Origin of the sequence: Falsiroseomonas frigidaquae (assembly GCF_012163145.1) — a bacterium.
GTDB classification, from domain to species: domain Bacteria; phylum Pseudomonadota; class Alphaproteobacteria; order Acetobacterales; family Acetobacteraceae; genus Falsiroseomonas; species Falsiroseomonas frigidaquae.
Map to the genome: position 1 here is coordinate 610,310 of NZ_JAAVTX010000005.1, position 55,162 is coordinate 665,471.

Annotated in this window: 53 protein-coding genes (2 of these 53 cut by a window edge); 26 read left to right on the forward strand and 27 right to left on the reverse strand. The window is 70.9% G+C overall.

Annotation, left to right across the window (positions count from 1 at the left end; genetic code table 11):
- The 6 genes in view from tssL to HB662_RS19250 are tightly spaced (at most 16 nt apart) and all read right to left on the reverse strand, a layout consistent with a single transcriptional unit that may run on beyond the window.
- A protein-coding gene (gene tssL / locus HB662_RS19225) for a type VI secretion system protein TssL, long form (RefSeq protein ID WP_168051648.1) crosses the window boundary here: on the reverse strand, positions 1-523 show its 5' portion. The gene continues 866 nt to the left of window position 1, outside the view; 523 of the gene's 1,389 nt are visible here — the first part of the coding sequence; its start codon is at positions 521-523; the stop codon falls past the left edge of the window.
- Complete coding sequence (tssK, locus tag HB662_RS19230; protein WP_168051650.1) at positions 520-1,860, reverse strand: type VI secretion system baseplate subunit TssK; 1,341 nt, start codon at positions 1,858-1,860, stop codon at positions 520-522. Before tssK ends, tssL begins: the two co-directional genes overlap by 4 nt.
- Positions 1,861-1,876: 16 nt before the next feature.
- A complete protein-coding gene (tagH, locus tag HB662_RS29775; protein WP_168051652.1) occupies positions 1,877-3,595 on the reverse strand; it encodes a type VI secretion system-associated FHA domain protein TagH in 1,719 nt (572 codons plus the stop codon).
- 7 nt (positions 3,596-3,602) lie between these two features.
- The gene (locus tag HB662_RS19240; protein WP_168051654.1) at positions 3,603-3,905 is read right to left on the reverse strand and encodes a PAAR domain-containing protein; all 303 of its coding nucleotides are present in this window, start codon (positions 3,903-3,905) and stop codon (positions 3,603-3,605) included.
- Entirely contained in the window at positions 3,905-4,531 is a 627-nt protein-coding gene (locus tag HB662_RS19245) for a DUF6931 family protein (protein ID WP_168051656.1), read from the reverse strand. Before HB662_RS19245 ends, HB662_RS19240 begins: the two co-directional genes overlap by 1 nt.
- Before the next feature lies 1 nt (position 4,532).
- Positions 4,533-6,518, reverse strand: a complete 1,986-nt coding sequence (locus HB662_RS19250) for a type VI secretion system Vgr family protein (protein WP_168051658.1) — start codon at positions 6,516-6,518, stop codon at positions 4,533-4,535.
- A 224-nt stretch (positions 6,519-6,742) separates the two neighbouring features.
- Here HB662_RS19250 and HB662_RS28825 point away from each other — a divergent pair, with 224 nt between their 5' ends.
- The 3 genes from HB662_RS28825 to HB662_RS19265 are packed head-to-tail and all read left to right on the forward strand — an operon-like array spanning position 6,743 to position 11,071.
- A complete protein-coding gene (locus HB662_RS28825; protein WP_171970258.1) occupies positions 6,743-7,858 on the forward strand; it encodes an SH3 domain-containing protein in 1,116 nt (371 codons plus the stop codon).
- Between the two features lies 1 nt (position 7,859).
- Entirely contained in the window at positions 7,860-8,111 is a 252-nt protein-coding gene (locus HB662_RS19260) for a hypothetical protein (protein WP_168051660.1), read from the forward strand.
- Positions 8,111-11,071 carry a caspase family protein gene (locus tag HB662_RS19265; RefSeq protein WP_168051662.1) on the forward strand — a complete coding sequence of 987 codons (2,961 nt, stop codon included), beginning with the start codon at positions 8,111-8,113 and terminating at the stop codon, positions 11,069-11,071. Before HB662_RS19260 ends, HB662_RS19265 begins: the two co-directional genes overlap by 1 nt.
- A gap of 73 nt (positions 11,072-11,144) precedes the next feature.
- Here the strand turns inward: HB662_RS19265 and HB662_RS19270 are convergent, their stop codons facing one another.
- The gene (locus HB662_RS19270; protein ID WP_168051664.1) at positions 11,145-11,624 is read right to left on the reverse strand and encodes an Hcp family type VI secretion system effector; all 480 of its coding nucleotides are present in this window, start codon (positions 11,622-11,624) and stop codon (positions 11,145-11,147) included.
- 67 nt (positions 11,625-11,691) lie between these two features.
- Positions 11,692-14,526, reverse strand: a complete 2,835-nt coding sequence (tssH, locus tag HB662_RS19275; protein WP_408871644.1) for a type VI secretion system ATPase TssH — start codon at positions 14,524-14,526, stop codon at positions 11,692-11,694.
- Positions 14,527-14,638: 112 nt separating this feature from the next.
- On the opposite strand from tssH, the gene tssA reads away from it, so the two are divergent.
- From tssA to HB662_RS19335, 12 genes are all read left to right on the forward strand, one after another.
- Positions 14,639-15,760, forward strand: a complete 1,122-nt coding sequence (gene tssA, locus HB662_RS19280; protein WP_342449543.1) for a type VI secretion system protein TssA — start codon at positions 14,639-14,641, stop codon at positions 15,758-15,760.
- A gap of 169 nt (positions 15,761-15,929) precedes the next feature.
- Positions 15,930-16,436 (forward strand): type VI secretion system contractile sheath small subunit, encoded by a 507-nt coding sequence (tssB, locus tag HB662_RS19285; RefSeq protein WP_168051668.1) that lies wholly within the window; start codon positions 15,930-15,932, stop codon positions 16,434-16,436.
- A gap of 3 nt (positions 16,437-16,439) precedes the next feature.
- On the forward strand, positions 16,440-17,933 hold the full coding sequence (tssC, locus tag HB662_RS19290) for a type VI secretion system contractile sheath large subunit (RefSeq protein WP_168051670.1): 1,494 nt from the start codon (positions 16,440-16,442) through the stop codon (positions 17,931-17,933).
- 8 nt (positions 17,934-17,941) lie between these two features.
- Positions 17,942-19,456, forward strand: coding sequence for a type VI secretion system contractile sheath large subunit (gene tssC / locus HB662_RS19295; RefSeq protein ID WP_168051672.1), 1,515 nt, complete (start codon positions 17,942-17,944; stop codon positions 19,454-19,456).
- 94 nt (positions 19,457-19,550) lie between these two features.
- Positions 19,551-20,339 carry a type VI secretion system accessory protein TagJ gene (locus tag HB662_RS19300; RefSeq protein ID WP_245185731.1) on the forward strand — a complete coding sequence of 263 codons (789 nt, stop codon included), beginning with the start codon at positions 19,551-19,553 and terminating at the stop codon, positions 20,337-20,339.
- 31 nt (positions 20,340-20,370) lie between these two features.
- A complete protein-coding gene (gene tssE / locus HB662_RS19305) occupies positions 20,371-20,868 on the forward strand; it encodes a type VI secretion system baseplate subunit TssE (RefSeq protein WP_168051676.1) in 498 nt (165 codons plus the stop codon).
- Positions 20,868-22,703 (forward strand): type VI secretion system baseplate subunit TssF, encoded by a 1,836-nt coding sequence (gene tssF / locus HB662_RS19310; RefSeq protein ID WP_168051678.1) that lies wholly within the window; start codon positions 20,868-20,870, stop codon positions 22,701-22,703. The genes tssE and tssF overlap by 1 nt, the downstream gene beginning before the upstream one ends.
- Before the next feature lie 112 nt (positions 22,704-22,815).
- On the forward strand, positions 22,816-23,790 hold the full coding sequence (gene tssG, locus HB662_RS19315; protein WP_168051680.1) for a type VI secretion system baseplate subunit TssG: 975 nt from the start codon (positions 22,816-22,818) through the stop codon (positions 23,788-23,790).
- Positions 23,787-25,295 (forward strand): class I SAM-dependent methyltransferase, encoded by a 1,509-nt coding sequence (locus tag HB662_RS19320; RefSeq protein ID WP_168051682.1) that lies wholly within the window; start codon positions 23,787-23,789, stop codon positions 25,293-25,295. The genes tssG and HB662_RS19320 overlap by 4 nt, the downstream gene beginning before the upstream one ends.
- 14 nt (positions 25,296-25,309) lie before the next feature.
- A complete protein-coding gene (locus HB662_RS29780; RefSeq protein ID WP_168051684.1) occupies positions 25,310-25,930 on the forward strand; it encodes an OmpA family protein in 621 nt (206 codons plus the stop codon).
- Positions 25,931-25,967: 37 nt separating this feature from the next.
- Positions 25,968-26,615: an OmpA family protein gene (locus HB662_RS19330; protein ID WP_168051686.1), complete on the forward strand. Its 648-nt coding sequence runs from the start codon at positions 25,968-25,970 to the stop codon at positions 26,613-26,615.
- A 55-nt stretch (positions 26,616-26,670) separates the two neighbouring features.
- Entirely contained in the window at positions 26,671-27,759 is a 1,089-nt protein-coding gene (locus HB662_RS19335; protein WP_168051688.1) for a hypothetical protein, read from the forward strand.
- Positions 27,760-27,809: 50 nt separating this feature from the next.
- Here HB662_RS19335 and HB662_RS19340 read toward each other — a convergent pair whose 3' ends face one another.
- Positions 27,810-29,939: a serine/threonine-protein kinase gene (locus HB662_RS19340; protein ID WP_168051690.1), complete on the reverse strand. Its 2,130-nt coding sequence runs from the start codon at positions 29,937-29,939 to the stop codon at positions 27,810-27,812.
- Positions 29,940-30,060: 121 nt separating this feature from the next.
- Positions 30,061-30,888, reverse strand: coding sequence for an FkbM family methyltransferase (locus HB662_RS19345; RefSeq protein ID WP_168051692.1), 828 nt, complete (start codon positions 30,886-30,888; stop codon positions 30,061-30,063).
- Between the two features lie 46 nt (positions 30,889-30,934).
- On the opposite strand from HB662_RS19345, the gene HB662_RS19350 reads away from it, so the two are divergent.
- The 5 genes from HB662_RS19350 (at position 30,935) to HB662_RS19370 (ending at position 35,458) form a co-directional block, all read left to right on the forward strand.
- Entirely contained in the window at positions 30,935-32,215 is a 1,281-nt protein-coding gene (locus tag HB662_RS19350) for a class I SAM-dependent RNA methyltransferase (RefSeq protein ID WP_168051694.1), read from the forward strand.
- Positions 32,216-32,331: 116 nt separating this feature from the next.
- The gene (locus tag HB662_RS19355; RefSeq protein WP_168051696.1) at positions 32,332-32,901 is read left to right on the forward strand and encodes a calcium-binding protein; all 570 of its coding nucleotides are present in this window, start codon (positions 32,332-32,334) and stop codon (positions 32,899-32,901) included.
- A gap of 122 nt (positions 32,902-33,023) precedes the next feature.
- The gene (locus HB662_RS19360) at positions 33,024-34,013 is read left to right on the forward strand and encodes an MBL fold metallo-hydrolase (RefSeq protein ID WP_168051698.1); all 990 of its coding nucleotides are present in this window, start codon (positions 33,024-33,026) and stop codon (positions 34,011-34,013) included.
- A gap of 11 nt (positions 34,014-34,024) precedes the next feature.
- Positions 34,025-34,948: an MBL fold metallo-hydrolase gene (locus HB662_RS19365; protein ID WP_168051700.1), complete on the forward strand. Its 924-nt coding sequence runs from the start codon at positions 34,025-34,027 to the stop codon at positions 34,946-34,948.
- A gap of 102 nt (positions 34,949-35,050) precedes the next feature.
- Positions 35,051-35,458 carry an acyl-CoA thioesterase gene (locus HB662_RS19370; protein ID WP_168051702.1) on the forward strand — a complete coding sequence of 136 codons (408 nt, stop codon included), beginning with the start codon at positions 35,051-35,053 and terminating at the stop codon, positions 35,456-35,458.
- On the opposite strand, the gene HB662_RS19375 is transcribed toward HB662_RS19370, so the two are convergent.
- Positions 35,427-36,410 (reverse strand): NAD(P)-dependent oxidoreductase, encoded by a 984-nt coding sequence (locus HB662_RS19375; protein ID WP_168051704.1) that lies wholly within the window; start codon positions 36,408-36,410, stop codon positions 35,427-35,429. The two genes, HB662_RS19370 and HB662_RS19375, sit on opposite strands and share 32 nt — an antisense overlap.
- Positions 36,411-36,538: 128 nt before the next feature.
- On the opposite strand from HB662_RS19375, the gene HB662_RS19380 reads away from it, so the two are divergent.
- Positions 36,539-36,718 carry a KGG domain-containing protein gene (locus HB662_RS19380; protein ID WP_168051706.1) on the forward strand — a complete coding sequence of 60 codons (180 nt, stop codon included), beginning with the start codon at positions 36,539-36,541 and terminating at the stop codon, positions 36,716-36,718.
- A 4-nt stretch (positions 36,719-36,722) separates the two neighbouring features.
- On the opposite strand, the gene HB662_RS19385 is transcribed toward HB662_RS19380, so the two are convergent.
- The 3 genes from HB662_RS19385 to HB662_RS19395 all read right to left on the reverse strand — a co-directional run bounded on the left by HB662_RS19385 (position 36,723) and on the right by HB662_RS19395 (position 39,178).
- A complete protein-coding gene (locus HB662_RS19385; protein ID WP_168051708.1) occupies positions 36,723-37,655 on the reverse strand; it encodes a PDR/VanB family oxidoreductase in 933 nt (310 codons plus the stop codon).
- A gap of 7 nt (positions 37,656-37,662) precedes the next feature.
- Entirely contained in the window at positions 37,663-37,950 is a 288-nt protein-coding gene (locus HB662_RS30085; RefSeq protein ID WP_245185772.1) for an MOSC domain-containing protein, read from the reverse strand.
- Between the two features lie 211 nt (positions 37,951-38,161).
- Positions 38,162-39,178 carry a Bug family tripartite tricarboxylate transporter substrate binding protein gene (locus HB662_RS19395; RefSeq protein WP_168051710.1) on the reverse strand — a complete coding sequence of 339 codons (1,017 nt, stop codon included), beginning with the start codon at positions 39,176-39,178 and terminating at the stop codon, positions 38,162-38,164.
- A gap of 97 nt (positions 39,179-39,275) precedes the next feature.
- Here HB662_RS19395 and HB662_RS19400 point away from each other — a divergent pair, with 97 nt between their 5' ends.
- Positions 39,276-39,872 carry a helix-turn-helix domain-containing protein gene (locus HB662_RS19400; RefSeq protein WP_168051712.1) on the forward strand — a complete coding sequence of 199 codons (597 nt, stop codon included), beginning with the start codon at positions 39,276-39,278 and terminating at the stop codon, positions 39,870-39,872.
- On the opposite strand, the gene HB662_RS19405 is transcribed toward HB662_RS19400, so the two are convergent.
- From HB662_RS19405 to HB662_RS19445, 9 genes are all read right to left on the reverse strand, one after another.
- On the reverse strand, positions 39,873-40,595 hold the full coding sequence (locus HB662_RS19405; RefSeq protein WP_168051714.1) for a 2OG-Fe dioxygenase family protein: 723 nt from the start codon (positions 40,593-40,595) through the stop codon (positions 39,873-39,875).
- A gap of 74 nt (positions 40,596-40,669) precedes the next feature.
- Positions 40,670-41,047 (reverse strand): HesB/IscA family protein, encoded by a 378-nt coding sequence (locus HB662_RS19410; protein WP_168051716.1) that lies wholly within the window; start codon positions 41,045-41,047, stop codon positions 40,670-40,672.
- Between the two features lie 13 nt (positions 41,048-41,060).
- Complete coding sequence (locus tag HB662_RS19415) at positions 41,061-41,456, reverse strand: SUF system Fe-S cluster assembly protein (RefSeq protein ID WP_168051718.1); 396 nt, start codon at positions 41,454-41,456, stop codon at positions 41,061-41,063.
- Positions 41,425-41,904: a Fe-S cluster assembly sulfur transfer protein SufU gene (sufU, locus tag HB662_RS19420; protein WP_456305481.1), complete on the reverse strand. Its 480-nt coding sequence runs from the start codon at positions 41,902-41,904 to the stop codon at positions 41,425-41,427. The genes HB662_RS19415 and sufU overlap by 32 nt, the downstream gene beginning before the upstream one ends.
- Positions 41,901-43,142 (reverse strand): aminotransferase class V-fold PLP-dependent enzyme, encoded by a 1,242-nt coding sequence (locus tag HB662_RS19425; RefSeq protein ID WP_168051720.1) that lies wholly within the window; start codon positions 43,140-43,142, stop codon positions 41,901-41,903. The genes sufU and HB662_RS19425 overlap by 4 nt, the downstream gene beginning before the upstream one ends.
- A complete protein-coding gene (gene sufD / locus HB662_RS19430) occupies positions 43,142-44,452 on the reverse strand; it encodes a Fe-S cluster assembly protein SufD (RefSeq protein ID WP_168051722.1) in 1,311 nt (436 codons plus the stop codon). Before sufD ends, HB662_RS19425 begins: the two co-directional genes overlap by 1 nt.
- Complete coding sequence (gene sufC / locus HB662_RS19435) at positions 44,449-45,198, reverse strand: Fe-S cluster assembly ATPase SufC (protein WP_168051724.1); 750 nt, start codon at positions 45,196-45,198, stop codon at positions 44,449-44,451. The genes sufD and sufC overlap by 4 nt, the downstream gene beginning before the upstream one ends.
- Before the next feature lie 11 nt (positions 45,199-45,209).
- Positions 45,210-46,703, reverse strand: coding sequence for a Fe-S cluster assembly protein SufB (sufB, locus tag HB662_RS19440; RefSeq protein ID WP_168051726.1), 1,494 nt, complete (start codon positions 46,701-46,703; stop codon positions 45,210-45,212).
- Between the two features lie 11 nt (positions 46,704-46,714).
- A complete protein-coding gene (locus HB662_RS19445; RefSeq protein ID WP_168051728.1) occupies positions 46,715-47,170 on the reverse strand; it encodes an Rrf2 family transcriptional regulator in 456 nt (151 codons plus the stop codon).
- 151 nt (positions 47,171-47,321) lie between these two features.
- Here HB662_RS19445 and HB662_RS19450 point away from each other — a divergent pair, with 151 nt between their 5' ends.
- Positions 47,322-48,209: an alpha/beta fold hydrolase gene (locus HB662_RS19450; protein ID WP_168051730.1), complete on the forward strand. Its 888-nt coding sequence runs from the start codon at positions 47,322-47,324 to the stop codon at positions 48,207-48,209.
- On the opposite strand, the gene HB662_RS19455 is transcribed toward HB662_RS19450, so the two are convergent.
- Genes HB662_RS19455 through HB662_RS19470 form a run of 4 tightly spaced genes read right to left on the reverse strand, consistent with a single transcriptional unit; the run spans position 48,187 to position 51,046 of the window.
- Positions 48,187-48,534, reverse strand: coding sequence for a hypothetical protein (locus HB662_RS19455; RefSeq protein WP_168051732.1), 348 nt, complete (start codon positions 48,532-48,534; stop codon positions 48,187-48,189). The genes HB662_RS19450 and HB662_RS19455 overlap by 23 nt on opposite strands.
- 13 nt (positions 48,535-48,547) lie before the next feature.
- Entirely contained in the window at positions 48,548-49,501 is a 954-nt protein-coding gene (locus HB662_RS19460) for an ABC transporter substrate-binding protein (protein ID WP_168051734.1), read from the reverse strand.
- 20 nt (positions 49,502-49,521) lie between these two features.
- The gene (locus HB662_RS19465) at positions 49,522-50,283 is read right to left on the reverse strand and encodes an ABC transporter permease (protein WP_168051736.1); all 762 of its coding nucleotides are present in this window, start codon (positions 50,281-50,283) and stop codon (positions 49,522-49,524) included.
- A complete protein-coding gene (locus HB662_RS19470; RefSeq protein ID WP_209443363.1) occupies positions 50,276-51,046 on the reverse strand; it encodes an ABC transporter ATP-binding protein in 771 nt (256 codons plus the stop codon). Before HB662_RS19470 ends, HB662_RS19465 begins: the two co-directional genes overlap by 8 nt.
- 113 nt (positions 51,047-51,159) lie before the next feature.
- Between HB662_RS19470 and HB662_RS19475 the strand changes: the two genes are divergently transcribed.
- The 3 genes in view from HB662_RS19475 to HB662_RS19485 are tightly spaced (each overlapping or abutting the next) and all read left to right on the forward strand, a layout consistent with a single transcriptional unit that may run on beyond the window.
- The gene (locus HB662_RS19475) at positions 51,160-52,071 is read left to right on the forward strand and encodes an SDR family NAD(P)-dependent oxidoreductase (protein WP_168051738.1); all 912 of its coding nucleotides are present in this window, start codon (positions 51,160-51,162) and stop codon (positions 52,069-52,071) included.
- Complete coding sequence (locus tag HB662_RS19480; RefSeq protein WP_168051740.1) at positions 52,071-53,225, forward strand: acyl-CoA dehydrogenase family protein; 1,155 nt, start codon at positions 52,071-52,073, stop codon at positions 53,223-53,225. The genes HB662_RS19475 and HB662_RS19480 overlap by 1 nt, the downstream gene beginning before the upstream one ends.
- A protein-coding gene (locus HB662_RS19485; protein WP_168051742.1) for an acetate--CoA ligase family protein crosses the window boundary here: on the forward strand, positions 53,222-55,162 show its 5' portion. The gene runs 99 nt beyond the window's last position; the window shows 1,941 of its 2,040 coding nt (coding positions 1-1,941); the start codon lies at positions 53,222-53,224; its stop codon lies beyond the right edge, outside the window. The genes HB662_RS19480 and HB662_RS19485 overlap by 4 nt, the downstream gene beginning before the upstream one ends.

The following is a 55,162-nucleotide window of genomic DNA, read 5'->3' on the forward strand; positions in this document are numbered from 1 at the left end:
CCTTCTGCATGCCGGTCAGCAGGTCGAAGAATCGCTCGCCGCTGCGGACTTCCTGGTGGAAGGAGGAGACGAGGGAGCGCGTGGCCCAGCCGCTCGCCTGGCCCCAGGGGGTGGCGAGCGCCACATCATCCAGCGCGGCGCAGAGCGCGTAATGCGCGGCACGAAGCTGGTCGGGCGTGACCTCCAGCGCGCGGGCCTCGGCCTCGAAGGCGCGCAGCGCGCGCATGGCGCGTTCGCGCAGTTCCTCGGGGTTCGCCACCTGCGCGGCCTGCGGGCCGGCGCCGAGGCGGGCCAGCAGGTCCAGCAGCGGCGCGGCGGCGGCGGCCAGTGGCGAGAGGCCGACCTTCGGTAATGCCTCCGCCTCGCCGGCCATGCGCGGCGCGGCTTGCATCGGCGCGGCAGGCTGGGCGGGGGCGGCGGTGCGGGGCGGCGGTGGCGGCACCGCACCACCCATACCCCCACCGGGGCCGCGCACCACCGTGCGGTCATTGTCGTCGGGTTCGGAGAAGGGATTGTCGCTCATGCGCGGATCGCCCAGAGCTCCATGCGCAGCCCAGGGAATTCGCCGGAGACATGGATGGCGAAGCCGCCCGAGGTCTGCATCTGCTGCCAGTGCGGACTGCCCCTATCGAGCTCGAAATAGGTGGCGCCGGCGTTGAAGGGAATCTGCCGCGGGGCGACGGGCAGCGGCCGCACGGCAATGCCGGGCAGCGCCACATTCACCAGCTCGCGGATATGCTCGACGGCGCCGATCTTCACCTGGTTCGGGAAGATCCTGCGGATCTGCTCGCCGGGGACATCGGCAGCGACGGTCAGCACGAACTGGCTGGCGCGCAGCAGGTTGCGATCGGTGATGGCGCCGACGCGGACGCCGAAATTGCGGTCCTGCAGCGGGATCGAGACAGCATTCGTCTCCAGCACCGCCGAGAGCGAGCGGCGCAGATCGGCCACCACGGGCGCGAAGCTGCGTTGCAGATCGTCGTGCCGGTAGGAGGGATAGGCGGTGGCGCGCTTGTCCGGCGCCGTGAAGGTGGCCAACTCGCCCGCCACCTGCACCAGCGCAGCGAACAGCGTCTCGGGGTGCAGGTTCCCGGCATCGGCCCAATGCGCGATCAGCGGCTGCCAGCGGTTGATGGTCTGCAACAGAAGAAAGTCCGCCACATCGGCGACGCCGCGCGCGCCGGGCTGGCCGAGTCGGGCGGCCAGCGCCTCCCCCCTCTGGCCCAGCATGCCGACCAGCTCCGCCACCAGGTTGTTCAGCACCGCGGCGGCGGAGACGCGCAGGCAGGGCGGGATGAAGCGTTCATCCAGCACCACGCGGCGATCCGCCTGCACCTCCACCACCCGGGCGAGACCCAGGCAGGCATAGCCGGCGCGCTCCTCGCTCTCCAGCATGTAGCGCATCCGCAGGCGCCCGATGCCGAGTTCGGCGGCCATGGTGCTGTCGCTATGGGTGTCGAAGGCCTCGAAGGCGCGCAGCGTGTGGCGGGCGCGGGCGGCCTCGGGGCCGGCATCGGGGTTGGCGACCTCCGGGCTGCCGGGCTGGCGCAGCGGCAATGCGAGATACACCACGGCGTTGCGGGTGCCCTCCGGCAGGTCCAGCGGCAGCGGCGCATCGGCGGTGCCGGGGATGGCGAAGGGCGTGCCATCCTCCATCACGCCCATGGCGCCGGACAGCGCGAAGCGGCCGGCGGCCAGCAGATCCCGGTCCAGCGATAATTCAGTGACGCCCCAGGGATGCGGTCGCAGCGGCGCGGTCCGCGCCTGGAGCAGATGCTCGAAGTGCCGGTCCTGCTGCTGGAAGTGCTGCGCGCGAAGGAACATGCCTTCCTGCCAGACCACCTTGTCGTGCCAGACCATCTTGCTTCGTTATCCCTCAGCGCTCTCGCCGTGTGGTGGCCTGTTCATAGGCCCTTGCGAAGGCCTTGCCGAAGGCGCTGTCGAAATCATCCTCGAACTGCTCCACCAGCAGCCCATGGCGGCGCCGGTAGGAATCCCACAGCCGCTTCTCCTTCGCGCCCGGCAGCAGGCCGCCGCCGGGATCGTCGGCCTCGATCGAGGCGGGGGCCAGGCGTTCCAGCAAGGCGCGGGCAGCGGCCTGGGTGGCGGCGAGCGTTGCCACCTGATGCGCCGTCAGATCCTCCACGGTCTCCTGCACCGCGGCCAGCGCCGGGCTGCGCGGGTCGAGCAGCGCGGCGAGGGCCTGGTCCTCGGTGGCGGCGAATTTCAGCGGGTTGTTGTTGGCCGCGCGGAGCATGGTCTGCTCGATGCGGAATTCGCGCTTCACATCGGCCCGCGCGATCAGCAGGGCGCGGATGCCGGTGATCGCGGCGCGCAGCACGGCACCGGCGGCACGCAGCGCGGCATCCGGATTCTGCGCGGCGAGTTGCGCTGCCATCTGCGGCGGCAGGCCGGCGCCGTCCAGCAGCGCGGCCAGGGATGCGGCGCTGTCCGGCGCGGGCATGGCGGGCGCGGGCATGGCGGGCGGAGGCATCGCAGGCGCGGGCGACTGGGCCGGCGGGACGTGCGGCACGGCGGCGGGCGGCGCACGGAAAGCGTCGTCGGTTTCGAGGAATGGGTCGCGCGGCGGTGGCGCCGGGGGTGCAGGCGGTTGGGGCGCGGCCGGCATCGGCGCAGACGGCATCGGCGCAGACGGCATCGGCGCGGACGGTATTGGGGTGGGCGGCACGGGCGCGAAGGGGTTCGCGGCCGGTGCGCCAAAGGGGTCGGCGGCGAAGGGGTCCACCGCTGGCGGCGGGGTGGGGCGCGGTGTCGGCGCGGCGGGTGGCGGCGCGGCCGGACGCGCGGGCGTGAGGTCCAGGTCCCAATCATCGGGGATCAGCGCCTTGCCGGCCGGCAGGCTCGGCGGGACCATGAAGGCCTCAGCGGTGGAGGGCGCGTGATCCGGCATCGGGCCCTGCTGCTCAGCGGGGCCGAAGGGGTCGAAATCATCCGGCAACAGCCCGCCGCCGCCCTGCCCCGGAGGGGCACCAAAGCCCTGCCCCGGAGGGGTACCAAAGCCCTGCCCCGGAGGGGTACCAAAGCCCTGCCCCGGAGGGGTACCAAAGCCCTGCCCCGGAGGGGCGCCGAAATCCTGCCCCGGCGGGGCGCCAAATCCCTGCCCCGGGGGGGTGCCGAAATCCTGTCCCGGCGGGGTGCTGAAGCCCGAACCTGAGGGAGCGCCGAAACCGGGCAGCGATGCGCCTCCGAAACCCTGGCTCGGCGGCGCGTTCGCGAAGGGGTCGGGTGCGGCGCCCCAGCCGGGCTGGTCCGCCGCCTCCGCGATCCGCACCTCGATCTCATAGGCGCCGAGTCGCAGCCGGTCGCCATCCCGCAGCGGCCGAATCTGGTCGCGACCGACCGGCGCCTCGGCATGGTTCACGAAGGTGCCGTTGGTGGACAGGTCGCGCACCTGCCAGCCACCGCCGAAGAACTCCAGCACGCAGTGCCGCTTGGACAGCACGCGGTCCGGGTCGGCCAGCGGCCAGTCGCATTCCGCGGCGCGGCCCAGGCTGATCTCGCCGCCGGTGGCGCGGCGCTGGCCTGGCACCACGGCATCGGGGCAACGCAGCACGGACAGGGTGATTTCCGACATGCGCGCCTCAGCCGCCGATCAGCACGGTGGGGAAGCCCATCACCAGCGCGCCGCCATGCGCGCAGGTATCGCCGATGCGCGCCGCCGGCAGCTTGTTCACCAGCACCGTCATGCTGCCCTTCACGATGATATCCGGTGGCCCGACGCACATGCAGGTATCGGTGAGGCGCGCCTGCGGCAGCTTGCCGGTCAGCACGGTCGGGGAGCCCATCAGCACCGGCCCGCCGACATGGGGTATCGGCACCGGGGCGGGCGTGACCATCGGGCAGACATGCATGTCCGTGATCCGGGAAGCCGGCGGTCCTGGCATCACCCCACCTCCGCGGTCTTGGCGCCCACCGGCTGGGAGTCTTCCTCCGGCGCGATGCGCCCGGCGCCACCGGCGGCGATGTCACGTGCCGAGGCGAGGAAGCGCGCCAGCCGGTCCTGCGCGCGTTCGGGACGGATTCTGACGGCCGCCAGCACCACGCCGCCGCTGATGGCGACGCCGGTCAGGTGGTCCGGCGGCGGCACCTCCGGCTGGCCGGCGGGCGCCATGCTGCCGCCGGACCAGAAGGCGCCGACGGCGGCCCAGGCTTCCGGCGTTCGGAAGCCGGTGCGCTGCGCCGCTTCCATCGCGGCGCGGCGCAGCCCGTCATCGCCCGGCTTGCGAACCCAGGCCTCCGCCGCCTGCAGCGCCGCGGCATCGGCCGGCGTCAGCGCCGGGTCGGGCACCGCGCGGGCGCACATGCAGCCCCACCACACGGCCTCACGCTTCGGCAGCGCATGGGCGGCCAGCCGCGCCGCCTCGTTGCGCAGCCCGGCGGCCTCCAGCTTCGCGATGCCTTCCGCGGCGGTCGCGGCGCCGGCGATGGCGGCGACGGCGGGTGGGTCGAGCTCGAGCCGCGGCAGCAGGGGAAGCAGCGGCGCGGCAAGCTTGGGAAGGGGCTCGGTCATGTCAGTTGATCATCACCAGGGCGCCCTCGACCTGGATCAGCGCGTCCCCCTTCTCCTGCACCATCAGGCCCTTCACCTTGTGCACGAGCTGCGCCTCGCTGGTGATCAGCATGCCCTTCAGCGTGATGCCGGTCTGGTCCACCACCAGCGAGGATTGCCCGACCTTCAGCGTGATGGACTGCATCGCCTCCAGCGTGATGGCGCCGAGGTCGCATTTGATGGAGAGGTTGCCGAGCTTCAGGTTCGTGCTGTCATTGCCCATCTTCAGCACGGTGTCGCGGTTGCCCATCTCGATAGCAAGCGAATCATTGCCCATCTTGATGGTCTCGGTCCGATTGCCCTTCTCCAGCGTCAGCGTGTCGTCCGCATCCTTCACCGTGACGGTGCGCGCATTCTGCACCACTTCGGTCTGGTTGTGGCCGATGGTGCGCTTCTCGTCGTTCTCGACCTCGACCGTGAGGTCCTTCTGCGCGTGCAGCGTGATGTCCTCGCTGCCCTTCTTGTCCTCGAAGCGCAGCATGTTGGCATCCGCCGCGCTGTCCGACTTGTAGCTGCGCGTCAGGATGCCGCTCTGCGCCTTGTTGGTGCCGGGCTTGAAAGGTGGCGGCGCATCCTTGCCATAGACCGATCCGACGACGATCGGCCGGTCCGGGTCGCCATCGAGGAAGGCGACCAGCACCTCATCCCCCACGCGCGGTGGAAACCAGGTGCCGCCCCAGGCGCCGGCTGCCGTCTGCATGACGCGCACCCAGATCGAGGAGGTGTCGTCATCTTCCGCCCAGCGGTCCCAGCGGAAGCGCAGCTTCACGCGGCCGAATTCGTCGAGGTGGATCTTCTCCCCCTTCGGGCCGGTCACCTTGGCGGAATGCATGCCCGGCATGATCGGCCGCGTGTGGCGCGGCTGCGGCATCCAGACGCGGCCGGCGAAAACCAGGCGAAGCTGCGCGGCGTAATGCTCCGTCTGCCCCGCACCAGCGACGAGGCCGGAGGTGTCGGAGGCCTGGTGGCGGGCGCCAGTGACCAGGAACTGCCGGTTGTTGAGGCTGCCATCCTCCCGCTTCACGCCGACGAAAAGCCGCACGCCGGGGGCGAAGCGCGGGTCGCGCGCATCCGCGCCGTATTCCTCGGACGCGGCTTCCTGCGCGCCCATCAGCACCTCGCCGCTCTCCAGGTCGGGGCGGGTGGACATGCCGCCGGGCCAGTGGAACACCTCGCCCCCCGCCCACATCTGCGCTTCCTCGACATAGGTGCGGGTCTGCCTTGTGGCGTGCAGTACCTCGGAGGGCCGCGACCTTTCGCTGTCCATGTCGTCCAGCTTGGTCATGGCGCTGCGCGCGCGGTTGATGCGCCGCCAGCCGCCGAGATGGTCGAGCTGCGGCGCGCCATGTTCCGCCGTCATGCTCTCCACCACGTATTGCGGGAAGCCCTGCGCGCTGTAGGCCACGTTCATCTCGTGGCCGGAGGCACTATGGGTGAAGCTGTAGGTCAGCCCGTGTTCTTCCAGCAGGCGGGAGACGAAGTGCAGGTCGGTCTCGTTGAACTGGGTGCAGTAGGGCATCGGCTGGAAGCCGGGCAGCATGCTCCATTTCGGCTCCGCCAGGCCGTGGTCGGACAGCACGGCCTTCACCACCTCCTGCACCGTCTTGTCCTGGAAGATGCGGCAGTTGCGGCGCAGCCCGAGCCGCCACAGATTCGGCACCGCCACCAGGCGATAGGCCATGCGGCCGGCCGGGCCCGGGCCGAGGCGCTGGAATTCCGCCACCACGCCATGGAAGTGCCGCACCAGCGGCGAGGGTCCATGCTGCGTGACGGTGATGCAGAGATCCTTGGTCAGCAGGCTCTCGGGCAGCAGGTCCGGATCCTCGCCCAGCACCTCGGCCTCGATCGCGTAAGGCGTGCCCAGCTCCTCGGTCACGTTCAGCCGCACGACCATGAGGGCCCGGTCGGGCAGATGCGTCTTGATGCCGAGTAGTCGCGGAGGCTGCATGCCCGTCAGGTCCTCCCCTGGGGAATCCGAAATGGAAAGCGGAATCCCTGCCCTGCCGGCAGGATAGACACGCTTCGCCGCCGACGGAAGCAACCGCTGCGCCGGATGCAACAGGGCGCAACAGTGTTGCGCGGTCGGCGCAACCTTGACGCGAATTGCAGGGTGGCGGCGGATCGTCGCCGCTGTTACCGTTCGTTGCCATATCCTGCGCCGGAACGCCGCACATGCCGCGCCCTCATCCCATTGCCGACACCCAGGCAGGCCCGGTTCGGGCCAACCCGGTCGGGGCCAATCCGGTCGAGGCCAATCCGGTCGGGGCCAACCCGGTCGGGGCCAATCCAGTTCGGGGCAAGCTGCACCGCGGCCTCGCCATGCTCACCGCCGCCACCATGCTGACGGCCTGCGTCTCGACGCGGGAGGCACGGATCGGTGGCGAGGACGGCGACGCCTGCCGCACGCAGCTCGTCGCGCTCGACAGCACCGGCAATTTCTTCGCCGAGGACATCCTGCGCGGCGCCGCCATGGGCGCGGTCGGCGGCGCGCTGATCGGCGGGCTGCTGGCCGCGGCCACCGGGCAGCGCGGCAGCGGCATCGCGGCGGGCGCCGCGATCGGCGCGGTGGGTGGCGGCGTGGTGGGCGGCACCGCCGGCTACCTCTCCGCCCGCCAGCAGCAGGCCACCGACCAGGCCTCGCTGAACCTGGCAGTGGCGGGCGACCTGGCGGCGGAGAACGCGCAGCTCGACCGCACCCAGATCGCCTTCGACCAGCTGATGGATTGCCGCTTCCGCAGCGCGGAACAGATCCGCGCCGATCTTCGCAGCGGGCGCCTCGCGCGGCCGCAGGCGGCGGCGGCGATGGAGAACATCCGCGCCCGCACGCAGCGCGACATCCAGCTGGCGCAGACCATCAACGGGCAGATCGCCAGCCGCGGCGCCCAGTTCGACACGGCGATCGACACCGTGGCCCCCGGCGTGAAGCAGGCCGCCGCCATGCCGGTGCGCGCCGTGCCGGCGCAGCCACGCGGCGACGTGAAGCTGTATCTCCGCCCCGATGCCGCCTCCCCGGCCGTCGCGCAATTGCCGCCGCGGGAACGGGTGACGCTGCGCCCGGCGCGCAACGGCTTCACCCAGGTGGAGACCAGCTCCGGCCTGCGCGGCTATGCGGCGACGCAATCCTTCCCCGAGGCGCGCAGCCTGGAGGCCCGCCCGGCCGTGGCGGAGGGCGGCGACGTGCGTTCGCTGGCCGCCAGCAACATCGCCCGGCGCGACAACTTCGCCGAGAGCGTCGGCACGGCGGAGCGTGTGATGGCGCAGGGCCAGGGCTTCGAACTGGCGACCTGAGATGCGCCGGCGCCCCGCCGGCCGCCGGCTGGTGGTGGATCGGGCGCAGCGCGCCTTTCGCCGCGCCTTCGCGGCAGGCGCGCTTGCGGGGCGGGCCTGTCGGGCCTCACCGGATGACGAGGATCTGGTCGCGGAAGAACGCGCGATGACCGGCGACCGTTGGTGGTATGCCGGAGCCCTCGGATACCTGCCGGAGACGATATGGCCCGACGATCTGGCTGGCCTGCTGGCCACCGCGCTGCCAGCGCATTGATGCTTCGCACCGTCTGCCTGCTGCTGCTGCTGATCGGCTGCGTGGGGAATGTGGCGGCGCAGGTGCCCGAGCCGCCGCAGCAACCCTTCCTGCGGGTGGAGGCGGCCGCGCACACCGCCCCCGTGGCGCGACTGGCCACCGATGCGGCCGGGCGCATGCTGGCGAGCGTTTCCGACGACAAGACGCTGCGGCTGTGGGACCTGCCGGAAGGCACGCTGCGCGCCGTGCTGCGCCCACCCATCGCGCCGGAGGCGGAGGGCGAGCTTTACGCCGTGGCGCTGACGCCGGATGGCAGGCGCGCCTTCGTCGCCGGCTGGACCGGCGCGGCCTGGGACCGCAGCTATGCGATCTACCTGTTCGATACCGGCAGCGGCCGCATGCTGGCCCGCCTGCCCGGCCTGCCCGCGCCGGTGCAGCATCTGGCGCTGTCCGCCGATGGCGCGCGGCTGGCCGCGGCCTTCGGCGGACGCGCCGGCATCCGCGTCTGGAACGCGACCAACGGCGCGCCCTTGTGGGAGGATACGGGCTTCGCCGGCCCCGCCCGCATGGTGGCGTTCGAGCCGCGCGGCCCAAGGCTGGCCGCCAGCGGCGCCGACGGCAGGCTGCGCGTGTACGACGCCAGCGGCCGCAAGCTGGTGGAGCGTGTGCCGCTCGCCAATGCGCGCCCCTTCGGCCTCGCCTGGTCGCCGGATGGCGGGCTGATCGCGCTCGGCTTCGAGGACCGCCTGCAGGTGGAGGTGCTGGCCAGCAGTGATCTGCGCGCCGTCTTCACCCCCGATCTGGCGGGGCTGGAAGGTGAGGGCCTGCCCGCGGTGACCTGGGCGCAGGATGGCAGCGGTGGGGTGCAGCTGCATGCCGCCGGCTATGCGCGGCGCGCCGTGGTGGCGCGCGGCATCGCCACGCAACGGGACACGGCGCCGGCGGAATTCATCATCCGCCGCTGGGGCGATTACGGCCTCGGCGGCTTCACCGACGTGGCGGCGGCGCGGGATGCCATCGCGCATCTGCTGCCGCTGCCCGGCGGCGGCCTGGCCTTCGCCGCCGCCGATCCGGGCTGGGGGATGCTGGCGCCGGATGGCAGGCTCGCCATCGCACCGCGGCCGCCGGGGGCGGATTTCCGCAATACCGGCGCGGCGCTGGCGGTTTCCGCCGATGGCACGCGGCTGCGCGTTTCGCTGCGGCGGAACGGGGCGCCGCTGGTCTTCGATGCGTTGGCCGGCACACTTGGGACCGGCAGCCCTGGCGGCGCCGCAAGCGGTGCCTTCGCACAGGCGCGGACCGAAAGCACGAAGCTGGTGGTGACCAATTGGCAGGACACCAACAGCCCAAGGCTTGGCCGCACGCGGCTCGCGCTCGGCGCCGGTGAATTCGCCCGCAGCCTGGCGCTGCTGGACGGTGATGCCGGGCTGCTGCTCGGCACCGACAACCATCTGCGGCTGTTCAACGCGGCCGGCCGCCCGCTGGCCAGCCTGCCGGTGCCGGGCGCGGTCTGGGGGCTGGCGCTGGCAGGCGATGTCGCGGTCGGCGCGCTGGGCGATGGCACGCTGCGCTGGTGGCGGATTGCCGGCGGCACCATCACCGAACAGGCGGCGCTGTTCATCCATGCCGAAACGCAGCGCTGGGTGCTGTGGACGCCGGAGGGGCTGTTCGACCACGCGCCGAATGGCGGCCAGGAACTGGTCGGGCTGCATCTGAATGGTGGCCGCGCGCAGACGCCGGAATGGGCCAGCTTCCAGCAGGCCTATCGCGCGCTGTACGCACCGGCCGCGGTGCGCGCGCGCATCGCCGGGGATGGCGCGCCGGCTCGCGCCCGGCTGGCGCAGCTTGGCGAATTGCGCGCCCGCGTCGGCCGTCTGCCGCTGCTCGCACCGGAATCGGCCTGCGCCGTTACGCCCGCGGGCTGCACGGAACTGGCCTGGGACAGCCGCAGCCTGCCGGAAGGCGCGACCGCGCTGCGGCTGCGCTTCGCCACCACCGATCGGGGCCTCGGGCTGGGTCCGCTGGATGTGCTGGTGAATGACCGCATCGCCGCGCGCGCCGAACCCGAACTGGCCGCCGGGACCCGCGGCAATGCCGGGGCGCTGGAGGCGGAGGTGCCGCTGGACCCCGGCCCGAACCGCATCACCACGCGGTTATACGCCGAGGACCGCACGCTGTTCGCGGAGGGTCCGGCACTGGATCTGCGCCGCGCCGGCGCCCAGGCGCCGCCGGAGGCCGGGCGGCTGGTGGTGCTGGCCATCGGCGTCAATCGCTACGCCAACCCGGCTTTGAACCTGAACTTCGCGGTGCCGGATGCGGAGGCCGTGGCGCGCGCGCTGCGCGCCCGGGCCGGCGGGCTGTTCCGCGACGTGCAGGTGACGGTGCTGCGCGATGCGCAGGCGACGCGGCGCGGCGTGCTGGCGGCGCTGGAGGATCTGGCACGCACGACCAAGCCGCAGGACACCTTCGTGCTGTATCTCGGCGGGCACGGCGTGCGGACGGAGCCGGACCAGCGCTTCCTGTTCCTGCCCCAGGACGCGACGGCAACCGGCGACTGGGCCACGCTGCGCCGGCAGGGGATCGAGGATTCGGTGCTGGTCGCCGCCATCGCCCGCATCCGCGCGCGCGACGGGCTGCTGCTGCTGGATACCTGCCACGCCGGCCAGTTGACGCTGGACCAGCTTTCCGCGCTGGGAAATGAGACCGGTCGCTTCCTGCTCGCCGCCAGCACTTCGGTGCAGGAGGCGCTGGACAGCTACGACGACCGCAACGGCGTGTTTGCCTTCGCAGTGCTGGAGGCACTCGGCGGCCGCGCCGCGGCAGATGGCGAGGGCCGGGTCAGCGCGCTCGCGCTCGGCGAATGGGTGATGCGCCGCGTGCCGCAGCTCGCGGCCGAAAAGCGGCACCGGCAGGATGCGGTGTTCCGCAGCGCCAGCCGCGACCTGCGCAGCTTCTCGCTCGCGATCGTGCCGCAGCCCTGACGGCGCACATGAAAAACCCCACCCGGCATCGCTGCCGGGTGGGGCGGAAGGTACGGGCGGATGCCCGCGCCGCTCAGCCGGACTTGGCGGTGGCGATGTCGTAGATCACGTGGCCCGTGGTGGTCGACTTGAACTTGTCGTCCACCTTCAGGTACTCGCTGTCCACCTTGGTGAAGTTGAACGACAGCGACTCCGACGGGCGGTCGCCGCCGCTGCTCAGCGAGTAGCCGCTGATCAGCGTGTTGGTCAGGATGTACTTCTGGTAGGCGATGTGCTTGCCGCTCGCATCCGTCTGCGTCAGGTCGATCTTCACGGTCTTCGCGTCACCGCCGATCGCTTCCTTCAGCATGAGCGGGGAGATCGCGTCCATCGTCTTGGTCACGACGATCTCGGACACGCTCGGCGCCGTCGCCTCGCGCTTGGAGCCGCCGCCGACGCCGGAGGAAATGCCACGGCCGACGCCCCACTGAAGGCTCTGGACCTCCATCCACTTCTCGTAGCCCGTCGCCGTCGCCTCGCCCGCGAGGTCGCCATACTTGATGAAGATCGCCATTGTCCGGTCCCTTGTCTCTGGTTGACCAACATTTCCCCGAATATCGCTGCCTCGGCCGCGGGGCCCTTCAGCCGAGGTCGTACCGGAAGCCGCCGGCATCATTGATGCCGACCTGCACCCGGCTGATCTCATCCCCAGCGGCAAGCCGTTCCAGGATGCCGGCGGAAAGCTCCGGCAACAGGGTGCGGCTGAGGATGTTGTCGATGTTGCGCGCGCCGGATTCCACTTCGCGGCAGCGGGAGACGATGGTCTCCGGCACCGCATCGTCGAATTCCAGCGGCACGCCGTAGCTTTCCTGCATCCGCCGGCCGATGCTGCGCAGCTTGAGGATGCAGATGCTCTTCAGCACCGCATCGGCCAGCGGGTAGTAGATGACGGTGTTGCAGCGGCCGAGGAAGGCCGGCTTGAACACCTTCAGCAAATCGGGCTGCAACGCCTCCCGCAACGGCTCCGGGTCCGGCGCCGTGTCCGGGTCCGCGCAGAGCTTCGCGATGGTGTCGGTGCCGGCGTTGCTGGTCATGATGATGACGCAGTTACGGAAATCGATGTCCCGCCCCTCGCCGTCCTTCATCTGGCCCTTGTCGAAGACCTGGTAGAACACGTCCTGCACGCCGGGATGGGCCTTCTCCATCTCATCCAGCAGCACGACGGAATAGGGACGGCGACGCACCGCTTCCGTCAGCACGCCGCCCTCGCCATAGCCGACATAGCCGGGCGGCGAGCCCATCAGGAGCGAGACCTTATGCTCCTCCTTGAACTCGGACATGTTGATGACGGTGAGGTTCTGCTCCCCGCCATACAGCAGGTCCGCCACCGCCAGCGCGGTTTCCGTCTTGCCGACGCCGGAAGTGCCGGCCATCAGGAAGACGCCGATCGGCTTGCGCGGATCGGTCAACCCGGCGCGGCTGGTGCGGATGGCCTGGGCGATCGCCTCCAGCGCGTGATCCTGGCCGACGACGCGCTCCATCAGCTTCTGCTTCAGGTTCAGCACCGTCTTGATCTCGTCGGAGACCATGCGGCCGACCGGAATGCCGGTCCAGGTCGCGACGACCTCCGCCACCGCCTGGCCATCGACCACCGGATGCACCAGCGGGTTCTCGCCCTGCAGCGCCTTCAACTCCTTCGATGCATCCGCGAGGTCCTTGCGGACCTGCTCGGCATCCGCGGCGGGGGCATCCGGCGTCAAGTTCAGCGCCGCGGTCTCGGCCTGTAAACGCAGGTCGCGGATCTTCGCGACGAGGGTCTTCTCCTGCTCCCACCGCGCATTCAGCTCGCCGAGTTCGGCCTCCGCCTTCACCCGCTCGGCCTCCAGCGCCGCGATGCGGGCGGCGTGGTCGCTGCCTGTCGCGCTCTCGCGACCGACGGCGCCGAGCTCCGTCGCGATCATCTCCAGCCGCCGCGTGCGATCCTCGATCGGTGCGGGGATCGAGGCCTGGCTCATGGAAACCCGCGCGCAGGCGGTGTCCAGCAGCGAGACGCCCTTGTCCGGCAATTGGCGCGAGGGAATGAAGCGTGCCGACAGCTTCACCGCATCGCTGATCGCCTCGTCCAGGATGCGGACGCCGTGGTGCTTCTCCAGCGTCGCGACCAGGCCGCGCAGCATGGCCATCGCCAGCGGCTCGGAAGGCTCATTCACCTTCACCACCTGGAAGCGGCGGGTCAGCGCGGCGTCCTTCTCGAAATACTTCTTGTACTCCGCCCAGGTGGTGGCGGCGACGCAGCGCAACTCGCCACGCGCCAGCGCGGGCTTCAGCAGATTGGCCGCGTCGTTCTGCCCGGCCTGGCCGCCGGCGCCGATCAGCGTATGCGCCTCGTCGATGAACATGACGATCGGCACCGGCGAAGCCTTCACCGTGTCGATGACACCCTTGAGACGGTTCTCGAATTCGCCCTTCACACCCGCGCCGGCCTGCAGCAGGCCGAGGTCCAGCGACATCAGCTTCACGCCGCGCAGCGCCGCCGGCACGTCGCCCTGCGCGATGCGCAGCGCCAGGCCCTCCACCACCGCGGTCTTGCCGACACCCGGCTCGCCGGTGAGGATCGGGTTGTTCTGGCGGCGGCGGGTCAGGATATCCACCATCTGGCGGATCTCCGCGTCGCGGCCGAGGATCGGGTCGATCTTTCCCGCTTTGGCCTGCGCCGTGAGGTCGGTGCAGAACTGCTCCAGCGGGCCATCGCCACGCGGGGCGCCGCCGGCAGCGGCCGGGGCGGCACCGGGTGCGCTGGCGGTGCTCTCGGCCTGCGCCGCCTCCTCGCTGCCGCTGGTGAGGTCGGGCAGGTTGCGACGCACACGATCCGCGGGTACCGCCGAAAGTGTCGGCGAACTGTCACGCAGCGTGCGCGCCAGAGCGTCATCCGCCAGCAGCGCCGCCAGCAGGTGGCCGCTGCGGATTCGTGAAACATTGGCTTCGAGCGAGGCGATCAGCCAGGCTTCCCGCAGCCAGGCGACGATGTCGGGCGACAGCGCGGGCGCGCGGGCATTGCCGGTGCGCAGGCGATCCAGCGCCTTGGTCAACTCGCCGGCCACCTTGCCGGCATCGACCTCCAGCTTGCGGAGGATATGGGCGATGTCGCTGCCGCTGGTCTCCACCAGCTTCAGCAGCACATGCTCGATCTCGACGTTATAGTGGCTGCGCGAAAGGGTCAGCCCGGCGGCCGCCTCAACCTGCCGACGGCAGATGTCGCTCAACCGTCCGACAACGGACTTCAGGTCCACAGCCACCATGTGACGAGTCGCTCCTCGAGACCTGTGCCCGGCGTTGTTTCGCCTTAGGCCTTGCCGAATGGACCTTCGCATCGCGAAAGCCGTTTCGGGGCCGCAGGCTAACCACCGGTAGCACAGGTGTCCACAATGCCAGCGGCAGGGGTGGAGCGTGTTTCGCCACGTTTCATGGCGTTTCATGATGCTCACCTGGAGGTATCGCGATGACTTGAACCTGCGGCAGAGTAGCGTGGCGATCGCGGGGTGCCTTAGCTCCGACGTATCGCGGCCGAATGCGGAAGAGGGGTGGCTGGTGTCCGAGGATCCGATCGACCTGGAGGCGCTGCTGGCGCCGCTGGAGACGGGCGAGGCTGGCGCCGGGGAGGATCTGCGCGGCGACTTCTCGCCAACCTCGCCGTATCAGCGCCTGCGCGACGCCCGCGCCGCGGCACGAGCCGAGGAACGCGCGCGCGACAGCGAGGGCGACACCGAAGGCCCGCCCGCCGAGGGCTGGCGCGACGTGGCGCGCATCGCGCAGGAGGCACTGGCCAATCGCTCCAAGGATTTCGAGGTGGCGGCCTGGCTGACGGAAGCGCTGGTGCGCCAGCATGGGCTGCCCGGCCTCGCCGCCGGGGCAAAGCTCATTACCGGGCTTTGCGAACAGTATTGGGAGAGCGGCTTCCCGCAGCCGGATGAGGATGGGCTGGATGCCCGCGCAGCGCCGATCGGTGGGCTGGCCGGCAGCGGCAGCGACGGCACGGTGATGCAGCCGCTGCGCCGCATGCCGTTGTTCCGGCGCACCGATGGCACCCCACTCGCCCTGTACCAGTGGGACCAGGCGGAGGAGACGCAGGCGATCGTCAATGAGGAACGCCTGGCCGCGCGACGCGCGGCGGGCGTGCCGGAACTGGCGACGCTGCAGACCGAGGCGCGCATGGACCGCGCCTTTCTGATCGGCGCCGGCCAGGCCACCACGGTGGCGCGGGAGGCCTGGCTGGCGATGGAGCAGGCGACCGACGCCCGCTTCGGCAGCGAGGCCCCCGCCACCCGCAACGTCACCCGGCTGCTGGACCGCATTCTCGAAGTGGTCGGCGGCCTGGGCGGCGGCGCGGCGGAGGCGCCCCCCCTGCCCGCCGGCGCCCCGAATGCGACCACGGCCGGTGCGGCCGCCGCGCCGGGTGCGGTTGCAACTGCGGCAGTGGCTGGCGGGCCGGCCGTGCTGGCGACGCGGGAGGATGCGCTGCGCGAACTCGGCCGGATCGCCGATTATTTCCGCCGCACGGAACCGCATTCGCCGCTGGCCTACACGCTGGAGGAAGCGGTGCGGCGCGGCCGGATGACGCTGTCCGAATTGCTGGCCGAGGTGCTGCCGGACACCGAGGCCCGGCAGGGCCTGCTGGCCCGTCTCGGCATCCGGCCGGACCCGGTCGAATGAGCCCCCGCTGCAAGCCAGCCGGGTCTTCGCGCCGACCGATGCCCGCGGAGGTTGACGCCGCGGGCATCGAAAGCGTTATCTGCCGACAAGGCAACGGCTTCGGTCGCGATGGCTTGCGGCCTGACACTGACCAGAGCGGCACGTTCAACATGAGGGCACGGAAAACGCCATGACAAGCGTCCATGACAAGCTGGCGCGCGTGCGCAAGCCGCGCGTCCACATCACCTATGAAGTCGAGACGGAAGGCGCCGCCATCGTGCGGGAGCTGCCCTTCGTCGTCGGCGTGATGGGCGACTACGCCGGGGACCCGACGGAGCCGCTGAAGCCGCTGGCCGACCGGAAGTTCGTCCAGATCGACCGCGACAACTTCAACGACGTCATGGCGCGCATCGCGCCCGGGCTGAACCTGAAGGTGGACAACACCCTGGCCGGCGATGGCAGCCAGATGGCGGTGAACCTGAAGTTCAAGTCGATGGAAGACTTCGAGCCGGCGAAGGTGGCCGAGCAGGTCCCCGCGCTGAAGGCGCTGCTTGAGACCCGCGCCAAGCTGCGCGACCTGATGAGCAAGGTGGATCGCTCCGACGAGCTGGAAGGCCTGCTGGAGCAGGTGCTGAACGACAAGTCGAAGCTCGACGCGCTGTCCGCCGAACTCGGCCTCGACAAGAAGGAGGGCTGAGCGATGAGCGCGACGCAGTCACAACCGGGCGGCGCCACGACCACCACCGAAGAAGGCGGCCTCGGCCTGCTGGACCAGGTGATCGGTGCCACCAAGCAGACCGAACGCGACCGGGCGCAGGAACTGATCAAGGCGCTGACCGAGGAAGCCCTGAAGGGCACCGTCACCTTCAGCCGCAACCTGTCGCAGACCTTCGACCGCGCCATCGCCGCGATCGACGCCAAGGTGAGCGAGCAGCTCAACCAGGTGATGCACCACCCGCGCTTCACCAAGCTCGAAGGGTCCTGGCGCGGGCTGAACTACCTGGTGATGAACAGCGAGACGGGCACCAGCCTCAAGATCCGCATGCTGCAGGCCAGCAAGAAGGATCTGTCCCGCGATCTGCAGCGGGCGGTGGAATTCGACCAGTCCGGCCTGTTCAAGAAGATCTACGAGAACGAGTTCGGCACCCCGGGCGGCGAGCCCTATGGCGCGCTGGTCGGCGACTATGAATGGACCGCGCATCCGGACGACGTGGAGACGCTGCGGCTGATCTCCAACGTCGCCGCCGGCGCCTTCGCGCCCTTCATCTCCGGCGTCGGCGCCGGCATGTTCGGCTTCGAGGATTGGCGCGAACTGTCCAAGCCGCGCGATCTCGCGAAGATCTTCGAGACGCAGGAATACGCCAAGTGGCGGTCCTTCCGCGAGACCGAGGATGCGCGCTTCGTGGCGCTGGTCATGCCGCGCGTCATCGCCCGCCTGCCATATGGCGCGGCGACCAAGCCGATCGAGGAGTTCGACTACGAGGAGGCGCCGAAGAACGCGGACGGCTCCGCCCAGGCGCAGGGCCACCACGACTATTGCTGGATGAACGCGGCCTATGTGAAGGCGGCACGGCTGACGGATGCTTTCGCGCAATACGGCTTCTGCACCGCGATCCGTGGCGCGGAGGGCGGTGGCAAGGTCTCCAACCTGCCGAACCACACCTTCACGAGTGACGACGGCGACGCGGATGCCAAGTGCCCGACCGAGATCGGCATCACCGACCGGCGCGAGGCCGAACTCTCGGGCCTCGGCTTCCTGCCGCTGTGCCACTACAAGAACACCGACTACGCCGTGTTCTTCGGCAGCCAGTCCGCGCAGAAGCCGAAGAAGTACGACCGGCCGGAAGCGACGGCGAATGCCGCCATCTCCGCCCGCCTGCCCTACATGATGGCGACCAGCCGTTTCGCGCACTACCTGAAGGTGATGGCGCGGGACAAGATCGGCTCCTTCATGGAGGCCTCGGATTGCGAGGTCTGGCTCAACCGCTGGATCCAGAACTTCGTGAACCCGATGGAAGGCGCCGGTCAGGAAGCCCGTGCGAAGTATCCGCTGCGCGAGGCGCAGATCGAGGTGAAGGAAGTTCCCGGCAAGCCCGGCGTCTACAACGCGGTGGCGCATCTGCGGCCGTGGCTGCAGATGGAGGAACTCACCACCTCGATGCGGATGGTCGCGCGGATTCCGCAAAAGTCCTGAGCTGAACCATGGACCCGGCCACACCGTTGCGCGACGCGGTGCTGGCCGGGCGATTCCTCGGCCGGGATTCGGCCGCGGAGGCGCTGGCAGCATTGCTGGCGGAGAAGGACACGGCGCAGCTTCTGCGCGGGTGGTTCGGGGAGGCACGGCTGGCGACGCTCGCCCGCGATCCCTGGCCGGCGGAGGCGCTGCGCGGTGCGCTGGACCGCGACATCGCGGCGCTGGATGCGATGCTGTCGGCACAGCTCGATGCCGTGCTGCATGCACCGCGCCTGCGGCGGCTGGAAGGGTCCTGGCGCGGACTCGCCTGGCTGGTGGACAGGCTGCCCGCGACCGGCGGCAAGGTGCGGCTGAAACTGCTGACGGCGCGATGGGCGGAACTGTGCCGCGACCTGGAACGCGCGGTGGAATTCGACCAGAGCCAGGTCTTCAAGAAGATCTATGAGGAGGAGTTCGGCATCGCCGGTGGCGAACCCTTCGGCCTGATCGCGGCCGATTACGAGGTGCGGCATCTGCCCGCCCTGGGCCACCCGACCGATGATGTGGGCGCGCTGACCGCCTTCGCCGCCATCGCCGCCGCCGCCTTCGCGCCCATCGTCTTTGCCGCCTCCCCGGCCCTGGTCGGCCTCGACAGCTTCGCGGCGGCCGCGCCGGCCTTCGACCTGGCCGATGCGCTGAACGGGCCGGAACATGCACGCTGGCGCAATGCCGCGGCGCAGGAGGATATGCGCTTCGTCTGCGTCGCCCTGCCGCGCGTGCTGGGCCGCGCGCCCTGGGCCGATGATGGCAGCCGCGTCGATCGCTTCCGCTATCGCGGTCATGCCGCGGGCGCGGAGCAGCGCGTCTGGACCACGGCGGTGTACGGGCTTGCCGCCGCCGCCGTGCGCGCCTTCGACCGCTACGCCTGGCCCGGCGAGGTACGTGGTGCGGAGCCGCAGGAGGATGCGACCGGCGGCGTGCTGGATGGCCTGCCCTATGAGCGTTTCCCCTCCGACCCGCCCGGCCCGCCGCCGCGCGCGCCGCTCGACCTGGCGCTGACGGATGAACAGGAACGCCAGATCAGCGACGGACGCCTGGTGCCGCTTTCGGCGCTGGAAGGGCTGGCGGAGGCGAGCTTCGGGGCACTGCCGGCGCTGCACCGCCCGCCACGCATGAACAGCGCCATCGCCGAGGCCAACCAGCGCCTTTCCACGCAGATCAACACGCTGCTCTGCGTCAGCCGCTTCGCGCATTGCATCAAGCTGATGGGCCGCGACATGGTGGGTTCGTCGCGGGAGGCGCCGGAGGTGGAGTATGAATTGCAGCGCTGGCTGGACCGCTTCGTCAGCGGCCTCGGCTCCGGCGGGGCGGAGGTCACGGCGAAATACCCGCTGATGGATGCGAGGGTCGAGGTGCGCGAGCGGCGCGGCAAGCCCGGCGTCTATGGCTGCACCGTGCATCTGCGGCCGCATCACCAGCTGGACGAGGTCGGCGCCGCCTTCCGGCTGGTGACGGAATTCGCACCTCGCCGTAACGCCGCGTGAGGTCGCGGCGCGTGCAGCGGCGTGAAATACTTTCAGGCGTGGCGCAGCCTAGGCTGCCGCCTGCGCAAATTGTCCAGCCGAGGAAATGCCCAGAATGACCACCGCAGGGGATGCCTTACATGCCGGCGACCTGGCCGCGGCCCTGGCCGCCGCCACCGCCGCGGTGAAGGCCGCGCCGGCCGATTCGGATGCGCGCTGGCTGCTGGCGGAGCTGATGCTCTATGCCGGCGAGGCCGAGCGCGCCGACCGCATGCTGGATGCGGCGGCTTTGCGCGAACCCAACCCGGCCGTGCTGGAATTCCGCAAGCTGCTGCGGGCGGAAGTTGTGCGCGGCCAGGTGCTGGGCGAGGGGCGCGCGCCGAAATACCAGGGCGACGACGCGACCGCGGCGCAGCAGGCCGCGCTGCGCGCCCGCGTGCTGCTGCGCGCCGGGGAGCTGGAGGCGGCGAATGCGGCGGCGGAGGAGATCGAATCGCTCCGCCCGCGCGCATCCGGCACGGCCGACGACCGGCCCTTCGATGACCTGCGCGACGCGGATGACCTGTTCGCCGCGGAGTTCGAGGTGCTGACCACCGCCGGGGACCACATACTTGTGCCGGTGGAGCGTGTGCGGTCCCTGACCTTCGACCCGCCGCGCCGGCCGCGCGACCTGTTCTGGCGCCGCTGCGCGATCGAGCTGAAGGACAGCACGGAGGGCGTGGTCTTCATGCCGGCGCTGTATTTCGGCGCGCATGCCGAATCCGAGAATGCGCTGAAGCTCGGCCGCGCCACCGAATGGACGCATCCTGAGGATGGCCCGGTGCGCGGCCGCGGCCAGCGGCTGCTGCTGGCCGGGGATGACGCGCTGGCGATCTCCGCCGTCACCAGCCTGGTGTTCGATTGAGCGCCCGCCTGGCGCCGGAGCGCGAGGAAGCATGAGCGGCACCCGCATCCGCGGACCGGCGCATCGGGCGCGGCTGCCGCTGCTCGACCGGCTGCTGGATGCGGACCCCGGCGCGCCGGAGCCGCCGCCGCCCAGCATCGCCGTGGCGCTGGACCTGCTGCATCGCGCGGTGCGGCGCGACCTGGAGGCGGTGCTCAACGCCCGCCGCCGCCGCCGCCCGGTGCCTGCGGCGCTGGAGGAGCTGGTGGTCTCGCCGCTGAACTACGGCATCCCGGACGCAACCTCCGGCGCCTATGCGGTGCCGGCGCGGCGCGAGGCGCTGGCGCGCGAGGTGGAGGCGACGATCCGCCGCTTCGAACCACGGCTGATGTCGATCCGCGTCGAGCTGGTGGGCGGGGAGGATGAGCTGGACCGCGCGCTGCGGCTGAAGGTGGATGCGGTGCTGCGCGCCGACCCGGTGCCTGAACCCGTGAGCTTCGAGACGCTGCTGGAGCCCGTCTCCCGCGACGTGACGGTCCGGGACGCCTGATGTCGGACGACCTTCTCCCCTTCTACAACCGCGAGCTGGCCGCGATCCGCCGCCTGGCGGGGGAATTCGCGGAGGCCAATCCGAAGGTCGCCGGCCGGCTGCGGATGACGCCGGATGCGGTGGACGACCCGCATGTGGAACGCCTGCTGGAAGGCGTCGCCTTCCTCGCCGCGCGGGTGCAGCACCGGCTGGATGACGAACTGCCGGAACTGACGGATGCACTGCTGGAGCTGCTGTGTCCGCATCTGCTGGCGCCGGTTCCCTCGCTGACCACGGTGCGGCTGCTGCCCAAGCCGGAAGCGGCCGGCGCCGCGCTGGTACCGCGCGGCACGCGGCTGGAGACGGAGGCTGTGCGCGGTGAGCGCCTGACCTTCCGCACCTGCCAGGACACCACGCTGTGGCCGCTGGCGGTGGAGGCGGCGCGGCTGACCGGCCTGCCGCTGCCCGCACCGGCCAACCCGCAGGCGCAGGGCGCGGTGGCGGTGCTGCGCCTGACCCTGTCCACCACCCTGCCCGGCCTGACCTTCGCCGAGATCGGCATCGACCGGCTGCGGCTGCATCTGCGCGGGGCGGGGCCGGTGCCGGTGCAGTTGCTCGAACTGCTCTGCACCTCGACCCTGTCGATCGCGCTCGCCGATGGCCCCTCCGATCCGCGCCCCGTTCTGCTGGGGCGGGAGGCGCTGAGCCAGGGCGGCTTCGCACCGGAGGAGGCGGCGCTGCCCTGGCCGCCGCGCGCCTTCACCGGGCACCGGCTGCTGACCGAGTATTTCGCCTTCCCCGAGAAGTTCCTCTACCTCGACCTCGATGGGCTGGACCGCCGCAGCCTGGTACAGCGCAGCCCGAAGATGGAGATTTTCGTCTATCTCTCGCGGGCGGTGCCGGAGCTGGAACGCGCCGTCTCCGCCGAGAATTTCGCGCTGGGCTGCACGCCGGCGATCAACCTGTTCCGGCAGATCTGCGAACCTATCGCGCTGGATGGCACGCAATCCGACTGGCTGGTGGTGCCCGATGCGCGGCGCCCCGCGGCGATGGAAGTCTATGCGGTGGAGGCCGTACGCCTCAGCCGGGCGGAGGACCCCCGCCCGAGGCGCGTGCCCGCCTTCCACCGCCTGCGCGCCGAAGCGGCGAGCGAGGCGGAGGCGGAGGCGCCGGATGTGAGCTGGATCGCCGCGCGCCGGCCGGCGCCGGGCATCCTCGGCGGCAGCGAGACGCGGCTGATGCTGCGCGACCCGCATTTCGATCCTTCCCTGCCGGCGGATGGGGTGCTCGGCGTCGATGCGCTGTGCTGCAACCGGGACCTGCCTTCGCTACTGCCCTTCGGCGGCGGCCAGCCGCGGCTGCGGCTCGCGGACCCGGCGACGCCGGCCGGCAGCGCCGAGTGCCTGTCCCCGCCGACGCCGACGCTGCGGCCGCAGCTGCGCGAACGCAGCGGCTGGCGGCTGGTGTCCCACCTGGCGCTGAACCATCTCGGCGTCACCGGCGGGCCGCAGGCGGCGCTCGCCCTGAAGGAGATGCTGCGCCTGCATGACCTGCGGGACACGCCGGAGACGCGGCTGGCGCTGGAGGGGCTGATCTCCGTCACCGCCACCCCCGGCGTCGCCCGCCTGCCCGGCGTGCGCCCGGGCAGCTTCGCGCGCGGGCTGGAAGTGGCGCTGACCTTCGAGCCGCAGGCCTGGACCGCCGGCGGGCTTTTTCTTCTATGCGGGGTGCTGGAGCGGTTCCTGGCCCTGCAGGTCTCGGTGAATGGCTTCGTCCGCAGCCAGGCCCTGCTGCGCGGGCGCAGCGGCGCGGTCGCCACCTGGCCGCCGCGCAGCGGCACGCGGGTGCTGCTGTGAGGATTTCCGGGCCCTCACGCGCCGGACGGCTCGCCGCATTGGCGGCGACGCGCCTTCACGCGCTCGGCCAGCGGAAGTCGCCGGCCGCAGGCTCGGCAACCGCGGTGCCCGCATGACCGCTCCCTCCCCACGCGAAAAGCTGGAGAAGGAGCCGGCGCGGTTCAGCCTGGACCAGGCGGTGGCGGTGCTGGCGCCGGGGCGGGACCCGGTGGACCTGCCCTACCGCACCCAGGCGCGGCTGGGTGCGCCGGGGGGCGAGGTGGCCTCCTCCAACCCGCAGACCGGGGAGATCGTGACGCCGACCTTCGGGCTGATCGGCCCGGGCGGCGTGCTGCCGCGCCACTACACGGCAACCGTGGCGGTGGAAGCCCGGAAACGGTCCGTCGCGCTGCACAATTTCCTCGACATGTTGGCGCGGCGCTTCACCGGGCTGTTCGTGAAGGCCGGCGCGAAGTACCGCCCGGCGCGCGACCCGGTGCCGGCGGAACGCGTGCTGGCGGCGGCGAGTGGCCTCGGCACGCCGCATCTGGTGCAGCGGCTGGCGACCCCGCTGCCGGCGCTGCTGTATCACGCCGGCGCGCTCGCCTCCCGGTCCCGCAGTGCGGAGCGGCTGCGCGGGCTGCTGACGGAGGAAACCGGCACGCCGGTGGAGATCGTCGAATTCGCCGGCGGCTGGATCCGCCTGCCGGTGGGCGAGCAATCCCGCATGGCGGCGCGCGGCCGGCCGGGGGTGAATTGCGGGCTGGGGGTCGATGCGGCGCTTGGCGCCCAGGCCTGGGACCCCTCCGCCCGCTTCCTGCTGCGGCTGGGTCCGCTGAAGCTGCAGGAATTCGAGGCGCTGCTGCCCGGCGCGCCGCTGCATGGAAGGCTGGTGGAGCTGATCCGCCTGCAGGTCGGGCTGGAGCAGGAGTTCGCGCTGAACCCGGTGCTGGCCGCCGGGGAAGTGCCGCCGCTGAAGCTCGGGCTTGGCGGCGCCCGGCTCGGCTGGACCGGCTGGCTGACCACGCCCCGCCCGCGCCGCGCCGATGCGCGGGATGCGATGCTGAGCCCGATTTCCCCCCACTCCTCGCGTCAGGATGCCGCATGAGTACCCCAACCGGCTGGTCCCGCGGCTACCCCGTGGGCGAGCCCTACCCGGCCGCCTGGCACGCCTTCCAATCGCCCGCGCATCTCGCCGCCGCCTGTGCCCTGATGGGCGTGGCGTGGGAGGTGGGGCCGGAGACCAAGCTGCAGATCGCCGAGATCGGCTGCGGGTCCGGCTACACCGCCAACGTGCTGGCCGCCGGCAATCCGCATGCCGAGGTGCTGGGGCTGGACTACAACCCCGCACACATCGCCGAGGCCCGTTCGATGGCCGCCGCGGCACGCCTGACCAATGCGCGGTTCGAAGCGACCGACCTGGCGGAGTTGGATGGGGCGGAGCTGGACCGGCTGCCGGAATTCGACCTGGTGACGGTGCATGGCCTGTGGTCCTGGGTGGCGGACCCGGTGCGAGAGGGCGTGCTGCGCCTGCTGCGCCGCCGGCTGAAGCCCGGCGGCGTGGTGCTGATGACCTACAACGCGCTGCCCGGCGCCGGCGGCGCGCTGGGTCTTTCGCGCCTGGTGCGCGGGGCGCTGCAGGGCGCCGGCAGCACGGAGGCCGGCATCGAGCAGGCGCGCGGCCTGGTGCAGAAGCTGGTGGCGGCGGAGGCCCAGCACCTGCCCGCCTCCACCTGGCGCTCGCTGCTGACCGGGGAGATTTCCGGCGCGCGGGCCGGCTACCTGCTGCATGAATTCATCACCGACCATTGGCGCCCCTGCTTCTTCGCCGATGTGCAGGCGGCGATGGGCACCGCGCGCTGCGAATTCGTCGGCAGTGCCACGCTGGACGAGAACTTCCCCACCATGTCGCTGACCCCGGCGCAGCAGGAGATCTGGCACGCGGCGCCGGATGACACGGCCCGGCAACTGGTGCTGGATCTGTGCGTGCCGCGCGCCTTCCGGCGCGACATCTATGTGCGCGGCCTGCGCCGGGTACCGCGGGATGCGGCGGTGGCCGCCATTCCGCTGGCCTCGGCCAGCCACGCCGGGGGCGGGCGCAAGATGCGGACCCAGGCCGGCGAGGCGGTGCTGCCGCCGCAGATCATCGAACCGATGCTGGCGGCCCTGGCAGCCGGCCCGCAGACCATCGGCGCGCTGCTGTCCCTGCCCGGCTGCGGCGGCGTGACTCCGCCCGAGGCGCTGGCCCTGCTGGTGGGCAGCGGCAGCGCCATGCCCTTGTGGTCCGCCGCGGGCGGCGCGGCGGACCAGGCCGCTCGCCGCTTCAACGCGGTGGCGGCGCGACGGCTGGCGCCGCATGGCACCGGCTCCGGCCGCATGGCCCTGGCCAGCCCGGCGCTGGCCGGCGGGCTTTCGGTGGATGCCATGGAACTCGCGATCGCCGACCTCGCCGCCCGCGCGCCGGCCGATGGCCTGGCCGTGGAGCCGCTGCTGCGCGGCCTGCTGCCGCCGGGGGCGGAGCCGCCGGAGGACATGCTGGCGCATCTGCGCGAACAGATCGAGTTCCTGCTGCAGAACCGGCTGCCCGTCTGGCGCAGCCTGGGAATCGTCTGAAGGGAGGATTTGCCATGCGACGCAGCCTCGTTCGGCCCGGCCTGGCGGGAATGGGTCTCGGGCTCCTGCTTCTGCTGCCACAACCCGCACGGGCGCAGGCCGCGGTGCCGGAGGTGGAGCGACTGATCGAGGGGCTGGACCCCGCAAGCCCGGTGACGCGCGGCATCCGCGTGCCCGCCGCACCGACCGCGACCGATGCTCCCGCACCGGGTATTCCCGCACCGGGTGTTCCCGCACCGGGTGTTCCCGCGCCAGAGCTGACCACCACCACGGCGCCACCGGGCGCGGCGGCGATCTCGCTGACCGTCACCTTCGCCAGCGGCTCGGCCGAACTGGGGCCGGAGGCGATGGGCGTGCTGGACAACCTGGGCAAGGCGCTGGGTTCCACCCGCCTCGCCGGCTACCGTTTCCGGGTTGAGGGCCATACGGACAGCGTGGGCACGGCGGCCATGAACCAGGCGCTGTCCGAACGCCGCGCCACAGCGGTGCGGGATTTCCTGCTGCGGCGGCATGGCGTGGACCCGGCTCGGATCGAGGCATCGGGCCTGGGCGAGACGCAGTTGCTGGTGCCGACCGGCGACGAAGCCGCGGAGCCGCGCAATCGTCGCGTCCAGGTCGTCAATCTGGGTGGCTGAGGCGTAGACTTCGCGTCGAATGAATGGAGACGGTCCCATGCGCATTGCCCCCTTTCCGCTCGCCCTGCTCGCCCTGGCGGCCGGCGCCGTCGCGATGCCCATGCCGGGCTGGGCGCAGAGCGACCCGGCCGCGGCGCGGCTGATCGAGCAGCTCCGCCCCCGGGCGGGCGGCGCCACGCGCGGCATCCGCCTGCCCTCCGCACCGGCGCCGGGTGCCGCGGCCGAGGCCGCGCCGGGTGCCGCGCCCGCCGTGCCGGCCCCGCCGCCCGTAGCCACGACCCAGCGGCCGGCCCCGCGCCCGCCGGTGGTGCCGGATACGACGGCGCCGGAAGGGGTGGCCGCGGTGTCCATCACCGTCACCTTCCCCAGCGGCTCCGCCACGCTGACACCGCAGGCCGAAGCCCGGCTGGCGCCGCTCGGCCGGGCGCTGTCCTCGGCCGATCTCGCGCCCTTCCGCTTCCTGATCGAGGGCCATACGGATTCGGTGGGGGATGAGGCGATGAACCTCGACCTGTCGGAACGCCGGGCGGCCGCGGTGCGGGATTACCTGATCCGGCAATTCGGCGTCTCCGGCTCCCGCCTCCAGGCGGTCGGGCTGGGCGAGACGCGACTGCTGGTGCCGACCGGGGATGGCGTGAACGAGCCGCGCAACCGGCGGGTCCAGGTCATCAACCTGGACGGCTGAGGCTCGGCGGGGGCGCAGCGGGCGCCACCGGATCTGGACGCAGGCGGCACGCAGCATGTCGGCAGAGGACGACGCCACCATCCGCCACAGCCCGGCCAGTCGTGCCGCGCCGCCGCCACGCGTGGAATGGGGACACGCCCCGCCGGCGCCACCGAAGCGAACGGCGCGGCCGGCCTGGCCCTGGGTGCTGCTCGGCCTCGGCGCGGTGGTGGCGGCGGGGCTCGGCGGCTGGTGGCTGGCGCTGGCGCCGCTGCGGGTGGAACCGGCGGCTCAGGTCGCGGCCGTGCCGGAAGCTGTGCCCGTGCCCGCGCCGGTCGTGGTGCCGGTCGTGGTGCCGGTCCCCGCGCCCGAACCCACGCCGGCGCCCGATCCCGCCGCCCTCCCCGCGCCCTCCCGCCTCGCCACGCTGCCGCCGCTGATGGAGGAGGCGGCGATCGCGGCGCATCGCGCGGACCAGCCCCGGCTGATCCGCTTCGCCGGCAATCCCGCCGTCTTCCTGGTGGATTATCCGACGCTCGCGGCGCAGGGCGCGGCGCTGAACCGGGTGGCGGCGCTGGTGGAGAAGGCCGGGCTGCCACGCGACCGGGTGCTGACGGAGGCGGAGATGAACGCCGCCATCGCAAGATCCGGTGACAGCGCCGCCACCTTCTATTTCGGCCACAACTACCGCGGCGCCGACCTGGCGCGCTTCTTCGCGCTGGCGGAGCGTGACGGGCTGGCGCTGTCGCCGGCGGAGGAATGGCTGCGCGCGCAATACCGGCTGGCCCGCGGCCTGGCGCCGGCGGGGCAGGAGATCGTGCTGCTGTCGCTCGCCGCGCCGGGGCCGGAGATGGACGAGGCCGGGCGCGCCACCATCCTGCATCATGAACTCAGCCATGGCCGCTACGGCACCGATGCCGCCTATGCCGCGCATATCCGGCGTGTCTGGACCGAGCGCTTCACCGAACCCGAGCGCGCCGCCTTCCGCGCCTTCCTCGGCCGCGAAGGCTACGACACCGCGATCGAGACGCTGATGATCGACGAGGCGCAGGCCTATCTGCTGCACACGCCCGACCCGCGCTTCTTCACCCCGGCGCATCTGGGCCTTCCGCCGGCGGAAGTAGAGCGGCTGCGGACATTGATGCGGGAGGGAATGCCGCCGTGAGCGCTGCCACCAGGACCCCAGGGCTGGGGCCCTCGGCTGGGCCCCGACCTCTACCGCTGGGCAACCGTCTCCAGCAGCACGGCGCGGGCGCTGACGCGGATGCCCTGGGCACGGGCATCCCGCAGGGCGGCGGCCAGCGCCGGCAGATAGTCGTCCAGCGGCTCCACCACCGGGCGGGGCTGCGGGAATAGCGGGCGCTCCGAGGCGAAGACGATGATCATGTCCGTGCCGAAGGGCTCATCCACCTGCCAGCCGGTGAAATTCGGGCCGGGCTCGCCGAGCCGCAGCCGGGCGCCGGCGGCCTGCGGTTCCGACGGCACCAGGTGGACGATCTCGTTCGATTTCATCAGGTAGCTGACATAGAGCTGCCCGGCGCGCGGCGGCATCTGCACATCCAGCCGCAGCAGATCGCCACGCTGCAGCGGCATGGCACCGGCGATGGTGACGAGGGGCGCCTCGCCGGGGGCCGCGGCGACCTGGCGGATGGTGTCGATGGCGCCGCAATAGGGGCCTTCGAAGGCATGCAGGCGGAGCATTGCGGCGGCGGGCGGCACGCCGCGCTCGGCCAGTACACGCCGGATCTCCGCCTCCCCGCCCTGGCGCAGGATGCCGGCGATGGTCAGGCTGGTTTCGGTCGCGGTGGCTTCGAGCAGGCTGCAGGGCGCAGCCGCGGCCGCGGCGCTGGCGGCGGCGCGCAGATCCGGGCGGGGCGGCGGCGCGGGGGCTGGTGTGGGGGTGGGCGCAGGTACCGGGACGGGAGCCGGCGTCGGGGTGGGCGTCGGAACCGGGACGGGAGCCGGCGTCGGGATGGGCGCTGGAACCGGGACGGGAGCGGGTGACGGTTCGGGCGCGGGTCGCGGCGCAGGCGTGGGTTCAGGCGCGGGCCGGGGTGTCGGGACGGGCAACACATCGGGCGTGGGAGTCGGTGCCGGCGCGGGCGTCGGGACCGCATCGGGCACAGGGGTCGGGACGGGCGCCGGCGCGGGTGTGGGCGTCGGGGCAGGCGTCGGTGCGGGCGCCGGCTGCGGTGGCGCGGGCGTCGGCGCGGGGCTCGGCACCGGGCGCGGCTCGGGCGCCTGGGCCACCTGATCCTGCGGCACCACCAGCGGCTCCGGCCGGGTCAGGATGTAGCCCGCCGCACCGGCCGCGATCAGCGCCACGCCGCCCAGCAAGGCCCATTTCAGCCCGCCGCCGGATCGCGCGGCCGGTGGCGGGGCGGGTATGGGGGCGGATGGGGCGGGCGCGGCCGGCGGGCGGGTGGCGGTGGCCAGCATCGTCGCGTCGTCCAGCCCTGGCAGCTTGCCGGCGCCGGCAAAGCCAGGCCCGGCCGGTTCCGCATTCTCCCCGGCGGCACGGATGGCCTCGGCGAAGGCGGTCGCGCTGGGAAAGCGGTCATCCGGGCGCTTCGCCAGGGCGCGGGCCACCACCGCGTCGAAACCGCGCGGCGCGCTGACGGCAAGCTGGCTCGGCGGCGGCGGTTCGGTGTTCAGCACGCGATGCATCAGCGCGCTGTAGCCGCCATCGAAGGGCTTCTCACCGGTCAGCAGCTGGTACAGCAGCACGCCGGCGGCCCAGATATCGGCCCGCGCATCCACCGGCTCGCCGCGCAATTGCTCGGGCGCCATGTAGCTCGGCGTGCCCATCACGGTGCCGACCTGGGTCATGGTCGAGCTCTCGATCCGGGCGATGCCGAAATCCGCGATCTTCACCTGCGGACCGCCGGAGGTCCCGCCGCCCTCATCAGCCGTCAGCATGATGTTGGCGGGCTTGATGTCCCGGTGCACCACGCCGCGGCCGTGCGAATAGGCCAGCGCGCCGAGGATCTGGTCCATCAGGCGGACCACCTGCGCCACCGGCAGGCGCTCGCCACGGTCCATCACGCCCTTCAGCGTGCCGCCCTCGACCAGTTCCATGACGATCCAGGCGGTGTCGGCATTCTCGCCGTAGTCGAAGACGCCGACGATGTTGGGGTGCGACAGGCGCCCTGCGGCCTGGGCTTCCCGCCGGAAGCGGGCATGCGCCTCCCGCGCCTCCGCGTCGTCGCCGGAGGGCAGGCGCACCAGCTTCACCGCGACGCGGCGCTCGATCATGCGGTCGAAGGCGTCGATCACGGTGCCCATGGCACCGGCCCCGAGCGTGCCGCGCGCCTCGTACTTGCCCGAAAGCTCGCTCGGCAGCATCAGCCGCTATCCCCCTGTCGCCGCCCACCCTTGCCGGCCCCCGCCGCGAACCATAGGGCGGGCCGCGGCTTGCAGGAAGCGTCAGACCCGCACGCTTCGGATCGGGGCTTCAGATGTGGCCCTATACCGGGGCGTCGCCCCGCGTCAGCAGCAGGTCGCAATGCGAAAGGCCCGGCATCTCCGCCGCCGTCACATCGGTCAGCACGCCCTGGCGTTCGATGCGCCGGCAGCGGAAGCCCAGCGCGGCGATCCAGTTGGCCAGTTCCGCCACGTCGCCGCGGGCGGCCAGCATGGCGGGGGACCATTCCATCACCACCATCAGCTTCGGCGAGCGTTCCATGATCTGCTGCGCGCCGAGCAGCACCAGCCCTTCCGTTCCCTCCGCATCCATCCGCAGCAGGTCGAGCGCGGGCAGCTCCGCCAGCGCATCATCCAGGCGGGTGGCCGGCACGGCGAAGCTCTCGGTGTAGCTCGGCGCCGCCACCGGGATGGCCAGGTGGGCGCTGCCGGCCTGCGCCGGGTCGGCGGCGAAGTGCACGTCGCCGGGGGCGTGCAGCACGGCCACTTCGCGCAGGGTCACGCGGTCCTGGAAGCGGTTGCTGGCCAGCGTGTTGCGCAGCAGCGGCAGCACCTTGGGATAGGGCTCGAAGGCATGGACATGGCCGGTCGGACCCACCGCCTCCCCCATCACCAGCGTGTGGAAGCCGAGGCTGGCGCCGACCTCCGCCACCTGCATCCCGGGCTTCAGGACGCGGCGCAGCAGCGCCTCCACATGCGGCTCCCAACGGCCGCTCAGGATGATGTCCGGCGTCATCCCGGCGTCGCCACCCGGCAGGAATATCTTGCGGCCGAAGTGGGTGAGGGCCAAACCCACCCCATTGCCCAGATAATACCAGTCGCTCCGACGGCGGAGCCGCGCACGCAGCAGGGAAAGCAACTTGTCGAGCATGGAGCCCCGTCCTGGTTCGGACCCCCATCGCACCCAGCCGGCTGGGATGCAACCGGTGCGGGAAATCACAATCGACCGGCTCGGCTCGGCGGGGGATGGCGTGGCGGAGACGCCGGACGGCCCCTGGTTCCTGGCCGGGACGCTGCCGGGGGAACGCATCCTGGCCCGGCCCGCCGGGCGGCGTGGCGAGGGCCAGGCGGCGGAGGTGGCGGAAATTCTCGCCGCCAGCCCGGACCGGGTGGTGCCGCCCTGCCCGCACTTCCTGGCCGAATGCGGCGCCTGCGCGCTGCAGCACTGGGCGATCCCGGCCTATGCCGCGTGGAAGCGCGCCCGGCTGGTCGATGCGCTGGAGCGCGCGGGGCAGCCGGATGTCGCCGTGGCGGAAATGGTGATCGCCGCGCCGAACACCCGGCGCCGCGCCGACCTGGCACTGAAGCGGCTGCAGGGCGGCGCCATGGCGCTGGGCTTCCACCAGCGCGGCAGCGCGGCGGTGGCGGACCTGTCCACCTGCCATGTGCTGGACCCGGCGCTGGTGGCGCTGTTCCGGCCGCTGCGCGAATTGCTGCGGCGGATGACGGCGCTGAAGCGCGAGGGCTCGGCGGTGCTGAACCTGCTGGACAGCGGGCCGGACCTGCTGCTGCGGACGGATGGCCCGCTGGATGCCTCGCAGCGCGCTATGCTGGCCGCCTTCGGCACCGCGCACGGCATTCCGCGCATTGCCTGGGCGCTGAAGGACGGCCCGGTGGAGAATGCGGCGCAGGCCGGGCCGGTCTGGCTGAACCTGTCCGGCGCCTCCGTCGCGCCGCCGCCCGGCGCCTTCCTGCAGGCGGCACCGGAGGGTGAGGCGGCGATCGTCGCGGCCGTGCTGGCCGGCCTCGCATCGCAGAAGCTGCCGGTGCGGGCGCGCATCGCGGACCTCTATGCCGGCATCGGCACGCTGTCCTTCCCGCTTTCGGCCAAGGGTCGCGTCGCGGCCTATGAGGGCGATGCGGCCGCCGTCGCCGCGCTGGATGCCGCGGCGCGCAAGGCGGGCGGCAGGGTGGAGGCGATCCGGCGCGACCTGGCCTATCGCCCGCTGCTGCCGGCGGAGCTGAACGGCTTCGGCGCCGTGGTGCTGGACCCGCCCTACAATGGCGCGGTGGAGCAGGTGGCGCAGATTACCCGCAGCAAGGTGCCGGTGGTGATCTACGTGTCCTGCAACCCGGTGGCGCTGGCGCGCGATGCGGCGGCGCTGGTGAAGGCCGGGTTCAAGGTGACCTCCGCCGTGCCGGTGGACCAGTTCCGCTGGTCGCCACATCTGGAATCGGTGGTCAGCTTCCGGCGCTGAACCGCCGCGTCGGGCCGAGGCCCTGCCTATGCCCGCGACAGGCTCGGGCGCAGCGACAGGCGAGCGGGGTTCCGCTAGCCTCTCCGTGCCGCCACATGCGGACACGGGAGCCCGCCATGACGACGCCGCCCAGGATACTCTCGACCGAGGAGCTCAACCACGTCAGCGGCGGCGTCTATGACGGCTTCGACGATGGCGAGCAGGACGGCACCGCGGGCGATGACAGCATGCGCGGCGGCAGCGGCCGCGACATGCTGTTCGGCCATGAGGGCCAGGACACGCTGCTCGGCGGCAGCGGCAATGATGCGATGGATGGCGGCGACGGCGCCGACCTGATGTCCGGCGGCTCCGGCGAGGACCTGATGGAGGGCGGACGTGGCGATGGCGACTCCGACAGCCTGTTCGGCGGCGAGGACGGCGACCGCCTGTTCTGGCAGCCCGGCAACGGCAACGACTTCTTCGACGGCGGCGATGGGCGGGACATGCTGTGGCTGACCGGCGTCGGCGTGCAGGGGCTGCTGGCCGGGCTGCAGCTGGATGACCCCTCGGTCCGGATCAACGTCAACGGCAACCAGGTCAGCTTCTCCGACCAGTTCGGCGAGCCGATCGGCGTCAGCGGCAGCGTGACCGTTGGTGGTGAGCGGCTGAGCTTTACCAGCATCGAGATCTTCACCGCGCCAGGCTGATCCTCGGCGAGGCCAATGGGGCACGACCAGTTCCGCGAACGATTCTTGCGCCATGGGGCGACGGGGCCTTGCAACCGCAACGCCGCATCCAACCTGACGCAGGAACGAAGCGGGAGGCTTCCATGGATCGCCGTCACCTGATGCTGGGCGCCGCTGGCGCCCTGGCCGCCCCGGCGCTGTCGCGCGCCTCGCCCGCCCTGGCGCAGGGCGCCCCGGCCGCGCCCGCGGCGGCTTCCCTGACCCAGCCGCCCGGCTTCTTCCGCCTGCGCATCGGCAGCCGCATCGTCACCATGCTGCATGACGGCAGCCGCGCCATTCCGCTCGCCCAGGGCTTCGTGCCCGCCACGCCGCTGGCGGAGGTGCAGCGCGTTCTGGCGGAGAGCTTCCTGCCGACCGACACCTTCCGCATCCCCTTCACCCTGACCTGCCTGGATACGCCGAACGGCCTGGTGCTGTTCGACACCGGCAATGGCCCGCAGCCGGCGGGGTCGCCCGTCGGGCTGCTCGTCGCCAATATGCGCGCGGCCGGGCTGGACCCGGCGCGGGTCACCACGGTGGTGTTCAGCCATTTCCATGGCGACCATGTCGGCGGCCTGCTCAACGCCGATGGCAGCGCCGCCTTCCCGAATGCGGAAATCGTGGTGCCCGCCACCGAATGGGCCTGGTGGACCGACACCGCCAATGAAAGCCGCAGCCCGCAGGCCCAGCGCGGCACCTTCCCGAATGTGGCGCGGCGCTTCGCCCCCTACCAAAGCAAGGTCCGCCAGGTCGCCGGCGGCGCGGAGGTGGTGCCGGGGGTCACCGCCATCTCCGCCCATGGCCATACGCCGGGCCACACCGTGTACCGGATCGCCGATGGCGCGGACCAGATGATCTTCCTGGCGGACCTGACCAACCGGCCGGAGCTGTTCGCGCGCCGCCCGGATTTCCGCGTCGCCTTCGATTTCGACGGCGAGGCTGCGGAAGCCACGCGGCGCCGGGTCTTCGACATGGTGGCGACGGACCGCATCCGCGTCAGCGGCTACCACTTCCCCTTCCCCGCCACCGGCCACATGGCGAAGGAAGGCGAGGGCTATCGCTTCGTGCCCGCCGACTGGGCCGCGTCCGTCTGAGGGGAATGAACATGCTCGATCGCCGCACCCTGCTGGCCGCCGGCACCGCCGCCGCGCTGGCCCCTGCCCTGCCCGCCTCGGCGCAGGCGCCCGCCGTCACCCCCGCCTTCCGCCACGTGACGGTCGGCGCGCTGCGCGCCACCGTGGTGAATGACGGTGCCGCGACCCGGCCCGACGCCACGCGCGGCTTCGTGGTGAATGCCCAGCCGGACCAGGTGGCCGCCGCGCTGCAGGCTGCCGGCACGCCGGGCCCGGCCCTGGTGAACCCGTACAACGTCACCATCATCCGCACCCCCGCCGGGCTGGTGGCGCTGGATGTCGGCCTCGGCACCTCGCCGGCGCTGATGGTGAACATGCGCAATGCCGGGCTGGACCCGGCGGAGGTGGTGCTGATCGCCCACACGCATTTCCACGGCGACCATATCGGCGGGCTGCTGGCCGCCGATGGCAGCGCCGCCTTCCCGAATGCGCGTATCGCCGTGCCGGAAGGCGAGTGGAATTTCTGGATGGACCCGGGCGAGGAATCCCGTGCCAGCGAGGCGCGGCGCCCTGCCTTCGCCAATGCCCGCCGCCGCTTCGCGCCCTATCAGGGCCGCATCACCCGCTTCGCCCCGGGCGCGCAGGTGGCGCCGGGCATCACCTCCGTCGCCACGCATGGACACTCGCCGGGGCATGTTTCCTTCCTGGTGGCGGATGGCGATGCGCAGCTTCTGGTGATCGGCGATGCCATCACCACCCCGGCGCTCTTCATGGCCAATCCCGAGTGGTATCCGGTGTTCGACATGGACCCGGCGATGGCGGTGGCAACGCGCAAGCGGCTGCTGGACCAGTTGGCCACCGACCGGATCGCGGTGGTCGGCTACCACTTCCCGATGCCGGCCACCGGCACGGTGGAGCGCGCCGGCACCGGCTACCGGCTGGTGCCGCTGGTGTGATGCGCGAAGCCCGGGGGGCGCATCCTCCGGGCTTGAAGGCCGCATGCTGCACTGCAACATGAGCCTGCGGGAGGCGTCCAGACTCGCAGGAGACGCTTTGCCATGCAGACGGATACATCACGCCTGCCGCGCGGCGAGCTCGCCGCACGGCAACTCGCCATGCCCGCCCACACCAACCCGGCCGGAGACATCTTCGGCGGCTGGATCATGGCGTCGATGGACGCCGCCGCGTCCATGGCCACCACCCGCTTTGCGGAAGGCCGCACCGTCACCGTCGCCGTTTCCGGCATGACCTTCATCGCGCCGGTGAAGGTGGGGGATGCGGTGTGCTTCTACGCCGATCTCAAGCGCATCGGCCGCACATCCCTGACGCTGGATGTGGAGGTCTGGGTGCTGCGGCAGGGGCGCGGGGAGCGGGTGAAGGTAACGGAGGCGGAATTCACCTTCGTCGCGGTGGATGAGGCAGGGCGGCCGAGGCCTATCCAGCCCGTTGCAGCGCCTGCGGGTTGACGCAGGCATCATCCGGCAGCTTGTCGCCACGCAGCGCGGCCAGCACATGCATCGCGGCGGCTTCCGCCGTGGCGCTGCGGGCGACTGTGGTGCCGGCGCCCATATGCGGGCTGAGCACCGTGTTCGGCGCACCGACCAGCGGGTTGCTGCCGGGGGGCGGCGGCTCCGTGGACAGCACATCCAGGCCGGCGCCGTAGATCCGGCCCTCGCGCAGCACCTCGGCCAGCGCCGCCTCGTCGATCAGCCCGCCGCGGCCGGTATTCACCAGGATCGCCTCCGGCCCCAGCAGCGCCAGTTCGGCGGCGCCGATCATGTGGCGGTTCCCGGCGCTCATCGGTGCGTGCAGGGACACCACATCGGATTGCGCCAGCAGCGCGTGCAGCGACGGCGCCGCGGTGACCGGGGAGATGTCGCCGCGCCGCGCCAGGTTGGGGCTGTAGGCGGAGACCTTCATGCCGATGGCCAGCGCCATCCGCGCCAGGCCCTGGGCGATCCGCCCATAGCCGACCAGGCCGAGCCGCCTGCCATGCAGTTCCAGCCCGAGGCGCGACCTCTCCCAGCCGCCGGCCTGGGTGGCGGCGTTGTGGCGCGGGATGTTGCGGGCGACGGCCAGGATCAGGCCCAGGCTGTACTCAGCCACCGACTGCGCATTGGCCCCCACCGCCGTCAGCACCGGGATGCCGCGCGCCGTGGCGCCAGCCACGTCGATCAGGTCGTAGCCGACCGCGGCGCGGGAGATCACCCGCAGCGTCGGGCAGCTCGCGATGGCGGCGCCGCTGATCGGCAGAAAGCGGGAGATGACGCCCTGCACCGGCAGCGTCGCCAGCTTCCGCTCCAGCTCCGCCCTGCCGCCTTCGAGCGAGACGAAATCGACCTGGCAGCCGGCTTCCTCCAGCAGGCGAAGGCCGGCGGGTTCGAGGCGGGGGGCGGTGACGAGGATATGGAAGCTCATATGGTGGGAATCGCCCGATGCGGCCGGTGGGTCAATACGCCTCCGCAGCCGAACCCGCGCCTGCCGCGCTGCGTTCCACAAGCCCGCCCGGCAGCAGCATCGGGCGGCCGCAGACGGAGGAAGTCAGCATGGCGAACCAGCAGTCCAACGAGGGCAAATCCGGCAGCCACCACGGCGCCGAGGGCCAGAAGGGCGTGTCCCAGGAAACCGTGGGCGCGGGCAAGGACAAGGACCCCAACAACTTCGCCAACGATCCGGACCGGGCGGCGGAAGCCGGCCGCAAGGGCGGCCAGTCCCGCAAGGGCTGATCGCCTACAGCGCCAGGCGCAGCCTGCCTCTGCCGCGCGACACGCAGGCGGTCATCGACCGGCGTCGCGCGGCGGGGGACAGGCATACATCGCGGTGCAGCGGCTCGCCGCCCTCCACCTGCACCACGCAACTTCCGCAGGCCCCATACTCGCAGGCGGCATCCACGCCGTGTCCTGCGGCGCGCAGCACCTCCAGCAGGCTGCGATCGGCGGGTACCGGCAGAATGGCGCCGGAGGAGGCGATCTCGACTTCGAAGGCCTCGCCCTGCTGCGCCTCGGCGCGCGGGATGCCTGCGAAGTGCTCGACATGGGTTGTGCCGGCGGGCCAATGCGCGGTGGCCTCCGCGAAGCCCTGCACCATCCGCGCCGGGCCGCAGCAATAGGCATGGGTGCCGGGGGCGGGGCAGGCCAGCAGCCGCGCCAGGTCCAGCCGCTGCGCGATCCAGACCCGCAGACGGTCGCCGAGCGCCGCGCGCAGCTCCGGCAGGAAGGGCGCCTCCGCTTCGCTGCGGGCGCAGAAATGTACCTCGTAATCGGCACCGGCGCGGCGCAGCTCCGGCAGCATGGACAGGAAGGGCGTGATGCCGATGCCGCCGGCCAACAGGATGTGGCGCGCGGCCTCCGGCGCCAGGGCGAAGCCCTGCTGCGGATGGCTGGCGAGCAGCCTTGTGCCGATGGCGGCCGCCTCATGCAGCCAGGCGCTGCCGCCCTGGCCCGCTGCCTCCCGCAGCACCGCCACCTGCCACAGCTCCGGCCGGTCCGGGTCCGAGGTCAGCGAATAGAGGCGCCGCTTGCCATCCGGCAGCACCAGGATGGTATGCGCCCCGCCGCGGAAGGCGGGGAAGGCGGCGCGCTTCGCCGGGCGCAGGGTGAGCTGCACAACGCGCGGCGTCACCTGGCGCCGCGCCACCACCTCCACCGCCATCAGCAGCTTCATCGGGCGCTCAGACCGGCTCGATCACGTCGCCGGGGCGGATGGTGCCGCCCTTGATGATGCGGCAGTTCAGGCCCGAGCGGTTGAGCAGCGGGTTGAACAGCGGCCGGCCCAGCAGGTCGTCCAGATACTTGCAGGGCACGTTCAGCCGGCCGCCGAACAGCACCACCTCCCCCACCCGGAAATGCCGGCCGACCAGGTGGTTCAGCGGCACGCCCTGGGTCGTCAGGTTGCGGCGGCTTTCATGGGGTTCCAGCGTCAGCCCATGGTCGCGGCGCAGCGCGTCGAGCGTCTCCATCTCGATCAGCGTGCATTGCCGGTCCTCATGCGGCTTGTAGCTGTAGGTGCCGCGGCCTGTGGCGTAGCGGTCGCCCTCGATGCCGACACCCTCGATCATCCGCGCGGCCGGCAGTTCCTCCATCTCCATGGAGGCCTGCTCGGCGATGTAGGCGGCGATCAATCGGCCGGCCCAGGGGTAGGAATTTGTCACCTGCGTTCCCTTTGCTTCTTCATCCGGCGGAGACGCCCGCCAGCAGCGGACGCCAGCGCGTCACTTCCCGGTCCACCAGCGCCCGGAATTCCTCCCCCGTGCCGCCCAGCGGCAGGGTGCCCTGCTGCACCAGCCGTGCCTGCGTCTCCGGCGCGCGCAGCGCCTGGTCGAAGACCTGGTTCAGCCGGGCGAGCACCGCCGCCGGCGTGCCGCGCGGCGCGACGACGCCGGAAGTGGAGCCATTCTCCAGCCCGGGCAAGCCCGCCTCTGCCGCAGTCGGCACCTGCGGCAGCAGCGCCACCCGCGCCAGGGAGGCCACGGCATAGGCGCGCAGCGTGCCGGCCTGGATATGGGCGATGACCACCGGCGTGGCCTCCGCCGTCATCGAGACCTGGCCGCCCAGCACCGATTGCACGCTGGCGGAGCCGGAGCGGAAATGCACCTCCAGCAGCTTCGCGCCGGTGGCCTGCTGGAAGGCGAGCTGGGTGAGGTGCGGGGAACTGCCGGCGCCGGCCGTGCCGTAGCTCAGCGCCTCCGGCCGCGCCTTGGCGACGGCGATCAGCCCGGCGAGGTCCGTGGCGCCGACCGAGGGATGCGCCACCAGGATGTGCGGCGTGCTGCCGATGGCAATCACCGGCTCGAAATCCCGCGCCGGGTCGTAGGGCATGGCGGGGTAGATCACCGGGTTGACGGAGAACATGGCCAGCGACGCCATCAGCAGCGTGTGCCCATCCGGCGCCGATTTGGCGACGAAATCGCCGGCGATGTTGCCATTCGCCCCGGCGCGGTTCTCCACCACGATCGGCGCGCCGAGGATGGCGGCGGCGCGTTCCGCCACCACGCGGGCCACCAGGTCCGTGATGCCGCCGGGCCCGAAGGGCACCACCAGCCGCACCGGACGGCCGCCGGGAAAATCCTGCGCGCGGGCAAGGCCGGGCGTGGCGAGGGCAGCGGCGGCGCCGAGCAGCAGGCGGCGTGCCAGGGGGCGGGCCAGGGGGCGGGCCAGGGCGCGGGCCGGGGGACGCTGGAATGGCATGTCGGTCGGGTCCTTCGTGCGGTGATGCCTCCCCGGTTGAGCCCGTGCTAGGCTGTCCGGGTTTCCTGTGTGGAAACGAGTATCCTGAGAGGAAACCGTGCCGTCAACCGGAAAGCAGGCACCCGCGACAGAGGTGCCGGATGAGGACCAGGCCGGGCTGGGTGGCCGCCTGCGGGCGCAGCGCATCGCCGCCGGGCTGAGCCTGGCGGGGCTGGCAGCCGCCACCGGGCTGACCAAGGGCTATCTCTCGAAGGTGGAGCGGGGCGTGGGCCAGCCCTCGATCGGCACCGTGTTCCGCCTGGCGGAGGCGCTGCGCGTGCCGGTGGGCCAGCTGCTCGCCTCCGGCGCCACGCCCAGCGACACGGCGGATGTGGCGCGGGCCGAGGCGGCGCCGCCTTCCCCGCCCGGGGAGGCGCTGCATCTGCGCCCGCTGCTGCCCGGCGGCCCGGGCCGTCTCATCGCGCTGGAGATGTGGCCGCCGATGGAGCCACGCCCGGCCGAGGACCCTTCCACCCATGCCGGGGAGGAGCTGCTGCATATCCTGTCCGGCCGGATGGAGATCCTGTTCGAGAGCGAGGCGCTGGTGCTTGAGACCGGCGACACGCTGCGCTTCGACGCGCGCCGGCCGCACCGCACCCGGTCACTGGGCGTGGAGCGGGCGCGGGTGCTGGTGGTGCTGACGGCGGAGGGGTGACTATGCCCGGCGCTTGAAGGTCAGCACCAGCACGTCCCGCCAGGCCGGCCGCGCCGGGTCATGCGGCACCACGGGGGTGACGCCGTGCAGGATGCGGTGGTCATCCAGCAGCACGGCATCCAGCGGGTCGGTCAGGGTGAAGGCGCCGAGGTGGCGACCATCGGGCGTGGCGATCTCGGTCACCCCCTCATCCACATTCTCCCGCCGCACCAGCAGGACCAGGACCCAGTCCACACCATCCCGGTGCATGCCTTCCGGCGTCGGGCGGCCGGCGGAATCGGGCGCGGCCTCGATGCGGAACTGGTGCGCCTCTACATGCCAGTCCTGGCCGGGGGCGGCGCGGTCGAAGGCCTGGCGGGCCCATTCGGCGAGGCCGGAGAAGGCGGCGCCCTGGGTGATAGCCGGGGGGATCGGCTCGAAATGGCGCTCGATGCCGCCATTCAATGGGTTGTGGTCCACCGCCTGCCAATGCGGGGCGTCCGCTTCCCGCACCAGGCCGGGAGTGCCGGCGCGGGCGGAGAGCACGGCATGGCGGCGGCGGCGGTAGCGGCCGCCATCGGCCATGTGCTGGTCCAGCGCCATGCCGTCCCAGCTTGCCGCGAAGGCGGCGAAGCCGGCCAAAGCGTCGGCGGGGATCTGCGCCGCGGTTTCGGCGGCGTGCAGATGGATGAAACCCTCCTCGACCAGCGGAGGCAGCAGCTCGGTCGCGGGATCAGTGCTCATCCGGCGATGCTAGGCGTGTGGCGGTCCGGGTGCGATGCGCGAAATCTTCATCCCGGACCCGCATCGGTGCAGTATCAGACGTGGAAGCTCTCGCCGCAGCCGCAGCGGCCCTTCTCGTTCGGATTGGTGAAGGTGAAGCCGGCTGACATGGCCTTCACCTCGTAATCCATGATCGTGCCGATCAGGAACAGCGTCGCCTTGCGGTCCACGACCACGGTGACGCCCTTATCCGTCACGACCTCATCGCCAGGCCCCGGTCCATCGACCCAGGTGAGGTCATAGGCCATGCCGGAGCAGCCCTTGGTCTTGACCGCGATGCGCAGCGTCCTGCCGGCTTCCCCATTGGCCTCGCCGGCGGCGTAGAGGCCGCGCAAGCGCTCGGCGGCGGCGTCCGACAGGCCCATCAGCGGCGGCAGGGCGCGGCGCGGGCGGGTTTCGGTGGTGGTGCTCATCCGGGTGCCTCCCTCAATACATGTTCAACGCGAGGCGCGCGTCTTCGCTCATCCGGCTCTGGTCCCAGGGCGGATCCCAGACGACCTCGACGGTCACGTCGGTGACGCCGGGCACGGCCCGCACCGCTTCCTCCGCCTGCGCCGGCAATTCCTGCGCCGAGGGGCAGGAGGGGGTGGTGAGCGTCATCTCCACCTTCACATGGCCATCATCGCCGATCTCGACCGCGTAGATCAGGCCAAGCTCGTAAATATCGACCGGGATTTCCGGGTCGAAGACGGTCTTGAGGACGGAGATCACCGCATCCTCATTCACCCGCACCGGCGGCTCCGTGCCGCCTTCGGGGGTCCAGGCGCCATGGACGGGGGCTGTCGGGGTCTCACTCACTGCTCGCCTCCTTCGCGCCGCCATCCAGCGCCGCGTTCAGCGTGTGCCAGGCCAGGGTCGCGCATTTCACGCGGCTCGGGAAGTCATGCACGCCGGACAGGGGCGCCAGGCGTTCCATGTCATCCGCGATCTCGCCGCCGCATTCCGGGCAGACACCGGTCATCGCCAGCGCCCGGAAGTTCTCGCCCATCAGCCGTGCCTGCGCCTGGGTCTTGCCCTTGACCGTGTCGGTCATGAGCGAGGCGCTGGCCATGGAGATGGCGCAGCCACGGCCCTGGAAGGCCGCATCCTCGATATGGCCATCCGGGGCGAGCTTTACGAACAATTCCATGCGGTCGCCGCACATCGGGTTGTCGCCGCGCGCGGTGCGGTCCGCGTCATCGAGACGTTTGAAATTACGCGGCTTGCGGCCGTGATCCAGGATGACCTCCTGGTACAGGTCGCGCAGGTCGTCAAACAAACCACCACTCATCGGAAGAACTCCCGCGCCTGGTGCAGCGCATCGGCCAGCAGATCGACCTCCGCCGGCGTGGTATAGAGGCCGAAGGAGGCGCGGCAGGTGCTCTCCACGCCGAACCGTTCATGCAGCGGCTCCGCGCAATGGCGGCCGGAACGCACGGCAATGCCGGCCCGGTCCAGCAGCGTCGCCACGTCATGCGCATGCGCCGTATCCAGCGCGAAGGCGAAGACGCCGCCGCGGTCCTGCGCGCGGCCGAGCAGGGTCACGCCCTCGATCTGCGGCAGGCGGGCCATGGCGCGATCGACCAGCGCGCGTTCATGCGCCTCGATCGCGGGCATGCCGATGGCATTCACGTAGTCGATGGCGGCGTGCAGGCCGATGGCCTCGATGATCGGCGGCGTGCCGGCCTCGAATTTCGCTGGATAGGGCGCCCAGACGGAGCGTTCGAAGGACACTTCCGAGATCATGTCGCCGCCACCCAGGAAGGGCGGCATGACTTCCTGCAGCGCGCCCTTGGCGTAGAGCACGCCGATGCCGGTCGGGCCGTAAAGCTTGTGACCCGTAAAAACGTAGAAATCCGCGTCGATCTCGCGCACGTCCACCCGGCGATGCACGGCGGCCTGGCTGCCGTCGAACAGCACCTTGGCACCGGCCTCGTGTGCCATGCGCGCGATCTGGGCCGCGGGCGTGACGGTGCCGAGCACGTTTGACATATGCGTCACCGCAACCAGCCCGACCCTGCCATCGGCAAGCTTCGCCGCGAGGTCGTCAAGGTCCAGCTCGCCGCTATCCGTGATGCGGCACACGCGCAGTTCCAGGCCATGCGCATCGCGCGCCATCTGCCAGGGCACGATATTGGCGTGGTGCTCCATCTCGGAGATCACCACCGCCTGGCCCGGCTGCATCACGCCGCGGCCATAGCTATGCGCCACCAGGTTGATGGCGTTGGTGCTGCTGCCCGTGAAGATGATTTCCCGGCTGTCACCAGCATTCAGGAAGGTCGCGACGGCAACTCGGGAAAGCTCATAGGCTTCCGTCGCCTGCTCGCTCATGTGGTAGGCGCCGCGATGGACGTTGGCATAGGCCGTCTCCATCATCCGCACCATCGCGCCGATCACCTGGCGCGGCTTCTGGGCGGAGGCGCCGCTGTCGAGGAAGGTGAAGGGCTTGCCGCGCACCTTCTCCGACAGGATCGGGAAATCCGCCCGCACCGCGTCCAGGTTCAGCCAGGGTGCGATAGGGCCGTCCATCACGCGGCTTCGATCCCGCCCTGGATGCCCTGGCGCTGCCACCAGCCGGTGACGGCGCGAGACACGGCATCGCGGATCGCCTCATCCGCCACGGCTTCCACGGCTTCCGTCAGGAAGGCCTCGACCAGGATCGCCTTCGCCTGCTCCAGCGGAATGCCGCGGGAGCGGAGGAAGAAGATCTGCTCGGCATCCAGCTCCCCAACCGTGGCGCCATGGCTGCACTTCACGTCGTCGGCGTAGATTTCCAGCTGCGGCTTGCTGTCGATCTCGGCATCCGGCGACAGCAGCAGCGCCTGGTTCATCTGGTAGCCATCGGTCTTCTGCGCGATCTGCCGCACCAGGATCTTGCCCTGGAACACGCCGCGAGACTTGCCGGACAGCACCGTCTTGTAGGTCTGGCGCGAGGAGCAATCCGGCGCCGCATGGTCCAGCGCCGTGGTCGTATCCGCATGCTGGCCATCCGCCAGAAGCTGCACGCCGTTCATGTGGCATTCGGCCTTGGGGCCGCACAGAGCCACATGGATCTCGTTGCGCGCCAGGCGGGAGCCGGCGTTCATGGTGAAGTTGTCGTAGGTGCCGCCCGCCTGCACGCGGGCATAGACGGTGGACAGGAAGAAGGCGTCGCGGCCTTCCTGCTGCAGCCGCCCATGATTCATCCGCCCGCCCTCGGCGACCTCGATCTCGAAGACCGGGTTGTGCATGTAGCGCGCGGTGGCCGGGCCGGCGGCCGTCTCCACCAGGGTCAGGGACGCGTTGGCGCCAAGCTGCACCAGATGGCGCGGGTGGAAGGCGGGGGCGCGTTCACTTTCGGTGGCGAAGGAGAACAGCTCCAGCACCCCGCCGGCGACGCCGTCCGGCACCGTCACCACCAGCCCATCCTCGAACAGCATGCCGTTCAGCGCGGCCAGCGCCTGCTCCTCCGGCCGCACCAGCGCGCCGAGACGGGATTCCAGGCGCGGCAGCGCGCTGGCCAGATTCTCCACCGTGAAAGGCAGGCCTTCCAGCGCGGAAAGATCGGCGCGGAAGCGGCCATCGACGAAAACGGCGCGCGGGCCGGCGGCCGGCGGCAGGGCCAGCGCGTCATCCACGCCGGTCAGCGGCTCACCAAAGACGGACGCATTGACCACGGCGAGGTCGGTGTACTTCCACGCCTCGACGCGGCGCGTCGGGAAGCCCTGCGCGCGGAAGGCCGCGGCGCTTCGGTCGCGCAGCGCCTCCACCCAGGGCAGCGCCGCGCCGGGCAGCCGCCCGCGCAGCCCCTCATGCCGGCCGAGGAAGGCGGCCGGGCCCGTTCCGGTCACGGCCGTCATGCCGCGGAGGCCTGGATGGCGCCGTAGCCCGACACCTCCAGCTCCTGCGCCAGTTCCGGGCCACCGGACTTCACGATGCGGCCGGCGGACAGGACATGCACGCGGTCCGGCACGATGTGGTTCAGCAGGCGCTGGTAGTGGGTGATGACAAGCGCGGAGAAGTCCGGGCCGCGCAGCGCATTCACCGTATCGGAAACCAGCTTGAGCGCATCGATGTCCAGGCCGCTGTCGGTCTCGTCCAGCAGCGCCAGCTTCGGCGTCAGCAGCGCCATCTGCAGCATCTCGTTGCGCTTCTTCTCGCCGCCGGAGAAGCCGACATTCACCGGACGCTTCAGCATGTCGTCCGGCATGTTCAGCACCTTCATGCGGGCGCGTGCCAGCTTGAGGAACTGGATGGCGTCGATCTCCGCCTCGCCCTTCGCGCGGCGCACCGCGTTCAGCGCCGTGCGCAGGAAATTGGCGTTGCCGACGCCGGGGAGTTCAACCGGCGCCTGGAAGGCCAGGAACACGCCGGCCACGGCGCGCTCCTCCGGCTCCATCGCCAGCAGGTCCAGGTCGCCGAAGGTGACGGAGCCTTCCGTCACCTCATAACCCTCGCGCCCCGCCAGCACATAGGACAGTGTGGATTTGCCAGAGCCGTTGGGGCCCATGATGGCGTGGATCTCGCCCGACGGGATGGTCAGGTTGAGGCCGTTCAGGATCTGCTTGCCGTCGACGGTGGCGTGCAGGTTTTCGATCTTCAACATCTCAGCAATCCTTAACCGACCGAGCCTTCGAGGCTGATCTGCAGCAGCTTCTGCGCTTCCACGGCGAATTCCATCGGCAGCTCCTTCAGCACCTCGCGGCAGAAGCCGTTGACGATCATGCCAACTGCATCTTCCTGGCTGAGGCCGCGGGAGCGGCAGTAGAAGAGCTGGTCCTCCGCGATGCGGCTGGTGGTGGCTTCGTGTTCCACCTTCGCCGTCATGCAGCGGTTCTCGATATAGGGCACCGTATGCGCGCCGCACTGGTCGCCGATCAGCAGGCTGTCGCACTGCGTGAAGTTGCGCGCGCCGGACGCCTTCGGGCTGATCTTCACCAGGCCGCGATAGGTGTTCTGGCCATGGCCGGCGCTGATGCCCTTGCTAACGATCGTGCTGCGCGTGCGCTGCCCGATATGGAACATCTTGGTGCCGGTATCGGCCTGCTGGCGGTTGTTGGTGATGGCGACGGAGTAGAACTCGCCCACGCTGTCATCGCCGATCAGCAGGCAGGACGGGTACTTCCAGGTGATGGCGGAACCCGTCTCCACCTGCGTCCAGGACACCTTGCTGCGCTTGCCGCGGCAGGCCGCGCGCTTGGTGACGAAGTTGTAGATGCCGCCCTTGCCCTCGGCGTCGCCCGGATACCAGTTCTGCACCGTGCTGTACTTGATGCTGGCATCGTCCAGCGCGACGAGTTCGACCACCGCCGCATGCAGCTGGTTCTCATCCCGCATCGGCGCCGTGCAGCCTTCCAGGTAGCTGACCGTGCTGCCCTCGTCGGCGATGATCAGCGTGCGCTCGAACTGGCCCGTGCTCTTCGCATTGATGCGGAAATAGGTGGACAGCTCCATCGGGCATTTCACGCCCTTCGGGATGTAGACGAAGCTGCCATCGGTGAAGACGGCGCTGTTCAGCGCGGCGTAGAAGTTGTCGCCCTGCGGCACGACGGAACCGAGATACTGCTGCACCAGCTCGGGATGCGTCTGCACCGCCTCGCTGATCGCGCAGAACACGATGCCATCCTTCGCCAAGCGCTCCTTGTAGGAGGTGGCGACGGAGACGCTGTCGAACACCGCATCGACGGCGATCGGCATGCGGCCGCCCTCGGAGGGGCTGTCGCCCGCACCCTCGACGCCCGCCAGGATGGCCTGTTCCTTCAGCGGAATACCGAGCTTGGCATAGGTCTTCAGCAGCTCCGGATCGACCTCATCCAGCGACTTCGGACCCTGCTTCGGCGCGGCGTAGTAGAAGGCATCCTGGAAATCGATCGGCGGATGGCTGACGGCGGCCCAATGCGGCACTTCCATGGTCAGCCAATGGCGATACGCCTTCAGCCGCCATTCCAGCAGCCAGGCGGGCTCCTTCTTCTTCGCGCTGATGAAGCGAACGATATCCTCGTTCAGCCCCTTGGGCGCGAAGTCCATCTCGATATCGGTCTCGAAGCCCCACTTGTACCCGCCGTCGTTGACGGCCTGAACGGCTTCGATGGTTTCGGTGACGGCTGCCATAGCGGCTGATCCTACTCGGCGACGAGAACAGGCTGGGGGGCGGGCGCGGCGGCTCGCCGGGGGGCAGGCGGAGAGGCGATCTCGCTGACCATGATCGCGGACAACGCCCCGCGAATGGCCGCGTTCACCGGGTCCCACCGGCCGCGCACGGGGCAGGTGTGCTCCGCCTCGCAGAGGCCGAAGCCGCCATCGACGCAGGCGGTCAGCGCGATCGGGCCATCCATCGCCACGATCACTTCCGACAGGCCGAGGGAGGCCAGCGGGCGCAGCAGGCGATAGCCGCCGCGCGCGCCGCGCAGCCCCTCGACCAGACCGGCCTGGGACAGCATTTTCAACACCTTGGCCACCGTGGGCTCGGCGATGCCGGTGCCGGCGGCGAGGCCGGGCGCGGTCTGCACCCCGCCCTCTGCCTCCAGCCGGGACAGCACCACCACGGCGTAGTCGGTGAATTTCGAGACCCGCAACACCCGGCGGAAACTCCCTTGCCCTGTGAAAGGGGACCCATTCGGTCCGGATTGCAGATGCGCTCGACCCCCTGCCGTGTCAAGGCGGCGGCGGCTTGCGGCGGGGGGATTCGGACGGCACCATCCGCGGTCCTGGAACTGGGATACCGACGCCATGCCGATGCTGCATACCGATGATGGGGTGAGCCTGCATTACGAGGAGGCCGGCAGCGGCACCCCCATGGTGTTCGTGCATGAATATGCCGGCGACCATAGGTCCTGGGAGGCGCAGATGCGCTTCTTCTCCCGCCGCTACCGCTGCATCACCTATGCCGCGCGGGGCTACACGCCATCCGAGGTTCCGTCCGACCCGGCGAAATACAGCCAGGACCGGGCGACGGATGACATCGCCGCCGTCATCAAGGGGCTGGGCCTGGGGCCGAGCCATGTGGTGGGCCTGTCCATGGGCGGCTTCGCCACGCTGCATATGGGCCTGCGCCACCCCGGCCTGGCCCGCAGCCTGGTCGCCGCCGGCGTCGGCTACGGCGCGGCGCCGGGCAAGACCGCGCAATTCCATGCGGAGACGGACGCCGCCATCGCCCGCATCCGGGCGGAGGGGATGGACAAATTCGGCCTGACCTACAGCCGCGGCCCCACCCGCCTGGTCTTCGAGGAAAAGGACCCGCGCGGCTATGCCGAGTTCCAGGCGCAGCTCTGCGAGCACAGCACTGAGGGCTCCGCGCTCACCATGAACGGCGTGCAGCGCCGCCGGCCGTCCCTGTTCGACCTGGAAGCCCAGTTCCGCGAGATGACGGTGCCGACGCTGGTGATCGCCGGCGACGAGGATGACCCGACGCTGGAGGCCAGCTTCTACCTGAAGCGCACGATCCGCAGCAGCGCCCTGCTGGTGATGCCGAAATGCGGCCACACCATGAACCTGGAGGACCCGGACGCCTTCAACCGGGCGGTACTGGATTTCGTGACGCAGGTGGATTGCGGCCGCTGGACCAACCGCATCCCGGCCAGCCTGGCCGGGGGGATCATCGCGGCGGCGGAGAAGTAGCGGCGGCGCGCAGCCCCTTCACGCGGCGGCGCTGGTAGGTCTCGATCGCCCGCGCCATGGGAAGGCGCGGGTCGAAGCGCAGATGAGTGAGTGAGACATAGGCCGCGTGGCCCGTCTGATCCGCGCCGAAATCGAGCTTGCAGACGATGCCGCCCTCGTCACCCGCATAGCTGATCGCGACGATGCGGCAGCTCGGCGCGAGCTTCATGTCCGGGCTCTGCTGCCGGAGCATCTCGAGCAGCTCCGGCGTCGGCCGCGCCGGCAGTGGCAGCGCGGCCTCGATCTGCGTCTGAAGGCGGCCGGTGGCCTCGATATCGTCGATCACCCCGGCCGGCCTCTCAGATCTGCACGCGGCCGGCGGCGGCGGCGGCGAGGGGTTCCTTCCAGATCACCTCGGCCGGCGTCACTTCCTTGGACAGCTTGCCCATGCCGCGCAGCTGGTCGATGGCGAGCTGGATGTTGCCGACGCTGTCCGGCGTCAGGTTCATCTTGTACTCGACCTTGGTCATCAGCTCCGCGATGAAGGCGCGGTCCTGGCGCAGGAACCGGGCGACCTGAGCGGCGGCCTCATTCGGGTTGGAGGCAATGTACTCCTGCGCCTGGATCAGCGACCGCATCAGCCGCGTCGTCGCCTCCATGTTGGACTGCGCCCAGCCCTTGTTCATATAGACGAAGTTGCGGACGATCTGGATCTGCTCGTTGGAGACGAGGATCTTGGTGTTCGGAATGGCGCGCATGGCGCGGGTCGGCCAGGGCTCCCACACCGCGAAGGCGTCGATGTTGCCGCGCTCCAGCGCCGCCACCATCTCCGGCGCCTCGACATTGACGATGGTGTAGTCGGCCGGGTTCAGGTTCAGCTTGGAGACGACGGACAGCCAGAAGGTCTCGCTGCCGGTGCCGCGCGCGACGCCGACCTTCTTGCCCTTGAGCCCTTCCATGTTCTCGATGTTGCGGCCGAGCACGCTGATCCAGCGCAGCAGCGCGGTGCCTTCCGCAACGGCCACCACGTTGGGATCGACCAGATGCGCGGAGACGCCGGCCTGTTCGGCGCCATAGGCGGAGTTGATCTGGTTGCCGATCAGGAAGGCCACCATGGCGGAGCCGGAGGGGCCGGTGTTCACCGTCACGTCCAGCCCGTTGCGGGTGAAGAAGCCACCCTCCCGCGCGACGTAATAGGGCGCGAAGGACGGGTCTACGCCGGTCGCGATGGTCATCTTGATCGGCGCGTTCTGGGCGAAGGCGGGGGCCGCGAGTGCGGCGCCACCGGCGGCGAGAAGGGTTCGGCGAAGCATGTTCTTGTTCTCCCTGTTTGTCACATGGTCGGGTTGAAACGGCCCGCGAAGGCGCGGATCAGCAGGCGAAACACGCGGTCCGTCGCGAAGCCCAGAAGGCCGAGCGAGATCAGCGCCACGAAGATGTCCTCCACCTGCATGAACAGCCGCGCATCCCACAGCATCTTGCCGAGCCCGTCATTGCTGGCGACGAGCTCCGCCGCCACGATGGTGACGAAGGCATTCGCCATCGCCAGCCGCATGCCGGTCAGGATGTAGGGCACCGTCGCCGGCAGGGCGACGAGCGCGAAGACCTGCAGCTTGTTGGCGCCGAGACATTGCGCCGCGCGGATCTTGTCCCGCCCCACCGCGCCGACACCGGCCGCAGTGGCGATCACCACGACGAAGACGGTGGTATAGGCAATCAGGAAGATCTTGCTCTCCTCCCCGATGCCGAACCAGATGACCGAGACTGTGATCATCGCGACGGCGGGGATGAACCGAAAAAACTCCGTCCAGGGTTCCAGCAGCAGCCGCACGGGCCGGAAGCTGCCGATCGCCAGGCCGATCGGAATGCCGATGGCCGAGCCGAGAAGAAAGCCCTGGATGATGCGGCGCATCGAAGCCCAGACGGATTCCTGCAGCAGCCCTTCCTCCAGCAGCACCCAGCCGCGCTCGAAGACCGGGAAAGGCGAGGGGAACAGCACGGAGCTGACCAGGTACTGCGAGGCCAGGTGCCAGATGACGAACAGCAGCGCGAAGCCCAGCACATAGCCGATGACGGTGGCGGTCCGGCTATGCATGGGGGTGGATCTCCGCATGGATCAGCTCATGCACCTGGCGGAAGCTGGCCATGAAGGCGTCGGAGGTGCGTTCGCGCGGAAAGGGTAGGTCGATCGGCACCACCGCCTTCAGCGTGCCGCCCGGGCCGCGCTTCATCACGCCGACGCGGGTGGCGAGCGCACAGGCTTCCTCGATGTCATGGGTGATGAACAGCACCGTCTTCCGGTTCTCCGACCAGATGCGGGACAGTTCGGCCTGCAGCACCGCCCGCGTCATCGCATCCAGCGCGCCGAACGGCTCGTCCATCAGCAGCATGCGCGGGTCGTTCGCCAAAGCGCGGGCGATCTGGATGCGCTGCTTCATGCCGCCGGACAGTTCCGAGGGGTGCTTGCCCCCCTGCCCGGTCAGCCCGACCATGTTGAGGAAGCGGTCCGCCACCGCGCGGCGCTCGCGAGCCCCCATGCCGCGCAGGCGCAGGCCGAAGGCGATGTTGTCGCGTGCCGTCAGCCAGTCATACAGGCTGTCGTGGCCCTGGAAGACCACGCCGCGATCCGCGCCCGGGCCGCGCACGGGCTTGCCCTCCAGCCGGATCTGGCCGGCGGTGGGCGTATCGAAGCCCGCCAGCATGTTCATCACGGTGGTCTTGCCGCAACCGGAGGTGCCCAGCAGGCAGAAGAACTCGCCTTCGGACAACTCCAGGTTGAAGTCGCGCACCGCCTCATAGGCGCCGGTGCGCCCGCGGAAGGTCATGCCGACCCCATCCAGCTCCACGAAGGCCACCATGTCCCCCACTTGTATCCAGGCTTGAGTTTAGGGCACCCCCGTGATGCGGCAACCCGGCTTCACGCCCCTTCGGCGGGGGATTAGAAGCGGGCTGCACGGATAGGAGGCAACGGATGATGCTCGAAGGCAAGGTGGCGATCGTCACCGGGGCGGGCGGCGGGATCGGGCGGGAGATTGCGCTCGCCATGGCGTTGGCCGGCGCCTCCGTGGTGGTGAACGATATCGGCGCCAGCCTGACCGGCGAGGGCCCGACCTCTGCAACCCCCGGTGAGCAGACGGTGGCCATCATCCACCAGCGCGGCGGCAAGGCGGTGGCGAACACCGACAGCGTGGCGGAATGGGGCAGCGCGCAGCGGATCGTGGCGCAGGCGATGGACGCTTTCGGGCGCATCGACATCGTCGTGAACAACGCCGGCATCCTGCGGGATCAGATTTTTCATAAGATGTCGCCGGAGGAATGGCTGGCGGTCATCAATGTGCATCTGAACGGGTCGTTCTTCGTGTCCCGCGCGGCCGCGGAGCAGTTCCGCAAGCAGGGCAGCGGCGCCTATGTGCACATGACGTCGACATCGGGGCTGATCGGCAATTTCGGCCAGGCAAACTACTCCGCGGCGAAGCTCGGCGTGGCGGCGCTGTCGAAGTCGATCGCGCTGGACATGCAGCGTTTCGGCGTGCGGTCCAACTGCATCGCGCCCTTCGCCTGGTCGCGCATGACCAGCTCCATCCCCTCCTCCACCGAGGCCGAGAAGGCCCGCGTGGCGCGGCTGCAGCAGATGACGCCGGACAAGAACGCGCCGCTGGCCGTGTTCCTCGCCTCCGACGCCGCGAAGGACGTGACGGGGCAGATCTTCGCCGCACGTCACAACGAGCTGTTCCTGTTCAGCCAGCCGCGGCCGATCCGCTCCACCCATCGTGGCGAGGGCTGGACGCCGGAAACCATTGCCGAGACCGCCCTGCCCGCCCTTCGCAGCCACTTCCTGCCGCTCGATCGCTCCGGCGACGTCTTTTCCTGGGACCCCGTCTGATGGATTTTTCACTCACCGAGGAACAGGTCGCGTTCCAGGATTCCGTCCGCCGCTTCGCCGAGCAGCACCTGGCCAAGGACGCGCTGGCCCGCGCGCATGACGAGCGCTTCCCCTGGGATGTCGCCAAGCTGATGGCCGAGAACGGGTTGTTCGGCATCATGGTGCCGGAGGAAGACGGCGGCCAGGGCGGCACGCTGTTCGATGCGATCCTGGCCATGGAGCAGATCGCCTATGTCTGCCCGCGCAGCGCCGATGTGCTGCAGGCCGGCAATTTCGGCGCCTTTCGCACCTTCGCCGAATACGCGACGCCGGACCAGAAGAAGCGCTACTTCGAGCCGCTGCTGCGTGGCGAGACCATCGCCGCGGTCGGCATGACGGAGCCGGATGCAGGCTCCGCGCTGACCGACCTGAAGACCACGGCGACCAAGGTGCAGGGCGGCTACCTGCTGAATGGCGGCAAGGTCTTTACCTCCAACACCGAGGATGCCGGCGTCTTCGTCATCTATTGCCGGTTCGGACCGGGCGTGAACGGCATCGGCTCCGTCCTGCTGGAGCGCGGGATGGAGGGGTTCCGGCTCGGCCAGCCCAGCCGCTACATGAATGGCGAAACCTGGTGCGCGCTGTACTTTGATAATGTCTTCGTGCCCGACGAGAACCTGTTGTTGGGCGAGGGTGGATTCCGCAAGCAGATCGCAGGCTTCAACGTGGAGCGTGCGGGCAATACGACCCGCGCGCTGGCACTCGGCGAATACTGCTTCCGGCAGGCCAAGGCGCATGCCGAACAAAGGAAACAGTTCGGCCGGGCGCTGATGGAGTTTCAGGGCCTGCAATGGAAGTTCGCCGAGATGCGCGTGGCGCTGGATAGCGCGCAGCTTCTGCTGTACCGCGCGGCGGTCCGTGCGAAGGGTGGGCTGCCGGATGCGCAGGACGTCGCCATGGCGAAGTACGCCTGCAACCAGGCCGGCTGGATGTGCTCGAATGAATCCATGCAGGTCATGGGCGGCACCGGCTACAGCCAGGACCTGCTGATCGAATACTGCGTGCGCAAGACGCGCGGCTGGATGATCGCCGGCGGCAGCCTGGAGGTGATGAAGAACCGCATCGCCGAGGGCGTCTTCGGCCGCAGCTTCTCGCAGCGGCCGCCCAAGGCATGAGCCTCGCGCAAGCCTTGCTCAACCCGCGCCGCATCGCCCTGATCGGCGCCTCCGCCGACGAACAGCGGCTGACGGCGCGGCCGCAGCGCTATCTGCGCCGCCACGGATTCACGGGCGAACTCTTCCCCATGAATCCGCGTGCGGAATCGGTGCTGGGCGAACGCGCCTTTGCCTCGCTGGCCGATATCCCGGGCGAGATCGACTTCGCCTATATCCTGCTCGGCACCGACAATGTCGAAGCGCAGGTCGTGGCCTGCGCGGCGCGCGGCATTCCGGTGGCCTGCGTGCTGGCCGATGGTTTCGCGGAGGCGGGGCCGGAGGGCGCCGCGCTGCAGGCGCGTGTCCTGGCGGCGGCGCAGGGCAGCGGCATGCGTGTGCTCGGGCCGAATTCCATGGGCATCGTCAACCTCAACGCCCGCACGGCGCTGACCACCAATGCGGCGCTGGAGGCGGAGGATCTGCCGGCCGGGCGCGTCGCGCTGGTCTCCCAATCCGGCTCCATGATGGGTGCGCTGCTGTCGCGCGGCGCGGCGCGGGGCCTCGGCTTCTCGCACCTCATCGGCACGGGGAACGAGGCGGATCTGACGGCGGGGGAGATCGCCTCCCTGCTGCTGGATGACCCGGATGTCGATGCGGTGGCGCTGTTCCTGGAGGCGATTCGCGCGCCGGAACAGATGGCCGCGGCCGCCGCCAAGGCGCGCGAGCTGCGCAAGCCGATCATCGCGCTGAAGCTCGGCCGCAGCCCCTTTGGCGCGGAGCTCGCGACCAGCCATACCGGCGCCCTGGCGGGCAGCGATGCGGCGGCGGATGCCTTCTTCCGCGCGCATGGAATCCTGCGCGTCTCGATGCTGGAATCCCTGCTGGAACTGCCGCTCCTGGTCGCCGGCCGGCGCGCGCCCGCGCACAGCCATCGCGCGGTCAGCGTGATGACGACGACGGGCGGCGGCGGCGCGCTGGCCGTCGATGCGCTCGGCGTGCTGGGCATCGAGGCACGCAAGCCCGATGCGAAGGCCGCGGCGAAACTGGAGGCCGCGAAATTCGGCACCCATGCGCGGCTGCTGGACCTGACGCTGGCCGGCGCGCGGCCGGATCGCGTGATGGCAGCGCTGGATGCGCTGCGCGCGGCGGAGGATACGGACCTGGTGCTCGCCGTCATCGGCAGCTCGGCCCAGTTCCGGCCGAAGGATGCGGTGGCCGGCATCGTCGAGGGCACGAAGATCCCCGGCAAGCCTGTCGCGGCCTTCCTCGCGCCGCAGGCCGAAGCGTCCCTGCGCCTGCTGGCGGAGGCGGGCATCGCCGCCTTCCGCACGGCCGAAAGCGCGGCGGATTGCATCAATGCCTATTGCGCCTGGCAGGCGCCGCGCGACGGGATCGAGACGGCCCCGCCCGCCATCCCCCTGCCGGCACGGCCGGATGAGGCCGATGCGCGCGGGGTCTTCGCCGCGCTGGGCCTCGATTCGCCCTTCGCCGTCATGCAGGACACCCCTCCCGAGGGCCTGCGCTATCCGGTCGCGCTGAAGATCCTGTCGCCGGACCTCGCGCATAAGACGGAAGTCGGCGGCGTGGCGCTGAACATCGCCGATGCGGCGGCACTGCGCGATGCGGCGGCTTCCATGCGCGCCCGCGTCACGGCGGCGGCGCCGCAGGCGAAGATCACCGGCCTGCTGGTGCAGCCCATGGCGAAGGGTCTGGCGGAGGCCATCCTCGGCTTCCGGCGCGACCCGGAGGTGGGGCCGGTGGTGCTGCTCGGCGCCGGCGGCGTGCTCTCCGAACTGCACCGCGACATCGCCCTGCGTCTGGCCCCGGTGGATCTGGAGACGGCGCGGGAGATGATCGCGGAGGTGCGCGCGCTGAAGCCGCTCTCCGGCTGGCGCAACCTGCCGCTCGGCGATCTGGAGGCGCTGGCCCAGGCCGTGGTCGCGGCCTCCCGCCTCGCC

Bases quoted from the DNA above. Each gene is read 5' to 3' on its own strand.
- tssK (WP_168051650.1), bottom strand. From the start codon at position 1,860: ATGGTCTGGCACGACAAGGTGGTCTGGCAGGAAGGCATGTTCCTTCGC.
- tagH (WP_168051652.1), bottom strand. From the start codon at position 3,595: ATGTCGGAAATCACCCTGTCCGTGCTGCGTTGCCCCGATGCCGTGGTG.
- HB662_RS19240 (WP_168051654.1), bottom strand. From the start codon at position 3,905: ATGCCAGGACCGCCGGCTTCCCGGATCACGGACATGCATGTCTGCCCG.
- HB662_RS19245 (WP_168051656.1), bottom strand. From the start codon at position 4,531: ATGACCGAGCCCCTTCCCAAGCTTGCCGCGCCGCTGCTTCCCCTGCTG.
- HB662_RS19250 (WP_168051658.1), bottom strand. From the start codon at position 6,518: ATGCAGCCTCCGCGACTACTCGGCATCAAGACGCATCTGCCCGACCGG.
- HB662_RS28825 (WP_171970258.1), top strand. From the start codon at position 6,743: ATGCCGCGCCCTCATCCCATTGCCGACACCCAGGCAGGCCCGGTTCGG.
- HB662_RS19260 (WP_168051660.1), top strand. From the start codon at position 7,860: ATGCGCCGGCGCCCCGCCGGCCGCCGGCTGGTGGTGGATCGGGCGCAG.
- HB662_RS19265 (WP_168051662.1), top strand. From the start codon at position 8,111: ATGCTTCGCACCGTCTGCCTGCTGCTGCTGCTGATCGGCTGCGTGGGG.
- HB662_RS19270 (WP_168051664.1), bottom strand. From the start codon at position 11,624: ATGGCGATCTTCATCAAGTATGGCGACCTCGCGGGCGAGGCGACGGCG.
- tssH (WP_408871644.1), bottom strand. From the start codon at position 14,526: ATGAAACGCCATGAAACGTGGCGAAACACGCTCCACCCCTGCCGCTGG.
- tssB (WP_168051668.1), top strand. From the start codon at position 15,930: ATGACAAGCGTCCATGACAAGCTGGCGCGCGTGCGCAAGCCGCGCGTC.
- tssC (WP_168051670.1), top strand. From the start codon at position 16,440: ATGAGCGCGACGCAGTCACAACCGGGCGGCGCCACGACCACCACCGAA.
- tssC (WP_168051672.1), top strand. From the start codon at position 17,942: ATGGACCCGGCCACACCGTTGCGCGACGCGGTGCTGGCCGGGCGATTC.
- HB662_RS19300 (WP_245185731.1), top strand. From the start codon at position 19,551: ATGACCACCGCAGGGGATGCCTTACATGCCGGCGACCTGGCCGCGGCC.
- tssE (WP_168051676.1), top strand. From the start codon at position 20,371: ATGAGCGGCACCCGCATCCGCGGACCGGCGCATCGGGCGCGGCTGCCG.
- tssF (WP_168051678.1), top strand. From the start codon at position 20,868: ATGTCGGACGACCTTCTCCCCTTCTACAACCGCGAGCTGGCCGCGATC.
- tssG (WP_168051680.1), top strand. From the start codon at position 22,816: ATGACCGCTCCCTCCCCACGCGAAAAGCTGGAGAAGGAGCCGGCGCGG.
- HB662_RS19320 (WP_168051682.1), top strand. From the start codon at position 23,787: ATGAGTACCCCAACCGGCTGGTCCCGCGGCTACCCCGTGGGCGAGCCC.
- HB662_RS29780 (WP_168051684.1), top strand. From the start codon at position 25,310: ATGCGACGCAGCCTCGTTCGGCCCGGCCTGGCGGGAATGGGTCTCGGG.
- HB662_RS19330 (WP_168051686.1), top strand. From the start codon at position 25,968: ATGCGCATTGCCCCCTTTCCGCTCGCCCTGCTCGCCCTGGCGGCCGGC.
- HB662_RS19335 (WP_168051688.1), top strand. From the start codon at position 26,671: ATGTCGGCAGAGGACGACGCCACCATCCGCCACAGCCCGGCCAGTCGT.
- HB662_RS19340 (WP_168051690.1), bottom strand. From the start codon at position 29,939: ATGCTGCCGAGCGAGCTTTCGGGCAAGTACGAGGCGCGCGGCACGCTC.
- HB662_RS19345 (WP_168051692.1), bottom strand. From the start codon at position 30,888: ATGCTCGACAAGTTGCTTTCCCTGCTGCGTGCGCGGCTCCGCCGTCGG.
- HB662_RS19350 (WP_168051694.1), top strand. From the start codon at position 30,935: ATGCAACCGGTGCGGGAAATCACAATCGACCGGCTCGGCTCGGCGGGG.
- HB662_RS19355 (WP_168051696.1), top strand. From the start codon at position 32,332: ATGACGACGCCGCCCAGGATACTCTCGACCGAGGAGCTCAACCACGTC.
- HB662_RS19360 (WP_168051698.1), top strand. From the start codon at position 33,024: ATGGATCGCCGTCACCTGATGCTGGGCGCCGCTGGCGCCCTGGCCGCC.
- HB662_RS19365 (WP_168051700.1), top strand. From the start codon at position 34,025: ATGCTCGATCGCCGCACCCTGCTGGCCGCCGGCACCGCCGCCGCGCTG.
- HB662_RS19370 (WP_168051702.1), top strand. From the start codon at position 35,051: ATGCAGACGGATACATCACGCCTGCCGCGCGGCGAGCTCGCCGCACGG.
- HB662_RS19375 (WP_168051704.1), bottom strand. From the start codon at position 36,410: ATGAGCTTCCATATCCTCGTCACCGCCCCCCGCCTCGAACCCGCCGGC.
- HB662_RS19380 (WP_168051706.1), top strand. From the start codon at position 36,539: ATGGCGAACCAGCAGTCCAACGAGGGCAAATCCGGCAGCCACCACGGC.
- HB662_RS19385 (WP_168051708.1), bottom strand. From the start codon at position 37,655: ATGAAGCTGCTGATGGCGGTGGAGGTGGTGGCGCGGCGCCAGGTGACG.
- HB662_RS30085 (WP_245185772.1), bottom strand. From the start codon at position 37,950: ATGGAGACGCTCGACGCGCTGCGCCGCGACCATGGGCTGACGCTGGAA.
- HB662_RS19395 (WP_168051710.1), bottom strand. From the start codon at position 39,178: ATGCCATTCCAGCGTCCCCCGGCCCGCGCCCTGGCCCGCCCCCTGGCC.
- HB662_RS19405 (WP_168051714.1), bottom strand. From the start codon at position 40,595: ATGAGCACTGATCCCGCGACCGAGCTGCTGCCTCCGCTGGTCGAGGAG.
- HB662_RS19410 (WP_168051716.1), bottom strand. From the start codon at position 41,047: ATGAGCACCACCACCGAAACCCGCCCGCGCCGCGCCCTGCCGCCGCTG.
- HB662_RS19415 (WP_168051718.1), bottom strand. From the start codon at position 41,456: ATGGCGGCGCGAAGGAGGCGAGCAGTGAGTGAGACCCCGACAGCCCCC.
- sufU (WP_456305481.1), bottom strand. From the start codon at position 41,904: ATGAGTGGTGGTTTGTTTGACGACCTGCGCGACCTGTACCAGGAGGTC.
- HB662_RS19425 (WP_168051720.1), bottom strand. From the start codon at position 43,142: ATGGACGGCCCTATCGCACCCTGGCTGAACCTGGACGCGGTGCGGGCG.
- sufD (WP_168051722.1), bottom strand. From the start codon at position 44,452: ATGACGGCCGTGACCGGAACGGGCCCGGCCGCCTTCCTCGGCCGGCAT.
- sufC (WP_168051724.1), bottom strand. From the start codon at position 45,198: ATGTTGAAGATCGAAAACCTGCACGCCACCGTCGACGGCAAGCAGATC.
- sufB (WP_168051726.1), bottom strand. From the start codon at position 46,703: ATGGCAGCCGTCACCGAAACCATCGAAGCCGTTCAGGCCGTCAACGAC.
- HB662_RS19450 (WP_168051730.1), top strand. From the start codon at position 47,322: ATGCCGATGCTGCATACCGATGATGGGGTGAGCCTGCATTACGAGGAG.
- HB662_RS19460 (WP_168051734.1), bottom strand. From the start codon at position 49,501: ATGCTTCGCCGAACCCTTCTCGCCGCCGGTGGCGCCGCACTCGCGGCC.
- HB662_RS19465 (WP_168051736.1), bottom strand. From the start codon at position 50,283: ATGCATAGCCGGACCGCCACCGTCATCGGCTATGTGCTGGGCTTCGCG.
- HB662_RS19470 (WP_209443363.1), bottom strand. From the start codon at position 51,046: ATGGTGGCCTTCGTGGAGCTGGATGGGGTCGGCATGACCTTCCGCGGG.
- HB662_RS19475 (WP_168051738.1), top strand. From the start codon at position 51,160: ATGATGCTCGAAGGCAAGGTGGCGATCGTCACCGGGGCGGGCGGCGGG.
- HB662_RS19480 (WP_168051740.1), top strand. From the start codon at position 52,071: ATGGATTTTTCACTCACCGAGGAACAGGTCGCGTTCCAGGATTCCGTC.